The organism is Massilia sp. MS-15 (assembly GCF_020176695.1).
GTDB classification, from domain to species: domain Bacteria; phylum Pseudomonadota; class Gammaproteobacteria; order Burkholderiales; family Burkholderiaceae_D; genus Telluria; species Telluria hydrophila.
In genome coordinates this window covers 1-55930 of the sequence record NZ_JAIWIA010000011.1, presented here as the reverse complement: position 1 = coordinate 55930, position 55930 = coordinate 1, and the positions used below count along the sequence as shown (strand labels likewise).

General features: G+C 69.7%; 53 protein-coding genes (1 of these 53 cut by a window edge). 12 read left to right on the top strand and 41 right to left on the bottom strand.

The window, feature by feature from the left end:
* Window positions 1-1413: the 5' portion of an NAD(P)/FAD-dependent oxidoreductase gene (locus LCI23_RS06270; RefSeq protein WP_224945436.1), read on the bottom strand. The gene continues 228 nt to the left of window position 1, outside the view; 1413 of the gene's 1641 nt are visible here — the first part of the coding sequence; its start codon is at window positions 1411-1413; its stop codon lies off the left edge, out of view.
* A gap of 137 nt (window positions 1414-1550) precedes the next feature.
* On the opposite strand from LCI23_RS06270, the gene LCI23_RS06265 reads away from it, so the two are divergent.
* Window positions 1551-1928, top strand: a complete 378-nt coding sequence (locus tag LCI23_RS06265) for a group III truncated hemoglobin (RefSeq protein ID WP_224945435.1) — start codon at window positions 1551-1553, stop codon at window positions 1926-1928.
* Between the two features lie 15 nt (window positions 1929-1943).
* Here LCI23_RS06265 and LCI23_RS06260 read toward each other — a convergent pair whose 3' ends face one another.
* The 13 genes from LCI23_RS06260 to LCI23_RS06200 all read right to left on the bottom strand — a co-directional run bounded on the left by LCI23_RS06260 (window position 1944) and on the right by LCI23_RS06200 (window position 16619).
* Window positions 1944-4154 carry an OsmC domain/YcaO domain-containing protein gene (locus tag LCI23_RS06260; protein ID WP_224945434.1) on the bottom strand — a complete coding sequence of 737 codons (2211 nt, stop codon included), beginning with the start codon at window positions 4152-4154 and terminating at the stop codon, window positions 1944-1946.
* A gap of 211 nt (window positions 4155-4365) precedes the next feature.
* Window positions 4366-4791, bottom strand: a complete 426-nt coding sequence (locus LCI23_RS06255; protein ID WP_224945433.1) for a DoxX family protein — start codon at window positions 4789-4791, stop codon at window positions 4366-4368.
* A 76-nt stretch (window positions 4792-4867) separates the two neighbouring features.
* Window positions 4868-5653 (bottom strand): dioxygenase, encoded by a 786-nt coding sequence (locus tag LCI23_RS06250; RefSeq protein WP_224945432.1) that lies wholly within the window; start codon window positions 5651-5653, stop codon window positions 4868-4870.
* Window positions 5654-5751: 98 nt separating this feature from the next.
* Complete coding sequence (locus tag LCI23_RS06245; RefSeq protein WP_374041148.1) at window positions 5752-6666, bottom strand: LysR family transcriptional regulator; 915 nt, start codon at window positions 6664-6666, stop codon at window positions 5752-5754.
* Window positions 6663-7736 (bottom strand): AAA family ATPase, encoded by a 1074-nt coding sequence (locus LCI23_RS06240; protein WP_224945431.1) that lies wholly within the window; start codon window positions 7734-7736, stop codon window positions 6663-6665. The genes LCI23_RS06245 and LCI23_RS06240 overlap by 4 nt, the downstream gene beginning before the upstream one ends.
* 25 nt (window positions 7737-7761) lie before the next feature.
* A complete protein-coding gene (locus LCI23_RS06235) occupies window positions 7762-9228 on the bottom strand; it encodes an AMP-binding protein (protein ID WP_224945429.1) in 1467 nt (488 codons plus the stop codon).
* Window positions 9213-9812, bottom strand: a complete 600-nt coding sequence (locus tag LCI23_RS06230) for a hypothetical protein (protein ID WP_224945427.1) — start codon at window positions 9810-9812, stop codon at window positions 9213-9215. The genes LCI23_RS06235 and LCI23_RS06230 overlap by 16 nt, the downstream gene beginning before the upstream one ends.
* Window positions 9809-11620 carry a VWA domain-containing protein gene (locus LCI23_RS06225; protein ID WP_224945425.1) on the bottom strand — a complete coding sequence of 604 codons (1812 nt, stop codon included), beginning with the start codon at window positions 11618-11620 and terminating at the stop codon, window positions 9809-9811. Before LCI23_RS06225 ends, LCI23_RS06230 begins: the two co-directional genes overlap by 4 nt.
* Window positions 11617-12630: a hypothetical protein gene (locus LCI23_RS06220; RefSeq protein ID WP_224945423.1), complete on the bottom strand. Its 1014-nt coding sequence runs from the start codon at window positions 12628-12630 to the stop codon at window positions 11617-11619. The genes LCI23_RS06225 and LCI23_RS06220 overlap by 4 nt, the downstream gene beginning before the upstream one ends.
* A gap of 1 nt (window position 12631) precedes the next feature.
* On the bottom strand, window positions 12632-14209 hold the full coding sequence (locus tag LCI23_RS06215) for an AAA family ATPase (RefSeq protein WP_224945421.1): 1578 nt from the start codon (window positions 14207-14209) through the stop codon (window positions 12632-12634).
* Window positions 14210-14252: 43 nt separating this feature from the next.
* Window positions 14253-15158 carry a hypothetical protein gene (locus LCI23_RS06210; RefSeq protein ID WP_224945419.1) on the bottom strand — a complete coding sequence of 302 codons (906 nt, stop codon included), beginning with the start codon at window positions 15156-15158 and terminating at the stop codon, window positions 14253-14255.
* The gene (locus LCI23_RS06205; protein WP_224945416.1) at window positions 15155-15751 is read right to left on the bottom strand and encodes a metal-dependent hydrolase; all 597 of its coding nucleotides are present in this window, start codon (window positions 15749-15751) and stop codon (window positions 15155-15157) included. Before LCI23_RS06205 ends, LCI23_RS06210 begins: the two co-directional genes overlap by 4 nt.
* A 46-nt stretch (window positions 15752-15797) precedes the next feature.
* A complete protein-coding gene (locus LCI23_RS06200; protein ID WP_224945414.1) occupies window positions 15798-16619 on the bottom strand; it encodes a prohibitin family protein in 822 nt (273 codons plus the stop codon).
* A 147-nt stretch (window positions 16620-16766) separates the two neighbouring features.
* On the opposite strand from LCI23_RS06200, the gene LCI23_RS06195 reads away from it, so the two are divergent.
* On the top strand, window positions 16767-17468 hold the full coding sequence (locus LCI23_RS06195; protein WP_224945412.1) for a penicillin-insensitive murein endopeptidase: 702 nt from the start codon (window positions 16767-16769) through the stop codon (window positions 17466-17468).
* Between the two features lie 258 nt (window positions 17469-17726).
* On the opposite strand, the gene LCI23_RS06190 is transcribed toward LCI23_RS06195, so the two are convergent.
* From LCI23_RS06190 to LCI23_RS06170, 5 genes are all read right to left on the bottom strand, one after another.
* Window positions 17727-18896, bottom strand: coding sequence for an MFS transporter (locus LCI23_RS06190; RefSeq protein WP_224945410.1), 1170 nt, complete (start codon window positions 18894-18896; stop codon window positions 17727-17729).
* A gap of 30 nt (window positions 18897-18926) precedes the next feature.
* Complete coding sequence (locus LCI23_RS06185; RefSeq protein ID WP_224945409.1) at window positions 18927-20099, bottom strand: hydroxylase; 1173 nt, start codon at window positions 20097-20099, stop codon at window positions 18927-18929.
* Between the two features lie 52 nt (window positions 20100-20151).
* Window positions 20152-21045, bottom strand: a complete 894-nt coding sequence (locus LCI23_RS06180) for a VOC family protein (protein ID WP_224945406.1) — start codon at window positions 21043-21045, stop codon at window positions 20152-20154.
* Window positions 21046-21137: 92 nt separating this feature from the next.
* A complete protein-coding gene (locus LCI23_RS06175; RefSeq protein WP_224945404.1) occupies window positions 21138-21992 on the bottom strand; it encodes an alpha/beta fold hydrolase in 855 nt (284 codons plus the stop codon).
* A 168-nt stretch (window positions 21993-22160) separates the two neighbouring features.
* The gene (locus tag LCI23_RS06170) at window positions 22161-22841 is read right to left on the bottom strand and encodes a TetR/AcrR family transcriptional regulator (RefSeq protein ID WP_224945402.1); all 681 of its coding nucleotides are present in this window, start codon (window positions 22839-22841) and stop codon (window positions 22161-22163) included.
* 288 nt (window positions 22842-23129) lie between these two features.
* Between LCI23_RS06170 and LCI23_RS06165 the strand changes: the two genes are divergently transcribed.
* The 4 genes from LCI23_RS06165 to LCI23_RS06150 are packed head-to-tail and all read left to right on the top strand — an operon-like array spanning window position 23130 to window position 27016.
* Window positions 23130-24116 (top strand): ABC transporter substrate-binding protein, encoded by a 987-nt coding sequence (locus tag LCI23_RS06165; protein WP_224945400.1) that lies wholly within the window; start codon window positions 23130-23132, stop codon window positions 24114-24116.
* Between the two features lie 9 nt (window positions 24117-24125).
* Window positions 24126-25133: a cupin domain-containing protein gene (locus tag LCI23_RS06160; RefSeq protein ID WP_224945394.1), complete on the top strand. Its 1008-nt coding sequence runs from the start codon at window positions 24126-24128 to the stop codon at window positions 25131-25133.
* 23 nt (window positions 25134-25156) lie between these two features.
* Window positions 25157-26020: a fumarylacetoacetate hydrolase family protein gene (locus tag LCI23_RS06155; protein ID WP_224945392.1), complete on the top strand. Its 864-nt coding sequence runs from the start codon at window positions 25157-25159 to the stop codon at window positions 26018-26020.
* Window positions 26021-26023: 3 nt separating this feature from the next.
* Complete coding sequence (locus LCI23_RS06150; RefSeq protein WP_224945390.1) at window positions 26024-27016, top strand: PDR/VanB family oxidoreductase; 993 nt, start codon at window positions 26024-26026, stop codon at window positions 27014-27016.
* Between the two features lie 394 nt (window positions 27017-27410).
* Here LCI23_RS06150 and LCI23_RS06145 read toward each other — a convergent pair whose 3' ends face one another.
* From LCI23_RS06145 to LCI23_RS06075, 15 genes are all read right to left on the bottom strand, one after another.
* On the bottom strand, window positions 27411-28805 hold the full coding sequence (locus LCI23_RS06145; RefSeq protein WP_224945388.1) for an MFS transporter: 1395 nt from the start codon (window positions 28803-28805) through the stop codon (window positions 27411-27413).
* A 38-nt stretch (window positions 28806-28843) separates the two neighbouring features.
* A complete protein-coding gene (locus LCI23_RS06140) occupies window positions 28844-29392 on the bottom strand; it encodes a DoxX family protein (protein ID WP_224945385.1) in 549 nt (182 codons plus the stop codon).
* A 50-nt stretch (window positions 29393-29442) separates the two neighbouring features.
* Window positions 29443-29931, bottom strand: coding sequence for a hypothetical protein (locus LCI23_RS06135; protein WP_224945383.1), 489 nt, complete (start codon window positions 29929-29931; stop codon window positions 29443-29445).
* Between the two features lie 97 nt (window positions 29932-30028).
* A complete protein-coding gene (locus LCI23_RS06130) occupies window positions 30029-31150 on the bottom strand; it encodes a DctP family TRAP transporter solute-binding subunit (RefSeq protein WP_374041147.1) in 1122 nt (373 codons plus the stop codon).
* An 83-nt stretch (window positions 31151-31233) separates the two neighbouring features.
* Window positions 31234-32805, bottom strand: a complete 1572-nt coding sequence (locus tag LCI23_RS06125; RefSeq protein WP_224945379.1) for an MmgE/PrpD family protein — start codon at window positions 32803-32805, stop codon at window positions 31234-31236.
* The gene (locus LCI23_RS06120; RefSeq protein WP_224945378.1) at window positions 32805-32990 is read right to left on the bottom strand and encodes a hypothetical protein; all 186 of its coding nucleotides are present in this window, start codon (window positions 32988-32990) and stop codon (window positions 32805-32807) included. Before LCI23_RS06120 ends, LCI23_RS06125 begins: the two co-directional genes overlap by 1 nt.
* Window positions 32991-33497 carry a hypothetical protein gene (locus tag LCI23_RS06115; protein WP_224945376.1) on the bottom strand — a complete coding sequence of 169 codons (507 nt, stop codon included), beginning with the start codon at window positions 33495-33497 and terminating at the stop codon, window positions 32991-32993.
* A 33-nt stretch (window positions 33498-33530) separates the two neighbouring features.
* Window positions 33531-34670 (bottom strand): porin, encoded by a 1140-nt coding sequence (locus tag LCI23_RS06110; RefSeq protein ID WP_224945373.1) that lies wholly within the window; start codon window positions 34668-34670, stop codon window positions 33531-33533.
* A 517-nt stretch (window positions 34671-35187) separates the two neighbouring features.
* Window positions 35188-36222 (bottom strand): 4-hydroxy-2-oxovalerate aldolase, encoded by a 1035-nt coding sequence (gene dmpG, locus LCI23_RS06105; RefSeq protein ID WP_224945371.1) that lies wholly within the window; start codon window positions 36220-36222, stop codon window positions 35188-35190.
* Between the two features lie 13 nt (window positions 36223-36235).
* Window positions 36236-37213, bottom strand: coding sequence for an acetaldehyde dehydrogenase (acetylating) (locus LCI23_RS06100; protein WP_224945369.1), 978 nt, complete (start codon window positions 37211-37213; stop codon window positions 36236-36238).
* Window positions 37214-37215: 2 nt separating this feature from the next.
* Entirely contained in the window at window positions 37216-38031 is an 816-nt protein-coding gene (mhpD, locus tag LCI23_RS06095) for a 2-keto-4-pentenoate hydratase (protein ID WP_224945367.1), read from the bottom strand.
* Window positions 38032-38070: 39 nt separating this feature from the next.
* Entirely contained in the window at window positions 38071-39207 is a 1137-nt protein-coding gene (locus tag LCI23_RS06090) for a CaiB/BaiF CoA-transferase family protein (RefSeq protein ID WP_224945365.1), read from the bottom strand.
* 12 nt (window positions 39208-39219) lie between these two features.
* The gene (locus tag LCI23_RS06085) at window positions 39220-40392 is read right to left on the bottom strand and encodes an acyl-CoA dehydrogenase family protein (RefSeq protein WP_224945363.1); all 1173 of its coding nucleotides are present in this window, start codon (window positions 40390-40392) and stop codon (window positions 39220-39222) included.
* 65 nt (window positions 40393-40457) lie between these two features.
* A complete protein-coding gene (locus LCI23_RS06080) occupies window positions 40458-41648 on the bottom strand; it encodes a Rieske 2Fe-2S domain-containing protein (RefSeq protein ID WP_224945360.1) in 1191 nt (396 codons plus the stop codon).
* A 19-nt stretch (window positions 41649-41667) separates the two neighbouring features.
* Complete coding sequence (locus LCI23_RS06075) at window positions 41668-42594, bottom strand: SDR family NAD(P)-dependent oxidoreductase (protein WP_224945358.1); 927 nt, start codon at window positions 42592-42594, stop codon at window positions 41668-41670.
* A gap of 222 nt (window positions 42595-42816) precedes the next feature.
* Between LCI23_RS06075 and LCI23_RS06070 the strand changes: the two genes are divergently transcribed.
* Entirely contained in the window at window positions 42817-44037 is a 1221-nt protein-coding gene (locus LCI23_RS06070) for a flavin reductase (RefSeq protein ID WP_224945356.1), read from the top strand.
* A gap of 95 nt (window positions 44038-44132) precedes the next feature.
* Complete coding sequence (locus LCI23_RS06065; RefSeq protein WP_224945354.1) at window positions 44133-45044, top strand: LysR family transcriptional regulator; 912 nt, start codon at window positions 44133-44135, stop codon at window positions 45042-45044.
* On the opposite strand, the gene LCI23_RS06060 is transcribed toward LCI23_RS06065, so the two are convergent.
* The gene (locus LCI23_RS06060) at window positions 45041-45931 is read right to left on the bottom strand and encodes a LysR family transcriptional regulator (RefSeq protein WP_224945352.1); all 891 of its coding nucleotides are present in this window, start codon (window positions 45929-45931) and stop codon (window positions 45041-45043) included. The genes LCI23_RS06065 and LCI23_RS06060 overlap by 4 nt on opposite strands.
* Before the next feature lie 108 nt (window positions 45932-46039).
* On the opposite strand from LCI23_RS06060, the gene LCI23_RS06055 reads away from it, so the two are divergent.
* Genes LCI23_RS06055 through maiA form a run of 4 tightly spaced genes read left to right on the top strand, consistent with a single transcriptional unit; the run spans window position 46040 to window position 49712 of the window.
* A complete protein-coding gene (locus LCI23_RS06055; protein ID WP_224945350.1) occupies window positions 46040-47239 on the top strand; it encodes a 3-hydroxybenzoate 6-monooxygenase in 1200 nt (399 codons plus the stop codon).
* A gap of 20 nt (window positions 47240-47259) precedes the next feature.
* Entirely contained in the window at window positions 47260-48324 is a 1065-nt protein-coding gene (gene gtdA, locus LCI23_RS06050; protein ID WP_224945348.1) for a gentisate 1,2-dioxygenase, read from the top strand.
* A gap of 29 nt (window positions 48325-48353) precedes the next feature.
* Window positions 48354-49064, top strand: a complete 711-nt coding sequence (locus tag LCI23_RS06045; RefSeq protein ID WP_224945346.1) for a fumarylacetoacetate hydrolase family protein — start codon at window positions 48354-48356, stop codon at window positions 49062-49064.
* Window positions 49065-49067: 3 nt separating this feature from the next.
* Window positions 49068-49712, top strand: a complete 645-nt coding sequence (gene maiA, locus LCI23_RS06040; RefSeq protein ID WP_224945344.1) for a maleylacetoacetate isomerase — start codon at window positions 49068-49070, stop codon at window positions 49710-49712.
* Here maiA and LCI23_RS06035 read toward each other — a convergent pair.
* The 6 genes from LCI23_RS06035 to LCI23_RS06010 all read right to left on the bottom strand — a co-directional run bounded on the left by LCI23_RS06035 (window position 49709) and on the right by LCI23_RS06010 (window position 55160).
* Window positions 49709-50176: a universal stress protein gene (locus LCI23_RS06035; protein WP_224945342.1), complete on the bottom strand. Its 468-nt coding sequence runs from the start codon at window positions 50174-50176 to the stop codon at window positions 49709-49711. The genes maiA and LCI23_RS06035 overlap by 4 nt on opposite strands.
* A 24-nt stretch (window positions 50177-50200) precedes the next feature.
* A complete protein-coding gene (locus tag LCI23_RS06030; RefSeq protein WP_224945340.1) occupies window positions 50201-50638 on the bottom strand; it encodes a universal stress protein in 438 nt (145 codons plus the stop codon).
* 147 nt (window positions 50639-50785) lie between these two features.
* Window positions 50786-51502: a hypothetical protein gene (locus tag LCI23_RS06025; RefSeq protein ID WP_224945338.1), complete on the bottom strand. Its 717-nt coding sequence runs from the start codon at window positions 51500-51502 to the stop codon at window positions 50786-50788.
* Between the two features lie 18 nt (window positions 51503-51520).
* On the bottom strand, window positions 51521-53647 hold the full coding sequence (locus tag LCI23_RS06020) for a hypothetical protein (protein ID WP_224945336.1): 2127 nt from the start codon (window positions 53645-53647) through the stop codon (window positions 51521-51523).
* Complete coding sequence (locus tag LCI23_RS06015) at window positions 53644-54444, bottom strand: PP2C family serine/threonine-protein phosphatase (RefSeq protein ID WP_224945333.1); 801 nt, start codon at window positions 54442-54444, stop codon at window positions 53644-53646. The genes LCI23_RS06020 and LCI23_RS06015 overlap by 4 nt, the downstream gene beginning before the upstream one ends.
* Before the next feature lie 8 nt (window positions 54445-54452).
* Complete coding sequence (locus LCI23_RS06010) at window positions 54453-55160, bottom strand: hypothetical protein (protein WP_224945331.1); 708 nt, start codon at window positions 55158-55160, stop codon at window positions 54453-54455.
* Between the last annotated feature and the right edge of the window lie 770 nt (window positions 55161-55930).

Sequence of the window (55930 nt, the reverse complement as noted above, 5' to 3'; positions counted from 1 at the left end):
GAAAATGTCGCCGCCCACCAGGCCGAAGGTGCGCTCCAGGTCGAGCGGGCTGAGAATCTGCCGGCCCAGCACCGCGCGCCGGAAGTTCGGCGCGTGGCGGTCCACCGTATCGATCATCAGGTCGGCCACCCGCTCGCGCGCGTCGTCCCAGCTGGCGCCGCTGGGCAGGACAGGCGCCACGTGCTGGCAGAACAGGCTGGCCACGTGCTGGCCGGGCGGGGCCAGGCCCGGGTCGAGGGTGGACGGGATCAGCATTTCGACGATCGGCTCGCGCGCCCAGCCCAGGCTGCGCGCATCGTGGTAGGCGCGCTCCATGTAGGCCAGGCTGGGGGCGATGATGATGCCGCTGCCGTGGTGCTCGGCCGGCGCCTTGCCGGGCAGGCAGCGAAAGTCCGGCAGTTCCGACAGCGCCACGTTCATGCGGAAGGTGCCGGAACCGCAGCGCCAGGCCTGCATGCGGCGCAGGAAATCGGGCGGCAGCGCCGCCGGGTCCACCAGCCGGGTGTACAGCAGGCGCGGATTCAGGTTCGAGACCACGGCGCGCGCCGCCAGGCGCTCGCCGCGCGCGGTCACGACGCCGGTGGCGCGTCCATCGCGCAGCAGCACCTCGTCCACCGCGCAGTCGAGCCGGATCTCGACGCCCTGGGCCCGGGCCGCCTTCGCCATCGCCGCCGTGATCGCGCCCATGCCGCCGAGCGCATGGCCCCAGGCGCCCTTCCTGCCGTTCACCTCGCCGAACACATGGTGCAGCAGCACGTAGGCGGAACCCGGCGTGTAGGGGCTGGCGTAGTTGCCCACCACGCTGTCGAAGCCGTAGGCGGCCTTGATCGGATCGCTCTCGAACCAGCTGTCGAGGTGGTCGCCGGCCGATTTGGTGAACAGGTCCAGCAGTTCGCGCTGGGCGGCCAGCGGCAGCCTGGCCATCCGCCTGCCGATGCGGCCGGCCTTGAGCAGCTCGGGCAGGGCCGCGAGCCAGCCGCCCTGCACCAGGTTCGGCGGGGTTTGCAGCACCAGTTCACGCAGCAGGTCGGCGGCGCTGTCCAGGTGGGCGTGATAGGCGTCAAGGCGGGCGGCGTCGCGCGGCGAGAAGCGCGCCACCTCGGCCGCGGTACGGCCAGGGCCGAGCTTCAGGTAGCGCGATTCGTCCAGCGGCAGGAAGTTGGCGAGCGGACGCTCGACCACGCGCAGCCCGTGGCGCGCCAGGTCCATGTCGCGGATGACCCTGGGGTTGAGCAGCGACACCGTGTAGGCGGCCACCGAATTGCGAAAGCCCGGATGGAATTCCTCGGTAACCGCGGCACCGCCGACCACCGGCCGGCGCTCCAGCACGGTCACCTTCAGGCCGGCGCGCGCCAGGTAGAACGCGCAGACCAGGCCGTTATGGCCGCCGCCAATGACGATCGCATCTCGCATCCGCACCTCCGTGGAAGAACACAGCCATTGTGTGCCATCGGAAGCGAAAACACCAGGCGCCGCGGCCGGCCCGGCTGGGCCGGGATGCGGGAATCTGCCACAATGGCGTCCTGTCCCCCTCTCTCTCTGACCGCACCATGCATTCCGAACTGAACCGCGACGCGATCGCGACCCTGGTCGCCGACTTCTATGCCGACATCCGCCGCGACACGCTGCTGCAGCCGGTCTTCGACGGCGCCATCGGCGAGCACTGGGACGCGCACCTTGGGCGCATGGTCGATTTCTGGTGTTCGATCATGCTCGCCAGCGCCGAGTTCAAGGGCAATGTGTATGGCAAGCACATGGCCCTGCAGGGCATCGGGCCGGAGCACTTCCGGCGCTGGCTCGGCCTGTTCGACGCGCATGCGCGGCGCCTGTTCGCGCCCGACATCGCCGAGGCCTTCCTGGCGGCCGCGCGCCGCATCGCGGCCAGCCTGCAGTACGGCTACTTCGGGCGGGTCGACGTCGCCGGCTGAGCCCTTCCGCGGTGTTCAGCCGCGGGCAGCGGTGGTGGCGAGGGCCGCGCGCGCCTTGTGCAGCTTGCGGTAGCTGTCGATCAGGCGGTGGTGCCGGTCCAGGCCTTCCAGCGCCATGCTGGTGGGGGTCAGGCCATGGAAGCGCACGCTGCCGTCCACCGAGCCGAGCACCGCGTCCATGCGCGCGTCGCCGAACATGCGGCGCAGGTTGTGCTCGAAGTCGCCGATCTCCAGTTCCTCGTCCAGGGTCACGTGCAGCACCGCGTCGAGCGCCTGGTAGAACAGCTTGCGCTCGACGGTATTGTCGTTGTACTGCAGGAAGGCGCCGACCAGCTCGTGGGCCTCCTCGAAACGCCGCAGGGCCAGGTTGATGAGCAGGCGCAGCTCGAGCACGGTGAGCTGGCCCCAGTCGGTGTTCTCGTCGAACTCGATGCCGATCAGGGTGGCGACGTCGGAATACTCGTCGAGCTCATTGTTTTCCAGGCGCTCCAGCAGCCCGTCCAGCTTCGCCTCGTCCAGGCGGTGCAGGTTCAGGATGTCTTCGCGGAACAGTAGCGATTTGTTGGTGTTGTCCCAGACCAGGTCCTCGACCGGATAGATCTCCGAGTAGCCCGGCACCAGGATGCGGCAGGCCACCGCGCCCAGTTCGTCGTGCACCGCGATGTAGGTTTCCTTGCCCATGTCGGCCAGGATGCCCAGCAGGCTCGTCGCTTCCTCGGCGTTGGCGTCCTTGCCCCGGGCGGTGAAATCCCACTCGACGAAGTCGTACCCGGCGCGCGCGCTGAAGAAGCGCCACGACACCAGGCCGCTCGAATCGATGAAATGCTCGACGAAGTTGTAGGGTTCGGTGACGGCTTCGCTGGCGAAGGTCGGCGCCGGCAGGTCGTTCAGGCCCTCGAAGCTGCGCCCCTGCAGCAGCTCGGTCAGGCTGCGCTCCAGCGCCACCTCGAAGCTCGGGTGCGCGCCGAAGGAGGCGAACACGCCGCCGGTGCGCGGGTTCATCAGGGTCACGCACATGACCGGGTATTGCCCGCCCAGCGAGGCATCCTTGACCAGTACCGGGAAACCCTGCTCTTCCAGGCCCTGGATGCCGGCCAGGATGCGCGGGTATTTGGCCAGCACCTCCTGCGGCACGTCCGGCAGGGCGATCTCGCCTTCCAGGATCTCGCGCTTGACGGCGCGCTCGAAGATCTCGGACAGGCACTGCACCTGGGCTTCGGCCAGCGTGTTCCCGGCGCTCATGCCGTTGCTGGCGTACAGGTTCTCGATCAGGTTGGACGGGAAGTAGACGGTCGCGCCGTCCGACTGGCGCACGTAGGGCAGCGCGACGATGCCGCGCTTCGCATTGCCGGAATTGGTGTCGACCAGGTGCGAGGCGCGCAGTTCGCCGTCCGGGTCGTAGATCGGCAGCGTGTGCTCATCGAGGATGCCTTCGGGGAGCGCGTCGTCCGGCCCCGGCTGGAACCAGCGCTCGTTCGGGTAGTGCACGAAGTCGGCGCTGGCGATGTCCTGGCCCCAGTAGGCGCCGGCGTAGAAGTGGTTGCAGTTCAGGCGTTCGATGTATTCGCCCAGGGCCGAGGCCAGCGCGCTTTCCTTGGTCGCGCCCTTGCCGTTGGTGAAGCACATCGGCGAATGGGCGTCGCGGATGTGCAGCGACCAGACGTTGGGCACGATGTTGCGCCAGGATGCGATCTCGATCTTGATGCCCCAGGATGCCAGCAGGGCCGACATGTTGGCGATGGTCTCTTCGAGCGGCAGGTCCTTGCCGGGAATGCAGGTGCGCGCGCCGGCGTCCGGCTGCAGGGTCAGCAGGGCCTGGGCGTCGGCATCCAGGCTGTCGACTTCCTCGATCACGAACTGCGGCCCTTCCTGCACCACCTTCTTCACGGTGCAGCGCTCGATCGAGCGCAGGATGCCCTGGCGGTCCTTGTCCGAGATGTCGGCCGGCAGCTCGACCTGGATCTTGAAGATCTGCTTGTAGCGGTTCTCCGGGTCGACGATGTTATTTTGCGACAGGCGGATGTTCTCGGTCGGGATGTCGCGCGTATTGCAGTAGAGCTTGACGAAATAGGCCGCGCACAGGGCCGACGAAGCCAGGAAGTAGTCGAAGGGGCCGGGCGCCGAGCCATCGCCCTTGTAGCGGATCGGCTGGTCGGCGATGACCGTGAAGTCGTCGAACTTCGCTTCGAGACGCAGCTTGTCGAGAAAATTGACCTTGATTTCCATGTGGTGATCCTGAATGAAGCCTGAGGCGGATGGATGAGCGTAGGGTGGGCAGGTCCCCTGCCCACGCGTTCAGATCGCGCTGCGTTGCAGGCTCCGCGGCGAAGCGCCAGGCGAACAGCAGGCGAACAGATGGCGAATACCGTGGCACGATCCAGGGGCGTCATGATACGCGATTCCCCCGTTCGCGGCTTGGAAACCGGCCAGTCCAGCCTTAGTTGAAGCGCCCCCCGGCCCCGCCCAGGCTGTAACGCCCGGCGCCCAGCAGGGCCACGGCCAGTGCCGCGGCGAAGTACATGCCCTGCAGTTCGAGCGCCCAGCCGCCGGTCTCGTTGAGCGTGAAGAACTGGGCGGTATGCGCCAGCAGCACGGCCACCACCATGTTGATGAGCACCACCAGCGCCGCAGGGCGGGTGAACAGGCCCACCAGGATGAGGAGCGGCGCGACCACTTCGCCCACATAGACCCCGTAGCCGAACAGCGCCGGCAGGCCCATCCCCTGCAGCATGCCGGTAATGAAGCCGATACCGCCGGACAGCTTCGAGATGCCGTGGAACAGCAGCAGGGCGGCGAGCGCGACGCGCAGCACCAGCTTGCCTTCGTCGTCCAGGTTGCGGTAGCTAGGATTCGTGGTGTGCATGATTGCTCCCGATTGAAGTATTAAAGTGTTGCATTGACATCATCGCCGCCTGCGCACGGCGTTGGCGCACTGCTGGCTACTGGAAGGCGTAGGCATCCATCGCCAGCACGCCGTGCTCCACGCTCGCATGCAGGCGCGTGGCACGCGCACCAGGACCGGCCGCGCCCAGGGCGACGAACAGCGGCAGCAGGTGTTCGTCGGTGGGATGGTTCTGCACCGCGTGCGGGGCCGCGTGGCGATAGTCGAGCAGCGCGGTCTGGTCGTTGGCCGCCAGGCGCGCCGCCATCCAGTCGCCGAAACCGGTCACCCAGTCGGGCACCGGCGCATCCACGCCCTGTCCGCGATAGGCATGCAGGTTGTGGGTCAGCGAGCCCGACGCCAGCACCAGCACCCCCTCCTCGCTGAGCGCCGCCAGCGCCCGGCCGATGCGCAGGTGGGCGGACGGGTCGCCACGGTGCAGGATCGAGAGCTGGGTCACGGGCACGTCGGCGTCCGGATACATCAGGCGCAGCGGCACCCAGGCGCCGTGGTCCAGGCCACGCCCGGGGTCGCGCCGCGTGGCCAGGCCCGCCGCCTGCAGCAGCGCCGCCGCCCGTTCGGCGACATCGTGCGCGCCGGGCGCCGGGTAGTCGATCTGGTACAGGGCGGGCGGGAAACCGCCGAAATCGTGGATGGTGGCGGGGCGCGGCGCGCAACCGAGGGCCGGCGCCCCGATGGTCTCCCAGTGCGCCGACACGGCCAGCACCGCGCGTGGCCGCGGCAGCGCGGCGCCGAGCCCGGCCAGGAAGCGGCGCGCCGGGCTGTCCTGCAGCGCCAGCATCGGCGAGCCGTGGGAAACGAAGAGGGTCGGTAGTCGGGACATGGTGTACTCCTGCTGGGACGCGGCGAGTGCCACATCGACATCACCATGATATTGACATCAAGGATGAAGATAAACAGGCGAAACGGCACTACACTGTTTCATTCATCGGAACAATCTTCCCAGTCCGCTCCCGCCAGGGCTTCAGCCAGGAAGTCGATCACGACCCTCAGCTTAGGAGCAAGAAACTTGCGGGAGGGATACACCGCGTGGATGCCCAGTTCCACCGAACGCCAGCCCGGCAGCAACTCCCGCAGGCGTCCCGCGGCCAGGTCGGCGCCCACCATGAAGCTCGGCTGCAGGATGATGCCCAGCCCGGCCAGCGCGGCGATGCGGCAGGTGTCGCCGTTGTTGGCGCCCATGCGCGGCTGGACCCGCACCGCCTGCTCGCCCGCCGGCCCGCTAAAGCTCCATTGTTCGCCGGCCGCGAACAGGCTGTAGGCGATGACTTCATGCCGTGCCAGGTCGGCCGGCATGTCCGGCTCGCCGCGCGCCGCCAGGTAGGCCGGCGCCGCGCACAGCACCAGCCGGGTGCTGGCCAGGCGCCGGCTCACGAGCGAGGATGACGGCAGCTGGCCGATGCGCACCGCCAGGTCGTATCCCTCTTCGACCAGGTCGCTGACGCGGTCGGACAGCGTGATGTCGAGTTCCAGCGCCGGATGGCGCGCCAGCAGCGCCGGCCACAGCGGCGCCAGGTGCAGCAGCCCGAAGCTCACCGGCACGTTGATCCGCACCAGGCCAGTGGCGGCCGCGCTGCCCGAGGCGGCTTCCGCTTCCGCCTCGTCCAGCCGGTCCAGCAGTTCGCGGCAGCGCGCGTGGAAGACTTCGCCTTCGCTGGTGGCCGACAGGCGGCGGGTGGTGCGCTGCAGCAGGCGCACCCCGAGCCGCTCCTCGAGTTCGTTCACGTGGCGCGACACCGTGGCCTTCGACATTCCGAGCCGGCGCGCCGCCGCGGTGAAGCCGCCGGTGTCGATCACGGTGGCGAACACCCGCATTTCCTGGAACCGGTCCATCATGCCCCAATCCTCCCTTCCCCTGCCCGCCGCAGCAGCGCCAGGGCGGTGGCCACGCGCCGCTCCACCGGTCCTTCCAGCAGCGCATGGGGGACGCCTGCGCGCGCCAGGCGCTCCAGGTACCAGCGGTGCTGGCGCGCGCGGAAAGGCGCATCGCGCCGGGTGCCATCCTGCACGAATGGAAAGTCGGGCGCGCAGACGAAGCAGAAGGCGTAGCGCCGTGCGGCCAGCGCCTGCACCACCGGATCGACCCGGCCATAGCCATCCTCGCTGTAGCAGGCGGTGGTGAGGGCGCTGCCGTCGCACACCAGCCAGCGGCCGGCGGCACGCGCCAGGCGCTCTTCCTCGTCCACCTGCGCCTCGGCGATGGCGCGCATGTCTTCGTACACCAGCCGGCCGCCCTTCGCTTCCCAGTACAGCCGGCCCATCTCCGGCACCAGGGCGGCGCCGAGCGCGCCGGCCAGCGCCCCGCCCAGCGTGGTCTTGCCGCTCGACTCGCCGCCCAGGATGCAGATGCGGTCCACGAAGCTGGCGTATACGATGGGGTCGAGCAGGTGCCGGTGGCGCTGCGGATCGGCGCGCACCTGCGTGCCCGACACCGGCACCGCGCGCCGCGCCGGATCGACGCTCACGTGCACGACCTGCATCCGGCGCCCGCTCCAGTCGGTGAAATGCGCCGCCAGCGCCGCGGCCAGGCCGTCACCGTAGGCTTCGCTGGTGAACACCGCGTCCACGCTGCAATCGGCCAGCGCCCAGCACAGCCAGGCGGTGAACGCGCGGTGCACCGATGCCGGCGCCTCGTTCGCGGGCAGGGGCATGAGCGGGGCGATGCCGCGCCGCGCGCAGGCCTGGGCCACCCGGACATCGTCCAGCACCAGCCGGCGCACCATGGGAAACAGGCTGGCCAGCCAGGCCTCGCGCTGCAAGGCGTCGCAACGCGGAAATGCCGGTTTCGTGTAGCTGAGCACGAGTACCTCGTCGCAGGCGTCGAGGGCGGCCTGAATCAGGTGCATGTGGCCGCGGTGCAGCGGGCAGAACTTGCCCACCACGAGGCCGAGACGGTGGGCCTTCATGCGCTGCGGTCTTCGGTGGGCGTGGTCATGGGTCTGCGTGTCCGTCTGTCGATGCGCCAGTATGACAGGCGCCGGGGGCCGGCGCTGCGGGTTGCGGCGCGCCGTCCTGGCATGCGCCCGGCAGGTCCGAACTGTACTGCAGCACCTTGTCCTCGGCCAGGATCGGGCGCACCGCGATTTCCCGCTCCCCGAACAGCGGCGCCAGCGCGCCCTGCGCCGCCGCCGCATACGCCATCGCCTCGCGCGCCAGGCCAAGCAGCAGGCTGCCATCGGCCGCCTGGTACAACGTGAAATGGGACAGCGGAAGCGGGCGCAGGGCGTGGGTGACGTCGATATTGTTCCACCATTGCCCGCGCCCGAAAAAGCGCACCGGACGCCGCCCGCACAACCCGGCCAGCACTGGCCCCTCGGCGCCCGCCACCAGCGCCGCATGGTCGCCGGTGCGGTAGCGCAGCAGCGGCAGGCAGAAATTGAAGCCGCCGGTGACGGCGATCTCGCCGCGCTCCCCGGGCGCCACCGGGCGTCCGCGCTCGTCCAGGATCTCCACGTAGAGCCTGGGCTGCAGCAGCAGGTGGCCGCCCGCGGCCTCGTCGTGCACCGCCACCGGGCCGACTTCGTTGAGCGAATAGATGTCCAGCACCGGACAGCCGAAGCGGCTCTCCAGCAGCTTGCGCAGGCCCGCGTGCAGGGCCATCGAGACCGACAGGATCGCGCGCGGCGCGCGCCGGCACGGCAGCGCGGCATAGGCGCGCAGCGAGATCGGGTCGCCCGCGACGATTTCCGGCGCCAGCGCGTCGAGGTAGCGCGCGCGGTCGTCCTCGTGGCGCCAGTCGGCCGGGTGCAGGTTGATCTTGGCCAGGCCGGATTCGCCCATGGTGGGCGAGACCGAGACGTAGGTGAAGCAGCGCCGCTGGAAGCCGAGCAACACCACCCCCACCTGCCCCGCCCCGTGGTTCGGCACGATGCCGGCCCGCCGCAGCGCGCGCTTGTGGAAGGCCGCGTAGCGCGCCGCCACCAGCGGATGCGAGGGCACGAGCAAAGGATGGCCGGTGGTGCCGGTGGTCTGGAACGCCAGCAGGCGCCGCGTGTCGACATGGTCCGGGACGAAGCGGGCGACGTCGGCGGCGAGGTCGGCGCGCGCCACCGGCGCCAGCTCGTCCAGCCGGCGCGGCGGCGAGCCGAGCGCGCGATAGAAAGGCACCGTGGCGAAGGCGTCGGCCACGAAGGGCATGACCCAGCCGGGTACCCGGCCCGGCGTCCAGTCGGGTGGCGTGGCGGCCACTTCCTCCTCGAAGGCGCGCACCAGGCCGATTTCATGGGCCAGCAAGCGGTTGCCGCTGTGGTTGCGGTAGATCGGCGCGTGCGGATGGCGGCGCAGGAAGTCGAGCATGCGCCGGCCGGCCTGGCCCAGTGTCGGAAAGCGCGCGCGCCGCTGCGCCGCCGTTTCCCCTGCCGTCCAGGCGCCGGCGCCATCCTTCATTCGCGGGTCCATTTGTCCGCCGCCTCCTGGGCCGCCTTGCGCGCCAGCGCCTCGCGCACCGCGCGTGCCCGTTTCTCGGCCGCGCGGCTCGCTTCCAGCAGCCGGCGCCGGGCCGCGCCGCTCACCGCGGCCAGGCGGTCCTCGGCCTGCGCCGCCGTTTCCCCCGCCGGGCGGTATCCCAGCCGGGCGAGCACCACGCGCACCAGCTCCTCGCCATCGGCCGCGTCGGCGGCAAAGCGGTGCGCCGCCGTCGCCTGGGCCAGCAGCGGGGTGGCGCTGTCGAACACGGCGCACAGCGCATCAAGCGGCAGCGGCAGCGGCCGCGCCAGGAACCACGGGTCCGCCAGCAGCCAGCAGGTGATCATCGCCAGGGCCAGCCGGTTGCGGCGCGCGCGCGGGTCGATGCCACCCAGCGCCGCCAGCCAGCGCGGGGACGGCGCGTGCCCGTGCATGCGCATCAGGTCGTGCACCAGCGCGGGCACCACTACCCCGGCGGCGCCGGTGTACGACCCGATGCGCGGCTCCGCCAGGAACTCGGCCGGCGTCTCGCGCAGGCGGCGCAGCATCGCTTCCAGCGCCGGGCCGGCCTGGTTCACCGCGCGCCTTCCGCGTGCCTGGCATACAGGCGGTGGCTGAAGGCGTACGCGAAGGCGACCAGCCCGTCGAGGTCGGGGACGGCGTGGATGTCCCAGCCCTGCTCGCGCCGCGCGCGCTCCAGGATCGCCGCCAGTTCGCCGTACCAGGGGCTGTCGGCCGCATCGCAGCCGGACGCCAGGTTCAGGGCCATGGTGCCGCCCGCCGTGCCGGCGGCCAGGGCGCGCGCCGCGATCGTCCAGCCGCTCTCGCCGCGCTCGTCCTCGTCGAACATGCTGGTGATGCCGTCGTCGGAAATCATCAGGATGTGGGTCGGACGCGGCCTGGCACCCGCGGCATAGGTCGCGCGCAGGCGGTGGATCGGAAAGCAGGTGGCGCCGCCGAAGTAGCCGGTCAGGACCCGCAGCACCTGGTCGGCGTCGCGCGTGAAGCCCGGGGTGGCGAGCACCTCGCGCTTGCCGCTCCACAGGGTGACCTGGACCGCGGCTCCGCTGCGCAGCGCCGACAGGGCGACGATGGCGCCCGCCAGCGCCATCTGCGAAGTGTCCCGCTGCGGATCGGGCATCGAGCCGGAACTGTCCACGTACAGGTCGAGATCGATCGGCAGCGGCGCGGCCGCGCCGGACGCGTCTTCGCCGTGGACCCGGCGCAGCAGGGTCAGGCCGGGCACCGGGTGCGGGCAGTACGCGAGGCTGCGCGCCCAGTCGACGTCCTCGAGCGGGTCGCCCAGGCTCCACGGGGCGTATCCTTCGAACTGCTGCTCGGGCGCCTGCCGCTGCGTGCGCTTCGGAAAAGGCACCAGGTAGGGCAAGGCGCGCTCGCGGTAGTAGCGCATCGCGGCTTCGCGCGGCGACAGCGTGCTGCCGCCCAGGCGCAGGATCTCGCCGTACTCGAAGGGTTCGCGCGCCTGCCCGCACGCGCTGCCGCTGCGCTGGCCGCCTGCGGCGGCCGGGGCGGTGTCGCCGGTCACCCGCACGTCCCAGGCCGGATGCAGGGCTTCCCCGGCGTTTTCTCCGCTTCCTTCACCGTCCTCGTCTTCGTCCAGCACATGCAGGCCGCCCGGCGCGCAGCCCGCCGCCGCGGTGCGCGTATCCTGCCAGCGCGGGATACGGGCCAGTCCCTGCTTGCCGGGCAGGTAGGGCAGCAGCAGGGCCGCGAAGCGCCGCACGCCGGTCAGCGGCTCGTCGGCATAGACCCGGACGGTGCGGGCGCCGAGCCAGGCGTCGGCCTCCGCGGCCTCCTCGCAAGCCGCGCCTCCGAGACTGCGCGGCGCGAGCTGCCACAGCTGCTCGTAGATGCGCAGGTACAGCGCCCACAGGGCGCCCGCCGCCGCGGACTTGCCGTCGCGGCCCAGCACGCGATAGACCTCGTCCATCCGCAGACCGCACTGGCGCTGGAGCCGGTCGTTGATGCACAGGTCGGTGTACAGGTTGGCCACCAGCGGCGCCGCGTCGGCCAGGGGCCCGAGCACGCGGCGCACGCGCGCCAGCATGCGCAGGTGCATGCTGGCCGTACCCGGCGCCAGCACATGGTGCCCGATCTCATGGGCCAGGATCTCGACGGCGTAGTCGTCCAGGCCGAGCGCGCGCACCGCCTGCAGGTCGACCACGACGCCCTGGTCGGCCAGCCGGATCATGGCGAAGCTGCCGTGCAGGCCGGCCCACTGGGTCTCCGCCGTGCTGGTATAGATGCGCGGCGGGTGCAGCCGGGTATACCGGCTCCAGCAGGCAAGCGCGGCGGGCCAGTGCGCGTGCCAGCGTTCGAGCAGGGCCTGGGTGGCGCCGGGGTCCGGTTCGGTGCGCCGCTTCATGTTGGGCTCGATGCGCGCGCCACCAGCAGGATCGCATGCGAATAGGGAGAAGCGATCGCGATCGTCGTGGCGCTGGCGCAGACCGCGCAGTCCTGCGCCGGGAACGGGGGCGCGACGCGCTGCCAGTCCACTTCCACCTTCGCCGCACCATTTTCATCGCCAGCGCCATCCTGCGCCGCATCGAACATCCCGGTACGCGCCGGCAGCACGATGGCGCCGTGGGCGTCCGCATGCAAGGCGAAGTCCTGCTCGCCGGAGCGCACCACGAACGACGCTCCGCCCGCGTGCGCGCCGGCCGCACGCAGCAGCGGCGGCGCCGTGAAGGCGCCGCCCAGGCCCGCGAAGGCGCCCACGATGCGTTGCGAGGCCCCATGCTCGTCCTGCGGCGCGCGCCACCACGGGTCGTCCCGCAGCGCCGCGCGCACCTGGCCCCAGTCGCCGCTCCCCGACGCCCCTACCACGCCAAGTGCGAGCGCCGGCGGCAGCGCGTCCAGCGCCGCCAGCGCGCCCTGCCGGAAATGCGCGGCCCCGGCGCGCCAGGCCAATACCTGGCCCAGCGCGCGCAGATCGGCCAGCGTCAAGGCGAGGGGCGCCAGCGCCGCCATGTCGGCCTGCCAGCGCGCCGTGTTCACGCCGGGCAGCGCCGCGAGGTGCAGTGCGGCATTGCTCAGCATGCCGAGTACCTGGCCAGGAGACTGCGCCACCTGCACGGCGCAGCAGGGCGCCAGGCCGGACCAGGCCCGCGCCAGGGCCAGGCCGCGCGGGCTGGCGTCCAGCAGGCGCTGGCCGGCCAGTTCGATGCCGATCCCGACACTGGCGTCGACCACGGCCGCCACGCGCTGCGGCGTCAGCACGGCCACGGCCGCCACCACCGGGTCGGCCTGCTCCGCCAGGAAGCGGCCGAAGGCGTGCTGGTCGAAGCCCGGCCAGGCGCGCCGCGCCGCAGCCACCGCGGCATTGCAGTGCTGGCGGCGCGCGGCCAGCGCCTCGGCAAATGCAGCGCACAGCATCTCAGCGCGCCCGCAGCCAGGCCAGGTAGTTGGTGTAGCGCTGGTGCAGGTATTTCAGCATCAGCAGGTCGTCGGCCAGGTGGCCGTACAGCTTCCTGCCCTTGACCCGCTCGGCCACCAGCTTCTCGATGCGGACGATGCGCGCCGCCGTCTCGCGCTCGCCCAGGCCGTCCAGGCCGCGCGCCAGGGTGGCCGCCATCTCGCCGACTTCGTCCCGGCGGTCCAGGTCCAGGCGTTCATACTCGGCGCTGGCCAGGTCGAACAGCAGGCGCAGCCAGCTGATCCGGTCGCTGCGCAGGGCCGTGTTGCCGGCTTCGGCAAAGAAAGGCGCCTCCGGGTCCGGCTGCAGCTTGTCGCGCAGGACGAAAGGCAGCACCTGGCGCAGGTCTTCCAGGTCCACCTCGGGGTTGCCGCGAAACCAGGCCAGCGCCTTGGCGAACACCAGCAGCGTGCCGAGCTGGCGCACCGAGATCCCGTTCAGGCTCTGGCAGCCAAGGTCCGCCAGGCGGTCGCGCCCGTTGTCGGCGGCGCCCAGTTCGCGCAGGGGCACGCCGGCCAGGCGCGCGGTGTCCTTGCTCAGGTATTCGAACTGCGCGCCCGCCGTCTCGCACAGCTCGAACTGGCTGGCGAAGAATTCCAGGCGCCGGCGCACCGGAACCGGCACCGACACCGCCCGGATCGCCGCCCCCATCGCGTCGATCTCCGCCTCCGAAAACACCAGTTCGCGCGGCACCAGTTCTTCCGGCCGGATGTCGTCCTCGATGCGCAGCAGCAGCTCGTCCAGGAAGCGCGGATTGAAGGCCAGTGCCTGGACGGTCACGTCGATCCGGTCGCGCAGGGCCTCGATCACCGGATAGGTGCCGCCGCCCTGGTCGTCGTTCGCGGTCAGGTACCAGGCCGACTCCGGGCACTCGAAAACCTGGTCCAGCTGCTCGGCGTAGTTGTCACCCATCAGGGTCAGGAGCGCGCTCTGGGTGCGCGTCGGGATCCGGTTGTATTCGTCCACGATCTTGACCCGCATCGGCAGCCAGGCGCGCCAGGCGATGCGGATCTCGTCCAGGCGACGGGCGTTGAGCAGGTCGGCCGGCAGCGGATTGCCCAGCAGGTCGGCCACCGTCATCTGCGGGTGGCCGTGCTGCATCGCGCGCCGCACCTCGCGCACCGGGATGCCGGCCAGGACACCCATCAGGACCGCGCTGGCGGTTTTGCCGCGCCCGGGTCCGCCGATGAACAGGCACTTGCGGCGCGCCGCGAAGGCCAGCAGCGGCAGCAGCACGAAGCTCGAGTAGCTTTGCGCCGAGGGCAGGGTCAGCGTGCGCCGGGTGTCGCCCACCATGTGGCTGCGCGGCGGACCGGCGTGGTATTCGATGTCGTAGTGCGGGCTGATGATCGCGCGGTTGACGATCCAGAAGTAGGCCTGGCGCAGCTTCTCGTCCAGTGCGGGAGCCGCCGCGGCCGCCGCAGCATCGCCGGCGACCGGGCCGCGGTACAGGTCGGCCACGTCGAAGCGCGAAGGGGTGGCGGCGGCATGCGGCCGGGTCGGCGCCTGCGAGATTTTCTGGAAGGGGTCGTGATTCATGGCACTCCCGTGACGGTAGCGGTGATGGGGCCGGACTTGCCCCTCAGGATGAGGCGGCGGCTTCCCAGCCGCGCACCAGGGCGTCCACCTCGCCCGCCGGGACGCGCAGCAGCTCGACTACCGGCTCGTCCAGCTGCGCAAAGCATTCCACCCGCTCGGGCGCCGCTTCGGCCAGGGTACGCAGGGCCGGCACCGGTACCTGTTCCGGCGCCATCGCGGCAAAATTGCAAATGGTGACGAACGCGGTACCGCCCTCGCAGCGGTGCAGGGTGATCTCGGCAAAGAGGGTTTCCTCGTCGCCGCAGGGCCGCAGCAGCGCGGCCAGCTGGCGCGGATCGCGTTCCAGCCGGCGGCGCACCGCTTCGGGGTCGTCGATGAAGCGGAAGTGGACCGGCACGTGGACTTCGCGCGCCCACGCCTTGGCCTGTTCGCAGAACGGCGCCGCCGCGCGCCTGGCGCCGGCCAGCGCGGGCGGCAGCATGAATGCGCACAGCTCGACCAGCCACACCACGACCGTGGCCGCACCGGCCACGAAGGACGAGGCGCCGGTGGCGCGGCTGCTTGCCGACGCCAGCACCAGGTCGGGCCGCAGGAACCAGGCGCCCGCCGCGCCGGGCTCCCGGACCGCCTGCAGCAAGTCAGGGGGCGGCGCCGGCTGCGCGAGCCAGGCCGCCCATTGCAGGTACCAGGCGCAGGCCCCGAGCGCCGCGCCGGCACGCCACATCCAGCCCGGGTGGCGCACCTTGCCCAGCGCGGCCACACAACTGGCCGCCAGCGCGAGCCAGAGCGCCATGCCGAGCGTGCACAAGGGATCGGCGGGCGAAGGCGCGGGCGCGGTGGCCCAGGCATACAGCCAGGCGGCGGGCAGGCTTGCCAGCATGGCGGCTGCGAGCGCGTACCAGCCAGCGCGCGGCACCTGGAGCGAAGGGCGGAAATAAGGATCGTTCATCGGCGTCGCTCGGGACCAGGTGAAGGGGAGAAACGGGGAGAGCGACGCCGGGTGGCGGCACGCAGCCAGCGCCAGGCGACGCAGGACAGGCCGAGGGCGCCCGCCGGCAGCCATACCCAGCGCAGCTCCGAGGCCAGCACCACCAGGCCGCGATCGCCAAGCATCCGCGCCGGCGCCAGCGGGGCGACTTCGATCGGCCGCAGCGCAAAGAACAGGCGCTCGCTCGACCAGGGAGCCCACAGGGCGACGCCCTGCCCGCCCGTGGTCAGCATGTCCAGCAAGGGATGGGACAGGGTGCAGGCGCCGACGAAGCAGGCGGCCGGCAAGACACGACTGCGCAGGCGCCGCGCCAGCAGCGCCGCAAGCAGGCCCAGGGCCAGCGCGAAGGCCAGCGAATGGCTCAATCCGCGATGCCCGGCAAGCGCCGCGTAGGGCACGCCCAGCCAGTAGCCGGCGGCGTCGGCATCCGGCAGCATCGCGGCCACCATCGCGCACAGCAGCAGCCGGGGCGGCAGCCGCCCGGCGCCGCCTCCCACCCCAGGCACGAGGGCGAGCGCCACCGGGACCACGGCATGGGTCAGCACGGTCGGCATGGGTCAGGCCGGCCGGTGCCGGTACCGGTGCACGCGGAGCATGGCCTCATTCACGCGGCAGGTTCAGGAACGGAACCGTACCGCCCGCGATGGTATCGGGCAGCTTGCCATCCCATTTGTCGATCGCGCGCGCCTGGTTCTCGGTTTCGCGCAGGCGCAGCAGCTCCGGCGTCACCTGCTGGCGCTGCAGGGCCAGCGCATCCGCCTCGGCCTTGGCCGAGGCCAGCTTTTGCTGGGCCTCGACCTGGATCCGCGCCAGGTCGCGCTCGGCCTTCAGTTTTTCCTGTTCGGCGGTGGCCTTGGCCTCGATCGCGCGGTTGAAGCCTTCGCTGAAATCGAGGTCCATGATGCTCATTTCGTCCACCTGGATGCCGTGCCGTCCCAGGCGCGCCCGCAGCTGTTCGACGATGTCGTTGCGCAGCGCGTTGCGCTGGCCGATCAGCTGCTCGGCGGTATATGCCGCGGCGCTGGCCTTCACCGCCTCGTGTACCGCCGGCAGCACGATGCGTTCGCCCGGTGCGTTGGCAAGGTCGCGGAACACGTACAGGGATTTCGATGGCAGCACGTGGTAGTTCAGCGACACCTTCATGGTCACGGTCTGCAGGTCGGCCGACGCGGCCGTGCCTTCGCCGTTATTCTCCTGGATCGAGACATCGACCAGGTGCAGGCGCTGCAGCACCGGCCACTTCCAGTGGATGCCCTCCTCCAGCACCGTCTCGCCCGGACGGCCCATGGTGGTCATGATGCCGCGGTGCCCCGGCGGCACGATGCCATACGGGGCGACGATCCACAGCAGGACCAGCACCAGGAGCAGGAATGCGAGGCGGCGCAGGCCGACAAAGGTGAATGAGGGGTTCAGCTTGGGCATTCTTTCCTCGCATAAAGAGTGTGAACGCCACCCTAGCAAACGGTCTGTGCCGATTTGTTGAGATAGATCTATTGCCTGTGATTAATTAACCAGAAAATGCGAATCGCACCGCCGCCAATGTGCGACCTAGCTTTCAGGACGACCACCATGCCTACTACCCTTCTTGTCTTCCTTGCCGCAGCCGTCCTCACGGCCCTGCCCGCACGGGCTGTCGCCGAGGACGCCGCCACCAGTACCTGCTTCGGAAACCCGGCCCACGGCCGTATCGAAGGGGCCGTGGCGCTGCCGGCGCGAGGGAACAACTTCGAGCCCTACGCGCAACGGGGCGTGGAGCTGGGCCGCACCTGGGTCCACGCCAGCGTGCGCGACATCGTGGTGGACGCTTACCGGGCCCTGGAAACAGGGCAGCCCGGCACCACCTTCGTCTATGGCGAAACCGGCCTGCAGACGGGCGGACCGATGCCGCCGCACCGCACCCACCAGGCCGGTGTCTCGGTCGATTTCATGGTGCCGGTACGCGGCCCGGACGGGCGCCCGGCCACCCTGCCGCGCTCGGCCGCCCAGCGCTTCGGCTACGGCCTCGAGTTCGACAGCGCGGGGCGCTGGCATGGCTACCGGATCGACTTCGCGGCGCTCGCCGACCACCTGCGGCTGCTCGACCACTACGCGCGGGCGCGTGGCGCCCGCATCGGCCGGGTCATCCTCGATCCGCCCTTCGTGCGCAAGCTGCACGGCACGCCGGCCTGGCCCTGGATCGCCGCCCTGCCCTTCATGAAGGCCAGGCCCTGGATCCGGCACGACGAGCACTACCACGTCGATTTCGTCCTGCCATGCGCGCCCCTGCGCTGAGCGGCCTCGGGCCTGCCGCGTCCTGAGCGGACTGCGCGCGGGCGGCTTCTCGTGTTCGATGCCCTGCAACAGGTGCTTGATTGCCTTGTGCAGGCCGGTTGGCAGTGGCGCACCATGATCGCGCAAGGCTGCGGCCAGGCGCCTAGCGCCGCTTTGGGTTCTGCCGTCCCGGCCCCCGGTCGCGCTCTAAAACGGCAGCCAGTTCCGGACGCCGCGCGCGCCGGGCCGGCGGCTGGCCGTGGTGCAGATGGCGAACGGCTAGCCGGCAGGCGTGCCGGCGCGCGCCCGTCCCATCAGCACCAGGCCCGCTCCCAGCAGGCCGGCCACCAGCCAGAACACCGCCTGCGTGCCCCACGCCGCGCCGAGCGCGCCACAGCTGACCGGCAGCACGGTCTGGCTGGCGTTGGCCAGCATGGTGCGGATGCCGATCGCCTCGCCGCCGCGCCCGGGCGGAGCGCTGCGGGCGATCGCGCTCATCGTCATCGGCAGCGCGCAGCCCAGGCCGAGGCCGAGCACGAAGGCCAGCGCCAGCAGCGGCGGCAGGGTGCGCGCCAGCGGCATCAGGAAGTACACGGCCGCGCTCAGGGCCAGCACGGCGCCCAGCACCTGCCATTCCGTGTAGCGCCGGGCCAGCCTGCCGATGAACAGGCGCACCACGAAGGTGCCGGCGCCGAAGGCAGCCATCACCGTCCCGGTCATGGTGGCCGTCAGGCCGATGCGCTCGCCGTGCATCGGCAGCATGAAGCTGAACAGGTCCCAGCCCATCGACAGCAGCGCGCCGGTGACGAACACGGCGCGTAGTGGCGCATGGCGCAGCAGGTCGGCCATGCGCGGCCGGACAGCCGGCGCGGTACTGGACGGGGCCGGGGCCGGCGCAGGTGGCAGATGGCCGCCACGCAGCATCGGCAGGGCCAGGCAGGGCAGGATGGCCAGCAGGAAGAAGGCGCGCGCGTGCCCGGCCAGGTCGACCAGCACGCCGGCCAGCATCGGACCGGCGACGCTGGACACCGAGGTGCCGAGCGCCAGCATCGCGAAGCCGTGGCTGCGCGCCTGCGCGTCCCAGCCGCCGACGGCGTTGTTGAGCGCCACGTGGACCAGCATGAAGCCGCACCCCATCAGGATGGCGGCCGCGCCCAGCGCCGGCAGCGCCGGCAGCGCGGCCAGCAGCAGGCCCGCTTCGAGCAGGCCCAGGGCAAGCAGCAGCGGACCGGCCACGCCGCGCCGGTCGGTCCAGCGCCCGGCCTGCACCGCCAGGAACATCGGCACCAGCGCCAGCAGGCTGACGATCATGCCGACCTGGAACGGCGAGCCGCCCAGCCGCAGTGCGGACAGGGTCAACGCCACCCGGCCGCCGGCGAAGGCGGTGTGCGCCAGCACCATCAGCACCGTCAGCACCATTGGCGCCGGCGGCGCCGGCAGCTTCGTCATGGATCGCTCAGGTGTCCGCTGCCGGCCGCATCAGATCACCACGCCGCGCGGCACCGGGATCCCGTACAGCGTGCCGGCGTAGGCCGCATACACCGGATCGTCCACGTTGCAGGCGTGCCCCATCGCCACCGACAGGTCGCGCCAGGTGCGCTGGATCGGGTTGCTGACCCGGCTGGCATTGCCGCCCGCGTGCTTGAACACCTCGGCCGCCGCCTCGGCGGCGCGGCGCACCGCGCGCACCTGGTTGACGCGCGCCTTGTACTTCATCTCCCTGGTGACCTTGCCGCCGGCCTGGACCAGCTTGTAGATGTCCCCGATCTCGTTCAGCACGTGCTGGCAGGAGGCGTCGATGTCGGCCAGCGCCGCACCCAGCGACGCCATGTGGTAGGGGTTCTGGGTCTGCTTCACGCCCATGCGGGTGACGCGGCTGCCGGTGTACTCGGCGAAGTGGTTCACCACGCCGGCGGCGATGCCGAGCGTCGCGGCCGAGATCGCGCCGGGGAAGAACAGGTCGAAGGGAATCCGGTACAGCACGCTCTCCGGACGGTGGCGGGCCGCATACTCGCAGTCGTTCAGGGCCTGAACGTTATAAGTGCGGTAGTTCGGCACGAACACGTCCTGCACCAGCACGTCCTTGGAGCCGGTGCCCTGCAGGCCCATCACGTTCCAGGAATCCTGCAGGATCTCGTAGTCTGCGCGTGGCAGCACGAAGTGCATCAGTTCGGTGAACGCACCGGCTTCGCCGCCTTCGCGCTCGGCCAGGCCGCCCAGCACGGCCCACTTGCAGTGGTCGGTGCCCGAGGAGAACGGCCACTGGCCGCTCAGGAGGTAGCCGCCTTCCACGCGGCGCGCACGGCCGATCGGCGCGTAGGGCGAGGCGGTCCAGGTGTCGTGGTCCGCGCCCCAGACCTCCTCCTGCATGCGCGGGTCGCCCTGGCCGAACTGGAAGGGATGGACGCCGACCACCGAGCCGACCCAGCCCAGCGACGAGGCCTTCGAGGCCAGTTCGATGACGGTCTGGTAGAACTCGCGCGGATCGGCCTCGAAGCCGCCGTACTGCTTCGGCTGCAACATGCGCACCATGCCGCTGTCGCGGATCAGGCGCGCGCCCTCGTCCGTCACGCGGCCGAGTTCAATGCTGGGGACTTCCTGCTGGATGAAGCTGTCGATGTTGCCAATGATGGTCTCACGTACTGGATGCATGCTGCACTCCTTGAATGTCTTGTCTTGCAAAAAATGGGATGGCGCTGCCGGCTCAGGCCTCGTCCAGCTTCAGCGCGGTCAGTTCGGCGTGCTGGCGGCGGTGGCCCCAGCTGCTCGGCTTGTCGTAGGTGCGCGGGGTCCACAGGTCGGGGTCCACGTCCAGGCCGCCCCAGCCGTATTCGAGGCGGAAGCACGATGGCGTGTACATGTAGAACGAGAACATCCGGTCGTTGCTGTGCTTGCCCAGGGTGGTAGTGATCGGGATCTCGCGCTGCTGGCAGATGTCGTGCGCGGTGCCGACGTCGTCGATCGCATTCACTTCGATCATCAGGTGCAGGAAAGCCACCTCGCGGGTCGGCAGGGCGCTGATCGCCAGCGAATGGTGGCGCCCGTTCAGGTGGTAGAAGTGGGCCACCAGCGGGCCGTCGCGCACCGTATCGGACGGATAAAAGCCCATCACTTCGCGGTAGAAGCGGTCGCCCTCGTCGAGGTCCTGCACCGCCAGCACGACGTGGCCCAGGCCCTGGTCCGCGGTGCGGAAGCCCGAGATCGCGCGCCCCGGGTGGAAGGCGGCCACGGTATGGTGCAGGCCCCAGCTCAGCTCATGGCGAAAGCCGGAAGGGTCCTTGAACCAGACGAAACCCTCGACCTTGCGCTCGGCGCATTCCTCGGCGCCGGCACGCACCGCCTCGAGGCCATGGGCATTCACGCGGCGGGCCACCGTCATGGCCGCCGCCTCGTCCTGCACGCTCCAGCCGATGTAGGCGACGGCATTGCGTTCGCCCGGATGGATGACGATGCGCTGCGCGACTTCGTCGAGGCGCAGGCGCACCGCGCCGTCGGGGCCGTGGCCGGCCACCTGCAGACCCAGCACGTCCGGGCCGAAACGCTCCCATTCCTGGTAGCGGGGGGAACGCACGCCCAGATAGGCAAGCGACTTGATCATTCCCTGTCTCCTTCTTGTAGCGAGCTTATGAACTTAAGCTCTGGAATCTTCGTTCAACCCGGGCGCAGGCGCGCCCGGGCCGGCGTTCACGTTCAGGCGGCCTGCTGGATGGCGACCGGGTTGCCCTCGATGAAGGAGTCGATCACGCGGTTGAATTCGTCGGTGTGCTCCAGCTGCACCCAGTGTCCGCAGCGGTTCACGATGTACACGCGCGAGTTCGCGATCGCCCGCGCCAGCACCAGGGCCGAGCTGAAGTGGACGGTGCGGTCGTCGCGGCCGTGCATCAGCAGGGTCGGGGCGGTGATGGTGGCCACGCGCGCCGGGTCGAGCCTGACCATCGGCTTGCCGTGGCCGCTCTTCCAGCCTTCGATGTGGTCGGGGCGCGCCAGGGCGGCTTTCACGCGCTCGGCGAGCAGCTCGTCGGTGACGTGGCGGGTGTCGAAGGCCATGCCTTCGACGAACTTGCGCATGGTGTCGATCGTGGGGTTGAAATAGGCCGCTTCCAGCGCCTTCACGCCTTCGCTCAGGCCGGCCGGGTCGAACATGCCCGGCACGCCGGCCGAGGAACCCATGGTGACCAGGTGCGACACCAGCTCCGGACGCTCATAGGCCAGGCGGATGCACGAGGAACCGCCCATCGAGTTGCCCACGAATGCCGCCTGGGTGATGCCCAGCGCCTCGAGGAACTCGGCCAGCGCGCCGCTGTTGTCGCGCCGGTCGTAGGTGACCGCCTGCGACTTGCCCCAGCCAGGCAGGTCCACCGCCAGCACGCGGTATTTCTTCGCCAGTGTGGCGATGTTCGGGTTGTAGTTGCTCCAGGCCGAAGCGCCCGGGCCGCCGCCATGCACCAGCACCAGGGGATGGCCCTGGCCTGCTTCGTGGTAGTGGATGTCCCAGTTCCGGGTCTTGATGCGCTTGCTGGTGTTTTCTTCGGTCACGATCGCCACGTCTTCCTCCATTGAGCTTCAGATTCGGTTGCCTGCCCCGCGCGCCGGGTCGCCGAACGGACCGGCGCCGGGGTGGTCGAGACATATTAGCTGAATACTCGTTCTAGAATCAATATTTTATTTTTGCGTGCGGCGACACGGCGCGGACGATGCGCGGGAGGGGGTGGTTCAGGCCCTGGCGGCGGCCTTGCGCTTGCGTGCCGGGGCTGCGGCCAGTCCGGCCGTGGCCTCCTGCACCAGGTGCAGCAGGCTGGACGCCAGCATCGGGCGGAAGGCCTGGATCGCTTCGCCCGAGGCGCCGGCGATCGCGTTCCCGTCCTGCAGCGCCAGGGTGAAGCCGCTCAGGCGGTCCGGCAGGCCGGGGTCGGCCGCCAGCACCTCGCCTGGCAGGGTCTTGCTCCACCAGGCGGCGAATTCGGCCCGCTGCAGCTGGCGGATGTGCAGGAAGCGCTCGCGCGCCACCTGCTCGCGCACCGATTTCTCCACGCTCAGGATCACCCCCAGGCGCCAGAAGTCGGCCGCGTCGTACTGGCGCGCCGCATCGACGGTGCCGAACAGGCGCGCGATGTGCTCGCCGAAGCCTTCGCCCTCCAGCGGCTGCAGCGAGCTTGCGACCTGGCTGTGCCAGCGCGCGTAGCTGGTCTCGATCAGGGCGGCCAGCAGCAGGTCCTTGTTCTCGAAGTGCCAGTACACGCTGCCCACCGGCAGCTCCGCTTTCTTGGCCACCTTGGCCATGGTCGCGCCGCTGTAACCCTCGTCGCGGATCACCTCGAACGCGGCATCGAGGATGCGCTCGCGCGAGGCGGCGCTGGTGCGGTGTTCTCCGGAACGGCGGGGGCGGTCGATCATGGACATGGGCGGGGGATGGTTTGCAAGGGAACAAAAATGGTAACACGCGGCATTGCGGGATTGCCACCCGTACGCGCACCGCCGCCACGGGCGAGGAACCGGGCACGGCAGCCTGCAGCTATGCGCAAAAGTGTGTTTCGCCGTGTAGATATGCTGCGCACGCATAGCTGAAATGAGGCTTTTCGCGTTGCTCCCTCCCCTGCGATCGCAAAAAATAGCCCCATCCCCGCAGCGCGCCCTGGCATGGTCCGTCCGCCGCCGCGCCCGCCTCACACGTCAAGGAAACATATGTCCAAACTGCAGCTCTCCGTGGCCATCGGGAATTACGACCGTTGCCGTCCCCTGATCGATGGCGCCGTCCAGATCGACGGCGTGGACCCGGTCTTCATGACGCTCTCGCCGGAGGAAATCTTCTTCCGCGCCTTCCGCGCCGAGGAGTTCGACATCTGCGAGCTGTCGCTGTCGAGTTCCACCGTGAAAGCCGCCGCCGGCACCCTGCCCTATGTCGGGGTACCGGTCTTCCTGTCGCGCGCCTTCCGCCATACCGCGATCTACGTGCGCACCGACCGCATCAAGCGTCCCGAAGACCTGCGCGGCTGCCGCATCGGCCTGCCGGAATACCAGCTCACCGCCAACGTCTGGGTACGCTCGATCCTGCAGGACGACTACGGCGTCGCGCCGGAGGACGTAACCTGGGTGCGCGGCGGCATCTCGCACGCGGGCCGCCCGGAAAAGATCAAGCTGGCGCTGCCGCCGGACGTGCGCCTGGTCGACGCGCCCGAAGGCGAGACCATCTCCAGCCTGCTGGCCAAGGGCGAGATCGACGCCTATGTCGCGCCGCGCGCGCCCGACGTCCCGGCCGGCACGCCAAACATCGGCTGGCTGTTCCCCGATCCGGTGGAAGCGGCCAAGGATTACTTCCGCCGCACCCGCATCTTCCCGATCATGCACATCCTGGGCGTGCGCCGCAGCCTGGCGCAGCAGCATCCCTGGCTGCCGGGCGCCGTGTTCAAGGCCTTCAACCAGTCCAAGCAAGCCGCGCTGGAGCACCTGGGCGAGACCTCGGCCACCAAGATCACCCTGCCCTTCGCCGAGGAACGCCTGAAGGAAGCGCGCGATCTGATGGGCGAAGATTTCTGGTCGTACGGCGTCGAGGAGAACCGCCATGTGCTGGACAAGTTCTTCGACCACCACCACCGCCAGGGCTTGTCCGCGCGCCGCGTGCAGCCGGAAGACCTGTTCCACCCGGGCACCTTCGAATCCTTCAAACTGTAAAGGCCTGCCATGAGCGAGTCCAACCAAGACGTCTATGCCCGCTGGCACGCCGCGCGCCTGGCGCCGCTGTGGGCCAGCCCGAACGCGCACAAGCCGCCGCCACCGCCTGCGGCGCCCTACATCTGGCGCTGGAGCGAGACGCGCCCGCTGGTCGAGCTGGCGTTCCAGGAGACCTCGCCGGCCGCGGTACAGCGCCGCGTGCTGCAGATGTGGAGCCCGCACGCGGCGACGCTGGCGGACGAATTCACCTGCGGCAGCGTGCTCTCGGCCCTGCAATGCCTGCTGCCCGGCGAGACCGCGCGCCCGCACCGCCATACGATGAACGCGCTGCGCTTCCTGCTCGAAGGCTCAGGCGCCGTGACCCTGGTCGACGGCAAGGAATGTCCGATGGAATTCGGCGACCTCGTGCTGACTCCGGGCATGTGCTGGCACGAGCACCGCCACGACGGCGCGGAGCCGGTGGTCTGGCTCGACGTGCTCGACGTGCCGCTGCACGCCCACCTCGGCAGCGTCGTGTTCCAGCCCGGCCCGGTCGTGGACGCGCCGGCCACCATGCCGGATACCGCGTTTGCCTCGGCCAACATCGTCCCCGAGACCATCCCCGGCCGGCGCGCGCACTCGCCCGTGTTCCGCTATCCGTATGCGGACGCGGTGCGCGCCCTGGCCCACGCCCCGCGCTCGCCCGATGGCGCGCGCCGGGTGCGCTATGTGAATCCGCTGGACGGCGCCGGCGCCATGCCGATGCTCGACACCTGCATGCTGCAGCTCGATGCCGGCGCCCCGACCCTGCCGCGGCGCACCAGCGCCAACCTGGTATGCACCGTGGTCGAGGGCCAGGGCGAGACCCGCATCGGCGAGCACACCATTGCCTGGGGCCCGCGCGACACCTTCACCATCCCGCAGCACAACTGGGCCGCGCACCACGCAAGCAGCGACGCCCGCCTGTTCATCGTGTCCGACGCCGACGTGCTGCGCCGCCTCGGCCTGCTGACCGAGGAAACCAGGCCCGCCGCCTGACCCGACCCACTGAAGGACATCCCATGAAGATCTGCTGGTACAACCAACAACAGCTCGGCGCCGTCATCGACGGCCGCGTATTCGACGTCAGCGCCGCCCTCGAAGCCCTGCCCGCGGCGCGCTATCCGGCCGCCCCGGGCGACCTGCTGGTCGCCCACCTGGACGGGGTGCGCGCCGCGATCGCGGCGCTGCTGCCAGATGCGGCGTCAATTCCGGTCGAGGAAGCGCGCTTCCTGAGCCCGGTGGCCAACCCGGGCAAGATCATCGGCGTGCCGGTCAACTATGCCGACCACGTGGCCGAGGCGAATGCCGACCAGGCCACCTTCACCGACCGCTACAAGGGCGCAGTGCGCGAGCAGGGCCTGTTCCTGAAGGCCGCCAGCGCGCTGGTCGGGCCATCCGAGGGCGTGGCCCTGCGCTTTCCGCAGCGGCTGTCGCACCACGAGATGGAGCTCGGCGTGGTGATCGGCAAGACCGTCGCCAATGTCTCCGTCGACGATGCGCTGTCCTGCGTGGCCGGCTACGCGATCGCGCTCGACATGACGGTGCGCGGGCCGGAAGACCGCTCGCTGCGCAAGTCGGTCGACAGCTACGCGGTGCTGGGCCCGTGGATGGTCACCGCCGACGAAGCGGGCGACGCCGAGCAGCTCGACATCGAACTGCAGGTCAATGGCGTGCTGCGCCAGAAGGCGAACACCGCGGAGATGCTGATCGGCCTGGCCGAGCAGATTGCCTGGGCTTCGAGCTACTACACGCTGTACCCGGGCGACATCATCATGAGCGGCACCTGCGCCGGCGTCGGCCAGGTGCTGCCTGGCGACGTGATGGACTGCGCCATCGACGGCATCGGCGCGATGCGGGTCGCGGTCCGCGCCGCCGGGGAGTAGGCCATGAACGCGCCTTTCCCCATGCCGGCCGCCGCCACGCCGGCAGCGGCGCAGGACCGGCTGCGGGTGCGCCTGCAGTCGGTGCGCTACGTGACCCGCGACATCCAGCTGTTCGAGTTCGTTGATCCGGCCGGGGCGCCGCTGCCGGCCACCACGCCCGGCGCCCACGTCGACGTGCACCTGGCCAACGGCATCACGCGCTCGTATTCGCTGATCGAAGCGGATCCGGCACCGGGACGCTACCTGGTGGGCGTGAAACGCGACCCGAACAGCCGTGGCGGCTCGCGCTACATGCACGAGACACTGCGGGTGGGCGCCGAACTCACGCTGTCGCAGCCGCGCAACCTGTTCCCGCTGAAGGAAGACGCGCCGCACAGCGTGCTGTTCGCGGGCGGGATCGGCATCACGCCGATCCTGTGCATGGCCGGGCGCCTGGCCGCGCTCGGCGCGCCGTTCACGCTGTGGTACGCCAGCCGCACCCGCGCCGACCTCGCCTTCCTGCCCGAGCTGGCGCGCTTCGGCGAGCGCGTGCACCTGCACGTGGACGAGGAGGCGCAGTCCGTACTGGACATGGGTGCCATCGTGGCGGCGGCGCCGGCCAGCACCCATTTCTACTGCTGCGGCCCGGCGCCGATGCTGGCCGCCTACGAGGCCGCCGCCGCCGGACGCGCGCCGGAAACCGTGCACCTGGAGCGCTTCGGCGCCAGCGCGCCGGTGGCCACCGGCGGCGACGGCTTCGTGGTGCAGCTGGCCAGGAGCGGGGTCGAGCTGCGCGTGCCGTCCGGCGCCACCATCCTGCAGGTGCTGAACGAAAACGGCATCGCCGTCGATTCGTCCTGCGAGGCGGGTATCTGCGGCTGCTGCGAAGTGGCGGTACTGGAGGGCGAGGTCGAGCACCGCGACGAAGTCCTCACGGCAGCCCAGCGCGCCTCCAACAAATCGATGATGGTGTGCTGCTCGCGCGCCAGGTGCGAGCGGCTGGTGCTCGACCTGTAATTCTCCTTCTTCCTCCTTTACGCCGGGTCATGCCCGGCTTTTTTTTGGCCCGGCCCGGCCGTTCGGACGAAATTCGCAGGGCTCCGTCAACAAGCGGTAGGGTGGGCGGCTCCACCGGGGCGCCATATTCGACGCGACAGTGGCGCCGCCCACGCGGTCAATACCCCGATGATCAGATGCGGCACGGCTTGCACCGGCCGCGTGACCGCGTGGGCGCAGTCCGGCGCCGGCACCCCCACCAGCGGCAGCCGGGAACACGATCGCAGTGGTGGACGCCGCGCAGCGCCGGCCCGGTCCACCGCCTGCGCGCCAGCCGCCCACGCCGACGGCGCCATGAAAATCGCCCGCTGCAGGCAGCGGGCGTTGCGTCGATGACGGTGCGGATTCCTGCCGCTCAGCGCGCCCCGAGCTTGCCGCCGTCGATCGCCGCCAGCTTGCGCTCGGCATCGCGCGCCTCATCGGTGCCGGCGGTGTACACCGGCAGCTCCTGGTCGAAGCGCTCGGCGCTGAAGTAGTAGGCGATGGCGCTGACTACGCTCACGCCGCCGAAGAAGCAGGCCACCAGCACCGGATCGCTGCCGCCGCCCATGGCCAGCAGGGCCGAGGCGATCATCGGCGACAGGCCAGAACCCAGGGTCGAGGCGATCTGGAAGGTCACCGCGATGCCGCTGTAGCGCACGTCGGCGGCGAACTTCTCGCCCATCCAGGTGTTCACCGGGCCGCCCAGCATGGCCTGGATCAGCGGCAGCGCCAGGATCAGCGCCAGGGTCAGCGCGCCCAGGCTGCCCGCGTTCACCAGCAGGAAGATCGGCCAGATCAGCACCACGCCCAGGAAGGCGCCCGTCAGCAGCAGCGGACGGCGGCCGAAACGGTCGGACAGCGCGCCGAAACAGGGCATGGTGAAGATGTGCAGGAAGTTCGCCACCGTCATCGCCAGCAGCGCATCGGTGCGGCTATGTCCCACCGTGACCGCGTAGTTGAGCAGGAAGGCCGCGGCGAAGGTGGCGAAAGCGAGCGGCGCCAGGCCGCCGATCACGCCCGACAGCACCTGGGCGCGGTTGTGGCGGAACACCGTCACCACCGGCAGCACGCTGACCTTTTTGCCGGAGGCCAGGCGCTTCCTGCGCGCTTCCTCGAATTCCGGGGTCTCGTCGACCTTGCGGCGGATCAGGATGCCCAGCACCAGCAGCAGCGCGCTGAGCAGGAAGGGAATACGCCAGCCCCAGGCGAGGAAGTCTTCGTTCGGCAGCTTGGAGAACAGCATCATGACCATGGTGCCGAGCAGTGCGCCGCTGGGACCGCCCGAGGCGACGATCGAGACCGCCAGGCCCCGGCCGCGCGGCTTGGCGTGCTCCATCGACATCAGGGTGGCGCCGCCCCATTCGCCGCCGATGGCGAAGCCCTGGATCAGGCGCAGCACCACCAGCAGCACCGGCGCCAGGATACCGATCTGCTGGTAGCTCGGCAGCAGGCCGATCAGGACGCTGGCGCCGCCCATCATCATCAGGGTGATCATCAGGATCTTCTTGCGTCCCAGGCGGTCGCCATAGTGGCCGAACACCACCGCGCCCAGCGGCCGCGCGAAGTAGCCTGCGGCCAGCGTGGCGAAGGCCGACATGGTGGCCAGCGCCGGGTTCATGCTGACGAAGAAGATGTGCGGGAAGACCAGCGCGGCGGCAACGCCGTACAGGAGGAAGTCGTAGTATTCGAGCGTCGTGCCCAGGTAGCTGGCAATGACGGCGCGCCGGCGGCTCTTGGCCATCTCGGCCTGGTTGATATGGTCTGCCATGTTGGTTCCGCGAATGAGTTGATCGAATGGCGAAGGGTTCAGCGGCCGCCCTGCGGGCGGTCCGGGTCCTGGAAGATGGTGGCCAGGCCCTTCAGGTCCTCCAGCCTGCCCATCGGGGCGCGCATCCTGAGCATCGGCAGGTAGTAGCGGATGTGCGCCAGCAGCAGGATGATGTTCATGTACAGGCACCATACGGCCATGTAGGTGCTGAAGATGCGCTCGTAGCGGAAGTTCAGGGCGATCGAGTTGTGGAACACCATGTACGACACCGGCAGCGCCACGGCCAGCGCGAGCGGCACGAACACGTTGAACACGAGGCACAGGCCGACCACCAGTTCGACGGTCTTGACGAGGTCGAACAGGCCGACCTCGAGCAGCGACACCAGCATCACGTTCGACGGGTGCATGTTGCCCAGCGGCTGGGGAAAGATGGGCGGATAGCCGAACACCGACAGCAGGTGGCTGGCGCCGCTGACGATCATCCAGGCGCCCAGCATGATGCGGAAGAAAATCAGGATGAGTTTGCCGACGAACCAGGCGTCGAGCTTGTGGGTGGTGCCGGTCAGGCTCCGGGTTGTGACTGCCATGATGCTTGTCTCCGTTGCGTTGGGTTGGGTACGCGGCGCGGCGCGCTAGCTCAGGCCTTGGCCGGCTTCAGGCCAAGGTCCAGCGGCCGCGCCAGGCTGCTGCTGGCGCAGGCGCCGCCGTCGGCCGGCTGGGCGATCGTCTTGCGCCAGGCGATCCGTCCGTTCGAGGTGCGGAACATGTCGATCACTTCGCGCGCCGGGCCGGCGCCTTCGACGCAGTGGTGCACGACCACGTTCAGGCCCTCGGCCACCACCTGGCGCACGGTCGATGCCAGCGGCCCCGCATCGCTGCGGTAGGGGGCGTGCGGGGTGGCGTCCAGCGTCTTCGGCGTGTAGTACAGGCGCGCCGCCTCGTCCACCTTGCCGCGGCCATAGGCGATGTCCATGTAGCCGGCCACCACTTCGCGCGGCATCTTGCCCACGCCCGGGCCGGTGTCGCCATACCAGCGCGGGTTGAAATGCAGGTCCTGCGCCACATAGGCCGTCAGCAGCAGGCCCAGGCCCACCGAGACGGCATTCAGTTTGCTGTCGCTGATCATGGCTGCTCCCTGCCGGCGCGGCCAGCTTGCTCTGGATAGTATTGGTTCACGATGTCTCCTGTATCGATGATGTTTTTGTGCATGCCGTGGCGGCGCCTCAGGGAAGCGCGCCCTGCTCCTCGAAGCGCCGCCGCAGGTCGTCCCCGTGGCGGCTGAAATGGATGTCGCGCAGCGGTGCCGTCAGCTGGCGCAGCCGCTCGCGCTCGGACGCTGCCAGCGTGTGCACGGCCAGGCCATGGCGCGCCAGCGCGGCAAGGGCTTGCCCGTCCTGGGCCCGCGCGGCGGCGCGCTGGTCGCGGCCCGCTTCGCGCGCGGCCGCGCGCAGCAGGGCTTGCTGGTGCGGCGCGAGCGCGCGCCAGGCGGCGCGGTTGGCCACCAGCACCAGCGCACCATACGAATGATCGGTGAGGGTGAGGGATTTCTGCACCTCGTACAGGCGTCCGGCCAGGATCTGGGAAAGGAAATTGTCTTGCGCCTCGGCGCGGCCGCGCCGCAGCGCTTCATACAGGGCGCCGAAGGGCAAGGGCAGCGGATCGGCGCCCATGGCGCGCGCGCCCGCGACGAACACCGGTTCGTCCGGCACGCGCAGCGTCAGGCCGCGCAGGGCGTCGGCGGCGCGCAGCGGGCCGCCGCTGCCGGTGAAGTGACGGAAGCCGTTTTCCCACCAGGCCAGGCCAAGCAGCCCGGCGCCCTGCCCCGCATCCGCCTGCGCCAGGCGCGCCAGCAGGGCATCGCCGAAGGGGCCGTCGAGCACGGCGTCGGCATGGGCCGCGTCACGCAGCAGGTAAGGCAGGTCGAGCAGGGAGAAGGCCGGCGCCAGCCCGGCCAGGCCCGAAGCCGCCACCAGCATCAGGGCAGGCGCATTGGCCTCGCCTGCGGCCACGGCGGCGATCTGGCGCGCCGGCGCGCCGGGCACGGCGTCGCCGCGCACCCGCAGGCGCAGTGTGCCGGCGCTGCCCTGCTCCACCAGCTGCGCGAAGCGGCGCATGCCCTGGCGCGCCGGGTGGTCATCGGCCAGGTAGGCGCGGTAGTCGGCGATATCGAGTTCGCGCACCGCAGGCAGCGCCGGGGCGTCCTGCGCGGCGGCAAATCCCGGCGTCGGCAGGCTGGCAAGCAGGCAGGCGAACGAACAGGCCAACAGGCAGGCGGGCCGCGCCGCCGGCAGGCTTCCGGCGCGCCTGGCGGCCATGGCAAAGGGGGCAAGGAGTGTCACAAGCATCTTGCTAGCCGTTACATTGTTTCTTGAGACTATCATTTAACCCACGCTGCATACAATGGCAAACAAGAAACTCCGGCATGCGCTTAGCCGATCGCCAGCGCGGCGCTCAGGGCGGCGACGTCCGGTTCCGCCTCCAGCTTCATGAAGCGCGCCACCAGTCGCTCGGCCTGGGCGCGCGGCATGCGCGCCGCGTCGGTGCAGGCGAAGGCCTTGGCACGGTATTCCTGCGCCGTCATCGGGTTCTTCGGGTCGCCCTTGGCGAACTGCACCGTTTTCGTATGGGTCTGGCCGGCGCGGGTACGCAGTTCCAGGCGCACGAAGCCGGGACCGCCATCCGGACGCACCAGGCGCTTGTCCTCCACCGCCGTCATGCGCGCCGCCAGCGCGCGCAGGTCGCTGCGCCTGAGCGCGGCCTCGCTGAAGTGCTGCAGCCCGACCGTGCGGTCCTGGATCGCGGCGGCCAGCATCCACGGATTGCTGAACTGGGCCTCGACCACGCTTTGCGGATTGCGCTTCTTCTCGATCGGCGCGCCCAGCAGCATGATCTCGGCCGGTGGGCTGTAGAAGGTGACCGATTCCACGTCCTGCGGGCGGATGCCGTGGGTCGTGACGAGTTCCAGCGCGCCGTCGATCGCCACGTGGCCGCCGCGGCAGGACGGATAGGGCTTGGGCGCGATGTCGACGCCGGCGTAGCGCTTGCCAAGGCCGTCCAGCAGCGCTTCCTGGTCGACCTTGCCGCCGTGGTACTGCCTGAACAGGCCTTTCACGCCCTGCAGCACGCGCTCCGAGCCGATCACGCCATGTTGCGCCAGGCGCGCCGACAGGATGCCGCCGTAGGCCGCGAAGCCGGAACCGAGGCGCTTGGCGTGGGTGCCGTCGACCGCCGCCTGGGCATTCCCGGACAGCTGGTGGTAGGCCAGGCCGACCGCGGACGCCGCCTGTTCGCGGTTCAGGCCCATCAGGCGCGCCGATACCATGGCCGCCGCCAGGAAGCCGTACATCGGGGTCGGGTCCCAGCCGACGATGAACGGAGAGAGGCCGGGGGAACCGGCGCGCGACAGGCGGCAGGCCGCGTCGGTACCGGTGGCCACCGCCGCGATCAGCTCCTTGCCGGAGACCTTGCGCCCCTGCGCCGCCACCTGCTCGGCCACCGCCAGCGCCACCGGGACGATGGTGCAGGAGGCGTGCATCAGCGACGGCTCATAGGTGTCGTCGAATTCCAGGGCCGCGGCCATCGCCGCGTTCAGGCGCGCCGCCTTTTCGGCCGGCAGGCGCAGGCGGGTGCCCAGCACCAGGCTCTCGCCCTTGCCGCCGGTCTCGCGGCTCCAGGCGGCCAGCTGCCGGATGCCGTCGGCGTCCAGCGCCGGCAAGGCCACCGCCACCGTATCCAGGATCTGGACCCGGGTGGCGGCCACCACCTCGGGCGGCAGCGCCTCGTAGCGGGTGTCCAGGCAATGGTCGACCAGGGCGTAGATCGCGTCCGGCGCCGGGGCCGGCGCGCCGCCCGCGGCGGCCGACCCCTTGCCCGGCTCCTGCCAGGCCCAGGCTGGTGCGGCCATCCAGCCTGAGGCCAGCAAGGCGGACAGTCCAACGAATTTCCTGCGGCTCGATTCCATCATCGTCTCCTTGTTGTTGTACGCGCCACGGCGGGCCATCAGCGCTTGGTCTTGCGTTCGCGCACCAGGTAGTAGATCAGGCCGGCCCAGGAAGTCGCGAAGGCCACCAGGTCGTAGTTGCGGATCGGGCGGAACTCGGCGTAGAACAGGCCGGTCGAGCCGATGTAGGCGCCGATGGTCAGCAGCACGCAGACGACGACGGCAATCCATTTGGCTTGATTCATTCAGTGCACCTCGCTGGCGATGGGGTTGGAACGGGTCCTGGGCGCTTCGGCGATGTCGCCGTCGACGATGGGGCGGTAGGCACGCCAGCCCTCCCACAGCCACAGCGGCTCGAGTTTCGGGCGCAGCACGGCGGCCATCCAGCCGCTGTAGGCCAGCAGCAGCACGCCGTTCAGGAACAGTTCCTGCGGACCGGTGAACAGCTGGCGCGGGGTGGCCACGATGAAGGTGTTGAGCCAGAAGATGTTCACGGTGGCCGGGAATTCCAGGATCAGTCCGAGCAGCGTGAAGCGCCCGCTCAGGATCAGGAGACCGGTGACGATCTCCAAGTACTTGATCATCTGGTACAGGTAGATGTTGGCATTGGCCTGCACCCATTCGCCGCCGACGCCGGGAATCTCGGGAACATAGCCGGTCGCGGCATAGCGGATGCCGGAGAACAGCAGGTGGGCGCCGAAATAGCAGCGTATCCATTGGATGATGTAGTACCAGGGCGATTGCTTGGACATGTCGACTCCTTTGGTCGGGTGCTAGGAAGAAACTCAGAAACGCCAGGTCAGGCCCGCGGTGACGGCGTCGACCGATTCGCCGGCGCGCGGGATGGTGCTCTGGAACACCGGGAAGCGCGCCGCGCCGTCCTGCGACAGGTGGGTCGCGGCCGCCATCAGCATCAGGCGCGGATTGACTTCATAGGTGTAGGCGATGCCGTAGTTCTTCGCGTCGCTGTCGGCGGCGCCGCTGGCGTACAGGCCGTAGGTCATGCGCACGGTGCCGCGCGCCGACACCGGGATGGCCACGCCGAACAGGCGGGCGGTCTCGCTGTTGCCGTTCATGACACCGCCGCCCGCGCGCCGCGTAGGGTCGGTGATATCGCGCCGGATGTAGGTGAAATACGGGTGCACCGGGCCGGCCTGGTACTTGGCGCCAAAAGCGATTTCCTCGTTCGGGTCGGTGGCCAGCACCGCGCCGTTGCCATTCAGCCCCCCGGCCTTCACGTACAGCACGCCCACCTGGAGCGGTCCGGCGACGTAGTCAAGGTTCGCTTCCAGCAGTTTGGCGACTGTCGCCGAGCCTTCGTTCGGGCTGTAGGAAAGGCGTCCCTGCACCCCGCCGCGGCGCGGCGAGATGTAGCCGATGGTGTTTTCGGTGCGCGCGGTCGGGTTGATCAGGAAGCCGCTCGGCCTGCCGCTGCCGCTGCCGTAGCCGGGCAGCGGGCTGCCCAGGGTGGTGACGACGCCCCAGGCATCCATGGCCGGCAGCAGCATCGGGTCGTAGGTCGGGAAGAAATCGTAGGTCGGACCCTGCTGGCGGCCGAGGCGCAGCGCGCCCAGGTCGCGGTGCGCCAGCTCGACGTAGGCCTGGCGGCTGAACACGCGGTTCGGGTTGCCGTTGGTGGAACTGGGGGTACCGGTGTCCAGGTTGAAACCCATCTCCAGGCGGCCGCCCAGGTTCCAGCCATTGCCCAGGCCCTCGCTGATCAGGAAGCCGAGGCGCGAGCCGGCGCCGCCGGCGTGCATGGCGGTCTTGGATTCGCCCGAGGTGCGGTAACGCGCCAGCGAGATATCCGCGGTGCCGTAGATCTTGATGTTGCCGCCCGCCGGCGACGGCGCCGCTGGCGCCCCCTGGGCGAACGAAACGGCGCTGGCGCACAGGGCGGTCATGCCGGCTACAAACTTCTTCATGCTGTCTCCATTCTGGTGGCGGGCGCGCCGTGGCGGCTGCCCGTTTGCCGGCGCGGCCCCTCTTGCGTGGGCTGCCGCGCAGCGGCGCTGGTCATGCGAAATCGTCGACGAAGGCGGATCAGTGCCTGCGGGGTGCGAGGCGAAGCTGGGTCGGTAGCGCGCGCAGCGGGTCCCTGGTAAGGATGGCTGCTGGCCGGCCGGAATGGCGGGTGGGCACGTGGGTCATGAAGTCTCCGTCTTTATTTATATCACCAGAGTCTTTGCTCTGGAAGGTCTGTTCTAGAATTCTCGCCCCATGCTGGTGCGCGTGCAACATGAATCCCCGCATCGCTGCTATACGTTTTTTGCATGAATGAACGCGTTTTTCGCGCTATGCCGGACGCCCGGCGCGCTTGCCGTGCATGGGCGCCGCGGCAAGGCCTGTTAACGACAAAGCCGCCCACCGTGGGGTGGGCGGCTCCATGGCGCATGCCGCATCGTGGTGCACAGGGCGCCGGCGCGGTGCTCCCTGCCCTGCTCAGGCGGCAGCCGCTGCGCGCCCCTTGAGCATGTCGAGCGCCACATCGACGATCATGTCTTCCTGCCCGCCCACCATGCGCCGCTTGCCCAGCTCCACCAGGATGTCGAAGGCCGGAATACCGTAGCGCTGCGAGGCCGCCTCGGCATGGCGCAGGAAGCTCGAATACACGCCGGCATAGCCGAGCGCCAGGGTCTCGCGGTCGACCCGCACCGGGCGTTCCTGGAGCGGGCGCACGATGTCCTCGGCGGCGTCGATCAGGCCCTTGACGTCGCAGCCGTGCTTCAGGCCCATGCGGTCGGCGGCGGCGATGAACACCTCCAGCGGCGCGTTGCCGGCGCCGGCGCCCATGCCGGTCAGGCTGGCGTCGACCCGGTCGCAGCCGTGTTCCAGCGCCACCAGCGAATTGGCCACGCCCAGGCTCAGGTTGTGGTGGGCGTGCATGCCGGTCTGGGTCTCCGGCTTGAGCACGTCCTTCATGGCCTTGAAGCGCGCCGCGATGTCGTACATGTTCATCGCGCCGCCCGAGTCGACGACGTAGATGCACTGGGCGCCGTAGCTTTCCATCAGCTTGCCCTGCTGCGCCAGCCCTTCCGGGGTGTTCATGTGGCTCATCATCAGGAAGCCGACCGTGTCCATGCCCAGTTCGCGCGCATACTCGATGTGCTGGCGCGCGATGTCGGCCTCGGTACAGTGGGTTGCCACGCGCACCACGCGTGCGCCGGCGTCGTAGGCGTTCTTCAGGTCGTGGATGGTGCCGATGCCCGGCAGCAGCAGGGTGGCCACCTTGGCGTGCCGCAGGTTGGCGGCCACCGCCGCGATCCATTCCAGGTCGGTGTGGGCGCCGAAGCCGTAGTTGAAGCTGGAGCCGCGCAGGCCGTCGCCGTGCGCCACTTCGATCGAATCGACCCGGGCGGCGTCGAGTGCGCGCGCGATGCGCACCGCATCCTCGATCGAATACTGGTGGCGCACCGCGTGCATGCCGTCACGCAGGGTGACGTCCGAAACATGGATCTTCTTGTCGTGGTCGAACATGGGTGTCTCCGGGTTAAGCGGCCAGCGCGGGCGGCTGCGCGGCCAGCATGCCGGCGGCGATGCGCTCGGCGGTCGCCATGGCGGCGCTGGTCATGATGTCGAGGTTGCCCGCATACGCCGGCAGGTAGTGGGCCGCGCCTTCGACCTCGAGGAAGATCGAGACCTTCAGGCCCGCCTGGCGCCCGATGCCCGGCAGGTTCGGGGCCTGCGCCCCTCCCAGGCGCTCGAACTGCACTTCCTGCTTCAGGCGGTAGCCCGGCACATAGGCGGCGACGTCGGCCGCCATCTGCTTGACGGAGGCGCGGATCGCCTCCTGGTCGGCGCCCTCGGCGGCCAGGCAGTACACGGTGTCGCGCATGATGAGGGGCGGCTCGGCCGGGTTCATGACGATGATCGCCTTGCCTTCGCGCGCCCCGCCCACCTCGACGATGGCGCGCGAGGTGGTTTCGGTGAACTCGTCGATATTGGCGCGGGTGCCCGGGCCGGCGGACTTGCTGGCGATCGAGGCCACGATCTCGGCGTAATGGACCGGCGCCACGCGCGAGACCGCCGCCACCATCGGGATGGTGGCCTGGCCGCCGCAGGTGACCATGTTGACGTTCGGCGCGCCCACGTGCTGGTCGCCGTTCACCACCGGGATGCAGTAGGGCCCGATCGCGGCCGGGGTCAGGTCGACCATGCGCAGGTTCGGGCGCAGGCCGCGCAGGAAGGCATCGTTCTTCACGTGGGCGCCGGCCGAGGTGGCGTCGAACACGATGTCGATGCTGTCGAATTCCGGCAGGCGCGCCAGCCCTTCCACGCCTTCGTGGGTGACGGCCACGCCCATGCGCGCGGCGCGCGCCAGGCCGTCCGAGGCCGGGTCGATGCCGACCATGGCGCCCATTTCCAGGTGCTTGCCATGACGCAGGATCTTGATCATCAGATCGGTGCCGATGTTGCCGGGGCCGATGATGGCGACGCGTTTCTTGTGCGGACTTTGTTGGGTAGTCATCTTCATTCCTTTTCAGCTTGTTGTGCGAACACGGCGCTTACCTCGCCCAGGCCCTCGATGCGGGCCAGGAAGCGGTCGCCCGCCGCCACCGCCGCCATCGGCCCGAGGGCGCCGGTGAGCAGCACGTCGCCGGCGCGCAGCGGGGTGCCAACCTTGACCATCATGTCGGCCAGCCAGACCGCGGCGTTGAGCGGGTTGGCCAGGCAGGCGGCGCCGCTGCCGCGCGAGACGGTCTCGCCACGCCGTTCCATCGTCATGGTGCAGTTGACCAGGTCCAGGTGCTCCAGCCTGGTCGGGGCGGAGCCCAGCACGAACAGGCTGGACGAGGCGTTGTCGGCGACGGTGTCGAGCAGCTTGATGTTCCAGTTCTCGATGCGGCTGCCCACCACCTCGATTGCCGGCAGCGCATAGGCGATGGCCGAGATCAGGTCGGCGAAGGTGTGGCGCTCATGCAGCAGGTCGCGCTCCAGCACCAGGGCGATCTCGGCTTCCACCTTGGGCTGCAACACGCGCGCCCAGGGAATCGGTTCGCCGTCGCCATAGGCCATGTCGGCGAACAGCACGCCGAAGTCGGGCGAATCCACGCCCAGCTGCTGCTGGACCGCGGTCGAGGTCAGGCCGATCTTGCGGCCGACCACGCGCGCGCCGCCTTCGATGCGGCGCTGCGCGTTGTGCTGCTGGATGGCATAGGCGCAGGCCAGCGGGTCGCCGCCGGCGGCCGCTTCCTGGATGCGCTCGCGCAGCGGCGCGACCGGGGCGCTTCCCTGCTCCGCCGTCCAGAGCAGGTCGGCGATGTCCTTGATGTGTTGCTGGTTCATGTGTGTCTCCGGTTTCGTCGGGTGGTCCATGCGGCGGCGTCAGCCAAGGCCGAACTCGGCGCGGATGGCGGCGTCGTGCTCGCCCAGGGTCGGCGCCGGGCGGGTGGTCGGACCGCGCGCGCCGTCGATCACGACCGGGCGGTGGATCGCCGTCATCTCCCCGTGTTCCGGGTGCGCGCTCCGGTAGAAGGTGCCGGCCTGGACCACCTGCGGGTCTTCCATCACTTCGGGCACGGTGTTGACGGGCGCGAACGGGACGTCGCTGGCGCCCAGGCGCTCGCACCACTGGGCGCGGGTGCGGGTGCGGAAGCTGCGCGCCACCTCGTCGTTCAGGGCCGCGTAATTGCGGGTGCGCAGCTGCGGGTCGACGAAGCGGGCGTCCTCCAGCAGGTCCGGACGCTCGATCACGGCGACGAAGGCCTGCCAGAACTTCTCCACCGAAGACAGGTGCACCGCCACCAGGCGCCCGTCGGCGCAGGCGAAGGCGTGCGACTGCGAGATCGCGACCCGGGTCTGGGGCGCCGGCACCAAGCCCAGGCGGGTGTACTGCGCGAAGCCTTCCGGCGAGAACGCGATCGAGGCTTCCAGCATGTTGACTTCCACCCGGGCGCCCTTGCCGCTTTGCTGGCGGCCGATCAGCGCGCCCAGGATGCCGTAGGCGGCATACATGCCGGTGATGTTGTCGGAGATGGTCGGCCCGTTCATGGCCGGCTGCACCGGCTCCAGCATCTGGCTGGCCAGGCCGGACAGGCCGAGCGCCACCGCGTCGTAGCACGGACGGTCGCGGTAGGGTCCCTGGGCGCCGAAGCCGGTGATCGAGGCCCACACCAGGCGCGGGTTGACCGCGTCCAGCGTGTCCTGCGTCAGGCCGAGGCGCGCCATCACGCCCGGGCGGTAGTTTTCCAGCAGGACGTCGGCGCGCGCCAGCAGCGCCAGCAGGTCGGCGCGGCCGGACTCGTTCTGCAGGTCGAGCTGGATGCTCTCCTTGTTGCGGTTGTACGACGCGAAGTGCGGGCTGTAGAGCTTGCCCGCGTGGCGGCGGAACGGGTCGCCGCCGTTCGGGTGCTCGACCTTGATCACGCGCGCGCCGAGGTCGGCCAGCATCATGCCGGCCAGGGGCGCGGTAAGTACCGTGCCCAGTTCGATGACGAGGATGCCCTCCAGGGGGTTGTGCATGCGTGCTTCCTTTCAGGCGTAGTGTTTCAGGATCTGGCGCGCGAGCGTGGTGCGCAGCACCTCGGTCGGGCCTTCGGTGATGCGGTAGCTGCGCAGGTCGCGCCAGAAGCGCTCGATCGGGGTGTCCTCGGTCAGGCCCATGCCGCCGTGCAGCTGCATGCACTGGTCGATGATGCGCCAGCCGGCTTCCACGCCGAAGGTCTTGATCATGAAGGTCTCCATGCGCGCGTCGACCCCGGCATCGTTCTTGCGGGCCGCGTCGTACACCAGCAGGCGGGTGCAATACAGCTCGGTGAAGGCGTCGGCGATCATCCACTGCACGCCCTGGCGCTCGGCCAGGGTCTGGCCGAAGGTCTTGCGCTGGTGCGCGTATTCGGCGGTGAGGGCCAGGCAGCGCTCGGCGGCGCCGCAGGCATGCGCGCCCTGGCGCACCCGCCCGTAGTTGATGTAGCCCTGGGCCAGGGCGAAGCCGCGGCCCTCCTCGCCCACCAGGTTCCCGAAGGGCACCAGCACATCCTCGAAACTCAGTTCGCTGGGTGCGTCGCCCATCAGGGTCTTCTCGGAGCCAGCCAGCGTCACGCCGGGCGCGTCCAGGTCGACCAGGAAACAGGAAATGCCGCCGCGCGCGCCCTTGTCCGGATCGGTCACCGCCATCACGATGGCGAAATCGGCGGCCGCGGCGCGGGTGATGTAGCGCTTGACGCCGTTCAGGCACCAGCCTTGCTCGCTACGCACGGCGCGGGTGCGCATCATCGACGGGTCGGAACCGGCGTCCGGCTCGGTCTGGGCGAAGCAGGAACGCTTGGTCCCTTCCAGCACGGGGTCGAGGTAGCGGGCGCGCTGCTCCGGGTTCAGGCCGAGCAGGATCGGGCCGACCATCGGGCCGAAGATGCCGTGGTCGCGCACCCAGGAGGCGACCGTGCTGCGGCCGACCTCTTCCCAGAACACGGCCAGGGCCAGCAGCGGCAAGCCCTGGCCGCCGAATTCCTCGGGGATGTCCATCAGCCAGAAGCCGGCCTGCCGTGCGCGCTGGCGCAGGGCCTCGGCCTGTTCCGGCGGCAGCATGCCATTGGCGCCGACGGCGTGTTCGAGGGGGATCAGCTCACGGTCGACGAAGCGGCGGATCGAGTCGCGGAACTGCAGCAGCTCCTCGGGGAGCGAATCATGGGGAGTCAAGTCAAGCATGGTGGAGGCGCATTCGTGGTGGGAGCACCGGCGCGGCCAGGTGGCGGCGCCGGTGCGAGGGTAATTCAGGCGGCTTCCTGGCCGGGCTGCACCGGCAGCGCGTCGGCGTCGTGCAGCGCGTGCCACGCCTTGGTCGGCTGGCCGGCCTCGATCAGCTCCAGCTCGCGGAAGAACAGCTTGCGCAGGGTGACGATGCCGAGGTCGGAACGGCCCAGGATCTCGTCCTCGCGCGCCGTGACGCGCGCCTGGCCGCGGATCGACAGGTAGTCCTGGGCGGCGGTCAGGCCCACGAAGATGTCGTCCGGGTTGTTCCACTCGCGCGAGGCGAACAGCTCGTCGTGGTGCTCGGCCGGATCGTACTTGCCGTACCTGGCGAAATAGTCGCTGAAGCGCTGCCGCGCTTCCTCGCTGGCGCCGGGGGCCTGGCCGTAGATCATGAAACGGGTGGTGTTCAGGTCGTCGTTCGGGGTCATCCACACGAACACGTCGATCCAGGGGTCGTCCGGGGTCAGGCCGGGCACGGTGACGTGGTTGTTGTTCGGGAAGGTCCAGTCGCTGACACGCACGTTGTTTTCCGAGCGCCTGGCGGTCTGGCGGATGCCGGCCGATGTCTCTTCATACGACAGCTCCGGAATCGCGCCGGTGACGGCCTTGCCGAACGGGCCCACAGTGAGTGCCATGTGCACGAAGCTCACGTGCACCGCATCCAGCGAGTTCTCGACCTGCTGGAACCAGTTGTTGTCCCAGCGTTCGCGGCCGTTGGCCACCAAGGTGCCTTCGCGCTCCAGGCGCAGCTTGCGCGGCAGGTCGAATTCGGGGGCCGCGCCCTCGCCCATGTAGGCGAACACCAGGCCCATGTACTCACGCACCGGGTAGCCGGGAATCTTCGTGCGTGGCATGCCGTTGTTCGCTTCGGCCGGACGCCTGGTGCAGCCGCCGCTGCCGTCGAACTGCCAGCCATGGTAGATGCAGCGGATCTCTTCGCCCACCACCCAGCCGGTGTGCAGCAGGGTGCGGCGGTGCGCGCAGCGTCCGCCCACCAGGTGCAGCTGGCCGCTCTCGCCGCGGTACAGGGTCAGTTCCTCGCCCATGATCAGGAGCGGGATGGCGGCGCCGGCGGCGACGTCCTCGGACAGCGCGACCGGCTGCCAGAACTGGCGCAGCAGGCGCCCCATCGGCTTGCAGCGGCTGGTCTCGGTGAGTTTGCGGAATTGCTGGGCGCGTTCTTCGCGGCGCTGGTCCTGGATGGTTTCCATATGGTGTCTCCGTGATTGGTCAGGAACGGTCGATCGGTTGTCCGTGCAGTTCGGTGAGGAGCTCCTGCTCCTCGCCGTAGCGGGTGACGCGGGTGGCGCGCGCATAGTCCTTGATGTCGAGCGGGTCGTGCCTGCCCGGGGTCCAGGTCGGGTACTTGTGGCGCAGGCCACCGTCCACCGCCAGGTCGGCCCCGGTCATGCAGGCCGATTCGTCCGAGGCCAGGAACACCGTGGCCCAGGCCAGGTCGGCGGCGCGCGGGAAGCGGCGCAGTGGCATCTGGTCCAGGTATTCCTGGCGCGAGTAGAAGCCGCGCCGCTGCGGCTGCTCCCAGCCGGGGTCGAACATCTCGTCGCGCATGGTCGACCACAGCTGGTGCTCCATCGAGCAGGGCGTGACGGTATTGACGCGGATGCCGTGGTGGGCCAGGTCGAGCGCCGCCGAGCGGGCGAAGTTGAGCAGCGCCGCCTTGGCCGCGCAGTAGGCGGCGCCGTCGGCTTCGCCGAAGTGGGCGGCGGTGGACATGATGTGGATGATGCTGCCCTGCGCCGCGCAGGCCAGCATGGCGCGCGCCCCGTGCTGGGTGGCCAGCAGGCCGGCGGTGGCGAAACTGCCGACCGAGTCGTGCCAGTCGTCCAGCTTCATGTTCAGGACGTCGTCCCAGTGCACGCGGCCGGCCATGTTGACCACGATGTCGAGGCGGCCGTATCGTGCGACGGTGGCGGCGACGGCGCGCTGCACATCCTCGTCGCTGCGGGCGTTGCAGGCCAGGCCCGTGGCTTCCCAGCCGCGTTCGCGGATGAAGTCGGCCGCGGCCACGGCCGCTTCTTCCCTGATGTCGGTGACGCACACGCTGGCGCCTTCGCGCGCCAGGAAGTGGGCGATGGTGCCGCCGATGTTCGGTCCCGCGCCAAACACGATGGCGACCTTGTTGTTCAATCTGTCCATGTTCTACCTTGTCTCCTGGGTCCCTGCCGGCGCCGGTGGAGCCGGCCCGGACGGGCAATGAGGAGCATTGTCAGCACTGGGCCGAACCGATACAAGTCGAATACCTTCAAGGCTACTATGCGTAAACTGCATGACTCGCGACGTCGAAAGTTCTTGAATTACCGTTCTAGAACGATATAATCAAACGCACCCGGCCCATTCCAACGAGACAGCGAGACCTCCATGCACACCACCCTTCCCGCCCAGCCCATCGACGGCGCCCGCTTCCGCGAGGTGCTCGGCAGCTATCCGACCGGCGTCGCCATCGTCACCTGCATCGACGAACACGGCGCCGCGACCGGCATGGTGATCGGCACCTTCACCTCGGTCTCGCTCGATCCCCCCCTGATCGGCTACCTGCCGATGAAGACCTCGCGCACCTTCGCGCGGATGCGCGAAGCGCCCGGCAAGCGCTTCTGCGTCAACATCCTGGCCGCCGACCAGGAAGCCGTGTGCCAGCACTTCGCCTCGCCCGCCGAGGACAAGTTCGCTGGCCTGGCCTGGCACCGCAGCCCGGCCGGCAACCCGGTGCTGGACGGCGTGGTGGCCTGGATCGACTGCGACTACGCCAGCGTGACCGAAGTCGGCGACCATTACATCGTGCTGGGCGGCGTGCGCGACATGGCGCTCGAGCGCGACACGGCGCCGCTGCTGTTCTTCCAGCGCGGCTACGGGCGCTTCACGCCTGGGCCGCTGGTGGCCCAGGCCGACCGCGAAACCATCGAGGCGGTGCAGCTGGCCGAGACCGGGCGCGACGAGATGGAAGCGGTGGCGGTGGAGCTGGAGGCGGAATGCAGCCTGGTGGCGGCCGTCGGTGGCGACGTGGTGTACGTCGCCACCGAGAACCGCTCGCCACACTTCCGCCTGCACAGCCGCCTCGGCCTGCGGGTGCCCTGCGCGCCGCCGCTCGGCCCGCTGTTCGTGGGCAGCGCCGGCGCGCCGGGCGAGGCCGAATGGCTCAAGCGCCTGGGCCGGGCCGGCCAGGAGACGGTGGACGCGGCGCGCGCCCAGCTGGAACGGGTGCGCACGCGCGGCTGGTCGATCGCCCTGCATGGGGAGGATGGGGACGGCGGCCAGCTGGAAGAGCTGGTCGCCCTGTACTCGATGCCCCACCGTACCCCGGGCCAGGAACGGCGCCTGCTGGACGCGGCCAAGGCGCGCGCCGGCCTGCACGAGCCGGACGCGCTGCCGGAAGACGGCCGCTACGACCTGCGCCACCTGTCGGTGCCGGTGCGCGACGCCCATGGACAGGTCGTGCTGGTGCTGCGCCTGAGCGCCCTGCCGCCCGGCGCCAGCCTGGGCCAGGTGCGCGGGTGGCTGGCGCGCCTGCAGGCCTCGGCGGCGCGGCTGGAAGCGGCGATCGCTGCAAGGCGCGGCGCCGAGCCGCAGCGTCTGCGGGCCTGAGCGGAGCCTCAGCGGAGCCTGGGCGCAAGCCTGACAGCACGTGCGCCGCGCGTTACACTCATCCATTCGCAACTCTCCCTGTTACGCGAGGCAGCATGGAAATCACCCAGATCCGCCACTTCGTGCGCATCGCCGAAACCGGCAGCTACATCAAGGCCGCCGACCTGCTCGACATCGGCCAGTCCACCCTGAGCCGCCAGGTGCGCGCGCTCGAAGTGGAACTGCGCGCCAGCCTGTTCTACCGCCACGGCCGCGGGGTGCTGCTCACCGAGGCCGGCAAGAAGTTCCTCGAGTACGCGCGCGGCGTGCTGCACCTGATGGATGCGGCCGCGATCGCCGTGCGCGATTCGGAGTCGGCCTTTTCCGGCCAGCTGGCGATCGGCATGACCCCGAGCATTGGGCGCGCCTGCATCGCCACCCTGCTGCCGCGGCTGGTGGAGCTGTATCCGCGCGCCTCGATCAGCGTGGTCGAGGGCCTGTCGGGGGCGCTGTACGACGCGGTCCTGCTGGGCCAGCTGGATTTCGCCTTGCTGTACAACCCGGCGGCCTCGCCCAACATCCGCATCACGCCGATCGTCTCCGAGCCCTTGTACCTGATCGGCGCGGCGCCGGTGGGCGAGGATGCGCAGCAGGTCGGCCTGGCGGAGGTGGCGGCGCTGCCGCTGATCCTGCCGCACGGGAACCACTCGATCCGGGTCGCCATCGAATCGGCGGCGGCGCGCCTGGGCCTGGGCGTGAACCTGCGGCTGCAGGTCGATTCGACCTATTCGACCATGGAGCTGGTGGCCCAGGGCATGGGCTACTCGATCATGCCGCGCCTGGTGGGGCGCGACGCCACCCTCCCGGCCCTGTCCTGGCAGCGCATCGAGCGCCCGGGGCTGGAAACCACGCTGTGCATGGTGATGCCGGGGCAGCAGCCCAGCAATCCGCTGGTGGTGGCGGCGGCGGAAGAAGTGCGGACCAGTCTCAGCGACCTGTTGTCACCGCAGGCGCGGGTGCCGGCCTAGGACAGGAACAGGCTGGCCACCGTCTGGCGCAGCCAGCGGTTCGACACGTCCGCGTGGTAGCGCTCGTGCCAGTGCTGCTTGACCTGGAAGGGCGGCAGCTCGACCGGCACCGGCAGCGCGCGCACCGCCTCGCTGGCCGCCACCTCGGCCGCATAGCGGAAGGGCACGATGGCTAGCAGCTCGGTCTGGGCCACGATGCGCGCCACGCCCAGGAAGCTGGGCAGCTTGAGCGCGAACCTGCGTTCGATGCCCTCGGCCGCCAGTACCTTGTCGACGATCGCATGGCCGGTGCCCGAGGTGAGCACGCGGATGTGCGCCTCGCGCCGCAGGTCTTCGCAGCCCAGCTCCGCGCCCACGCGCGGGTGGTTCGCGGCGGCCAGGCACACGAAATGCTGGTCGAACAGCACCTGCTGGTAGAAGCCCGCCTCCAGGTGCGGCATGAAGCCCACCGCCAGGTCGACGCTGCCGTCGGCCAGCTCCAGCGGGCTGTCCGGCGAGATCTTCGAGATCGCCACCCGGATCCCGGGCCCCACCTCGCGCACATGGTTCAACAGGCGCGGCAGCAGCACCACTTCGCTGATATCGGTCATGCAGATGCGGAACTCGCGCTCGCTGGCGGCCGGATCGAAGGCCGGCTGGTCGGCCAGCGCATGCTGCAGCGCCTGCAGGGCCGCGCGCACGTCGGCGATCGCGTTCTGCGCGCGCGGCGTGGGCAGCATGCCCTTGGCCGTGCGGCTGAACAGGCGGTCGTTGAAATGCTCGCGCAGGCGTCCGAGCCCGACGCTCACGGTCGATTGCGGCAGGCCCAGGTTGGCCGCCGCGCGGGTCACGTTGCCGGTCTTGTAGATCTCGTCGAAGATCGCGAGCAGTTCCAGATCGAAGGCCATGCTTCTTCCTTTATTGGGATTGTCGATCATCATAATCAAGCTCAATCAGTTTTCCAAATAAAGATCGGCAGGCACACTGGCACCAATCAACAAGACCAGGAGACCGCCATGACCCTACCCGCTTCCCCACCCTCCGTGATCGTCGCCGGCGCAGGCATCGGCGGCATCGCCGCCGCGCTGGCGCTGTCCCAGCTCGGCCTGCAGGTGACGGTGCTCGAGCAGGCCGCCGAACTGGGCGAGATCGGCGCCGGCCTGCAGCTCGGACCGAACGCCTTCGCCGCCCTCGACGCCCTGGGCGCCGGCCGGCGCGTGCGCGAGATGGCCGTGTTCACCGAGCGCCTGGTGATGATGGACGCGGTCGACTGCGCCACCGTCGCCAGTTTCGACGTCGGCCCGGCCTTCCGCCAGCGCTTCGGCAACCCGTACGCCGTGATCCACCGCGCCGACATCCACACCGCCATCCTCGAGCAGGTGCGCGGCATTCCGAACATCGAGCTGGTCACCTCCTGCCGCATCGAGCGCATCGAGCAGGACGACGCCGGCGTGACGGTGCGCGCCGCCGACGGCCGCCGCTTCCAGGCCGGCTACCTGATCGGCTGCGACGGCGTGAAGTCGGTGGCGCGCGAGGCGGTGGTGGGCGACGGCGTGCGCGTTTCCGGCCATGTGGTCTACCGCGCCGTGGTACCGGTGGCCGACATGCCCGAGGAACTGCGCATGAACGCGCCGGTCGTGTGGGCCGGCCCGAACTGCCACCTGGTGCACTACCCGCTGCGCGGCGGCGACCTGTACAACCTGGTGGTGACCTTCCACAGCCGCGAACCGGAAACCTGGGGCGTGAGCGATGGCAGCAAGGAAGAGGTGCTGTCCTACTTCACCGGCATCGCCGAACTGCCGCGCAAGCTGCTGCACCTGCCGCAGAGCTGGCGGCGCTGGAGCACGGCCGACCGCGAGCCGGTCGACAACTGGACCCGCGGGCGCATCACCCTGCTGGGCGACGCCGCCCACCCGATGATGCAGTACCTGGCGCAGGGCGCCTGCATGGCGCTGGAAGACGCGGTCACGCTCGGCGCCGCCATCAAGCACTGCAAGGACGACATGGCGGCCGCGTTCGCCCTCTACCAGCGCTCGCGCATCACCCGCAGCGCCCGCGTGGTGCTGTCGGTGCGCGAGATGGGCCGCCTGTACCACGCCGCCGGCGTCGAGCGCCTGGTGCGCAACGACCTGTGGAAGGGCCGCGACGCCAGCGGCTTCTACGAAGCCCTCGCCTGGCTGTACGACTGGCATGCCGACAACTGCCTGGCACATTGACGATACGAGGAGACGCCAACATGAAGAACGAACCGCCCCGGCACGCGGTCCAGGAAGCGCGCCGCGCGCTGTACCAGGACATGCGTGCCCACAACCTGAGCCCGCTGTGGGAATCGCTGCACACCCTGGTGCCGCGCCAGCCGGCGCCCGACTATGCAGCGGCGCTGTGGCGCTACCAGGACATCGTCCCGCACCTGAAGCGTTCGGGCGAGGTGATCACCGCCGAGGAAGCCGTGCGCCGCGTGCTGGTGCTGGAGAACCCGGCCCTGCCCGGCAGCGCCGCGATCACGCGCTCGCTGTACGCCGGCCTGCAGCTGATCCTGCCGGGCGAGGTCGCGCCCTCGCACCGCCACACCCAGTCGGCGCTGCGCTTCATCGTCGAGGGCAAGGGCGCCTACACGGCGGTCGACGGCGAACGCACCATGATGCACCCGGGCGACTTCATCCTGACCCCGGCCTGGACCTGGCACGACCACGGCAACCCCGGCATCGACGGCGTCAGCGAGCCCGTGATCTGGCTCGATGGCCTCGACATCCCGATGGTCCGCTTCTTCAACAGCGGCTTCGCCGAGAACGGCGACAGCGCCAGCCAGCCGATCGCCCGTCCGGAAGGACGCAGCCTGGCGGCCTACGGCCACAACATGGTGCCGGTGCGCCACGTGCACGGCGGCAGCAGCTCGCCGATCTTCAACTATCCGTACGAGCGCTCGCGCGAAGCCCTGGAAACCCTGCGCCGCCAGCAGGAGATCGACGCCTGGCTGGGCGTCAAGCTGCGCTACGTGAACCCGCTGACCGGCGGCGCCCCGATGCCGACCATCGGCGCCTGCATGCAGCTGCTGCCGGCGCGCTTTCGCGGCCTGCCGCACCGCAGCACCGACGGCACCGTGTACAGCGTGGTCGAGGGCAGCGGCCGCGCCGTCATCGGCGGCCAGCGTTTCGACTTCGCCGCGCGCGACACCTTCGTGGTGCCGTCCTGGGCCACGCTGGCCCTGGAGGCCGACGAGGACGTGGTGCTGTTCAGCTTTTCCGACCGCCCCGTGCTGCAGGCCCTGGGCCAGCTGCGCGAAGAATTCCTGCCCGAATAACCGAACCTGGAACCATCCGAGAACCCATCATGAGCGACCTCTTCCTCTTCCCCGCCCAGGCCATCGTCGGCCTGCCCGTCAACGGCAACGCGGCCGCCTTCCCGGTACGCCGCATCTACTGCGTCGGCCGCAACTACGCCGCGCATGCCCGCGAGATGGGCTTCGACCCGGACCGCGAACCGCCCTTCTTCTTCTGCAAGCCGAACGATGCCGAATCGGTGGTCCCGGTGGCCGCCGGCGTGGACGCCGCCATTCCCTACCCGCCGCGCACCGAGAACTACCACTACGAGATCGAGCTGGTGGTCGCGATCGGCAAGGGGGGGCGCGACATCGCCGTGCAAGACGCGGCCAGCCACATCTTCGGCTACGCCGTCGGCCTGGACATGACCCGGCGCGACCTGCAGATGCGCATGCGCGAACAGGGCCGCCCCTGGGAGATCGGCAAGGCCTTCGACTATTCGGCGCCGATCGGACCGATCACGCCGCTGGCCGACAGCGGCGAGCTGGCCGCCGGCGCGATCGCCCTCACGGTGGACGGCAAGACCGTGCAGAGCAGCGACCTGTCGAAACTGATCTGGAACGTGAACGAGACCATCGCCCAGCTCTCGACCCTGTTCGAACTGCGTCCGGGCGACCTGATCATGACCGGCACGCCGGAAGGCGTGGGCGCGGTGCTCCCCGGCCAGACCATGGTGGGCAGCGTGGCCGGCCTGAGCCCGATCAGCGTGAAGGTGGTGTGAGGCATGAAGCTGCATACCTACTACCGCAGCTCGGCCTCCTACCGGGTGCGCATCGCCCTGAACCTGAAGGGACTGGCCGCCGAGGAATCCTACGTGCACCTGTCGAAGAACGGCGGCGGGCAGTTCGCGCCCGCCTTCGACGCCCTGAATCCCCAGCACCTGCTGCCGGTGCTGGAGGACGACGGCGTGGTGCTGACCCAGTCGCTGGCGATCATCGAGTACCTCGACGAGACCCGGCCCGGCCAAGCCCTGCTGCCGCCCGACCCGGCCGGCCGCGCCCGGGTGCGCGCGCTGTCCCAGGCGATCGCCTGCGACATCCACCCGATCAACAACCTGCGCGTGCTGAAATACCTGAGCGCGGAACTGGGCGTGTCGGACCAGCAGAAGAACGCCTGGTACCGGCACTGGGTGGGCCTGGGCCTGGCGGCACTGGAGCGCCAGCTGGAGTCCAGCCCGGACACCGGCCTGTTCTGCCACGGCGACCAGCCGACCATGGCCGACTGCTGCCTGGTACCGCAGCTGTACAACGCGCGCCGCTTCGACTGCGACCTGTCGGCCTTCCCGACCATCGCCAACATCGGCATCCGCTGCGAGGCCCTGGACGCCTTCGCCAGGGCGCGGCCCGACCTGCAGCCGGACGCCGACTAGGCCGCCGCCCGGGTGCCGCCAGCGGGCGGACGCAGCACCATGACCGGTACCGGTGCGCAGGCCAGCACGGCCTGGGTGACGCTGCCGGCCAGCAGGCGGCTCAAGCCGCGCCGTCCGTGCGAACCCATGACGATCAGGTCGCAGCCCTGCTCGCGGGCGGTATCGGCGATGGTCTCGGCGGCGTCGAGCGCATTGCAAGCCAGTTCGGTGCACGCGATGCCGGCCTCGCGCGCGCGGGCGCCGACCGCCGCCGCATCCTGGCGCGCACGTGCCAGCAGGACCTCGACCTGCAGCCCCGGATCGTAGGCGACCGCCCCTTCCAGTGACTGGAACGCGGGTTCTGGCACGGCGACGGCTAGCGCGACGATGGTGCCGGCGCCGGCCCGCGCCAGCTCGATGGCAGCATCGGCGGCGGCCTCGGCCAGGGGCGAACCGTCGGTCGGGACCAGGATGCGGCTGTACATGGACATCTCCTTTCTAGTGTTGCGTTAGCGATATACCAGCACCGGGATCGTGCTGTGGACCAGCACCTTCTGGGTTACGCTGCCGGGCATTAGCGCCTTGAAGCCGCGCCTGCCGTGCGAGGCCATCAAGATCAAGTCGCACCCGTGTTCGCGCGCGGCGCGCAGGATCGCCTCGTGCACGTCGTCGGACACGATCTGCACGGCGCTGCAGTCAAGGCCGGCGGCCTGCGCCTGCGCCCGAACCTCGTCGAGCAGGCGCTGCGCGGCCCTGCGGCATGCGGCCGCGTACTGGTCCGCGGTCCCGATGGGCATCTCGCCGTCGGCGGCGACCAGGCGCACGGGCGCGCTGACGGTCATGGCGACCACCCCGGCCCCAATGGCGCGGGCAAAGCCGATGCCGTACGCGACGGCTCGGCGGGTGGCCTCCGATCCATCGGTCGGAAGCAGGATGCGCTTGTACATGCTGGCCTCGAGGGGCGAAGGATGCGTTGGCCCCGCCATTGCGGCCCAGGGCGACAATACGGGAACTAGCGCCAGTCTGTTCTCCAAGATCATTAAAATCTTTGACACAGATCAAAACGCAATCAGTATTGCTTGCTCCTGCTTTAACTAAGCAGTGTGCCAGACCTGGGGCACTGCCAGCTGCCAGGCTACCTCGAAGCGCGTCCCCGACGTATCGCTTTTTACCGCGGCGCCGTTGACGTACAGGGTGCGCCGCACGTAATAGGTCCCACGGGCGAAGCCCTCCAGGATCGGAATCGTGAAGACGGTGCGGAACTCGCCGGCCTGCCCCTCCGTGTTGGCCACTTTCTTCACTGGCGTACCCCAGCGCTCACCCCTGGCGTCGACCAGGCCCACCTCCTCTTCGATCAGGATGCCGCGATCGTAACGTCCGGGGATGGCCAGGATGGTTGAGGTCACGGTAACTGCCTGCCCGCGGCGCAACGTGCCCGACGGCGACAGCGACGACCGGTAGGAGAGCACCGTCGCGCGCGCAGGAAGTTCCCGGTTGCGGCTGCGGTACTCGGCCTCGGTCTGCCGGGCGCTGCGCAGCTGCTGCGACTGGTAGCTGTTCGCGAGCTGGCAGGCACTGGCTACCGCAGCCGCGCAGGCGGCGCTGTCACGGCCCCGCCGGCCGCCCGGCGCCGTCGCGCCGCACAGCGCGGCGGCGCTCATGCCAAGCGCGGCGGGATTGCAGGCCGGTGCCGGGCCCGCGACTGGCCGCGCAGCAATGGGCGGTCCCAGCAAGCCATCGAGCGGCATCGATTCGCAGCCGTGCAAGGCGACCGCAAGACAAGCAAGCAACAGCACGCGCAAGGGTTTCATCACAATCCTCCTGATCGTTTACTGGATCACGACTGACTGCCGCGCACGGTCCTTGGCCTGGCGCGCCGCGTGGTACAGGTCTTCCAGCCCCCCGCAGCCGTAGGCGCGCGCAGCTTCGCCACGGGCGATGTCCATCGCGCCGTCGTAGTTGTTGTCAGCCAGGGCGCGCGTTCCCTGCTCAAGCAGCGCCGCACACGGCTGGCTGTCGGGCTTGTCGGCCAAGGGCACCGGGGCCGCCGGCGGCGCCACCGGGGCTCCCTGCGCGGGGATGTTCGCCGCATCCTCCAGGACCTGCATGACGATGTCGCGGAAGCCGTCTTCCGGCTGGTTATACAAGAAGCGCTCCAGCTGCAGGGCCAGCGACATGCGCTGAGGCGACAGGTACAGGGCGGTGCGCATCGCGGCGCGCGCGTCCGCCGCTTCTCCCTGGCGCGCCCGCACATGCGCCAGTGTGACCCAGGCAATGGGCTCACGCGGTACGGCGGCGATCGTCAGCACCGCGTTGTCGAGCGCTTGTCTGGCCATGCCTGCCTGGATTTGCGCGCGCGCCAGGTTGTGCCTCGTCTCGACATCGGCGGGGGCGGCCGCCACCCCTTGCAGCAGCGCGTTGACGGCGGCTGCGTAATTGCCCTCACGGTAGAGCCTCAGCCCTTGCTCGTTGGCGCCGCGCGCCAGTTGCCGATCACCATCGGGCAGCCCTTCCATGCGCGCCAGCCGCGCAAGCGGTGCGTCGATCCCCTCCCAGTGCGCATTCTTCGAGGCGAATAGCGCGGCGGCAACCTGTTGATACATGGCCTCGGTCGGCACGGCAGGTGGCTGCGGGAGCGGCTGAAGCGGCGCGGGCGGAGCTGGCTCCCGTGGGGGCGGCGGCTGCACGCTTGCACTGTCCGTGGTGGCTGTGCGCGCTGGGGCCGCCAACGCCGCGCCGCCCGCCTTGCCAGGATCGTCGGTGCCGGACGCCGGGCCCGACCAGCCGGCGATGAACAGCCGCGTCCCCACGATCGTTCCCACCGCGACCAGGATCATGACCAGCCAGCGCGGCACGGGCCACGGCGGGTGAGGCGGGGGCGGAGGCGGAGTCGGAGTCGGCGTCGGAGGGGTGGGGAGCTGTACCGGCTTCGGCGCTGGGAGCTGTAGCGGCTTCGGCGCTGGGCGCTGGATTGGCGCTGCACACCATGGGCAACCTTTGCCGTAGTGCCAGTGCTCGCCATTGTTGGGGCACGGCACCAGCGCGCCGATCACGGCTTCCAGGTGCTGCCGCCACATCGCCGCGCTGGGACGCACCTGACCCTTGCAAAAGGCGCACCGGAACATGTCGAGCGTTTTGTCGGGAAAGAAGCGGTGATGGCTGCGCTCGGGCGCAGCCAGGTTCAGCGAAGGATCCAGGTAGAACAGGCTTTGCGCGAAGCGCTCGGTCAGCGATTCCGGCACCCCGGGCCCGTTGCCGGCCGGCCCGCGCCCGTTGTCCAGCAGGTTGAAGACGAGGAGGGCCAGCGCGAACAAGTCCTGCGACTGGTCGTACTGGCTGGGCGCGACCTGGGCTGCGAGCAGTTCGGGCGCCGTGTACTCACTGGTTGCCACCAGCGCCGGGTAATATTCTTCGCCATGGCGGACGGCGAAGCCATCGCAATCGAGCAGGCAGACAAAGCCCCCGTCGCGGTAGGACAGGACATTTTCCGGCTTCAGGTCGATCACCGAGTGGCCGGCCTCGTGCACGTGCTCCATCACGGCCGCCAGGTTGCGCGCGAGGTAGATGCGCATGCGGTCGTCGTTGCTCAGGAGGTGGCGTTCGCGCGATTTGCTGTTATACCAGGCGTTCAGCGGCACGGTCCGCGCCATGTCCACGCGACGCATGGAAAAGCCGAGGATGGCCCCGCGCCCGTCGCTCAGCGCTTCCTGGGGCCAGGCGATCTGAATGATCTCGCCGTCCGGCTGGCGCTGCACCTGGCACCGTGGGGGATTGCGCAGCATGGCACGCACCTTGCGCTGCCGCTCGGGAGTCGGTTCGGCGAACAGCTTGAGGACATAGTCATCGCGGTCGGCATCGGCATGGATGGTACCCTCGCCTCCCCGCTTGAGTTCCTTGCCCGCGCGCACAGTCCGGGTGTTCCGTCCATGGGCATCCAGTGCGACCAGAGGGTTCATGGCGGCGAATCATCATGTCCCGCCGCCAGGCTGGCCCAGAGCAGGGTCTTGTCGTCGCCCACCTGGCGCCCGGCTTGCTCGCTGCTCAGGAGTCTTTTGAGGGCCTCTCCGGCCGGCCCGGCCGGATGCCGGTCGAGACAGGCCAGCACCGGATCGACGAAGCTGCGCTTGATGCCGCCACTCTCGAGCGCGAACGGCGTCACCCCATCGGACATCAGCAGGCAGGCACGCAGCGTGCGCACCGCCATGAAGCGCAGGGAGTCATTCCAGCTGTGGTCGGTGAGGAAGTAGGTTTCATTCGCGTATTCTTGCTCCGCGGCTGCCAGGACGGCGCAGGGCGTACCGCTGTCCGCAAAGGCGACGGCAGCGCCGTCGCCAATCTGGAACAGGACGGCATGGGATCCCCTGGCAACCAGGCCCACCACGGTCGTCGCAAAGGCCGAGATCGGCAATTCGGCGGCCTCGGCCGTATGGGACAGCTCGCGGCGCGCGGCGTCGAGCTGCTGCCTGACCAGGGTCCGGATCCGCCTGCCCTTGCTCTCCACTGCGGCTTGCAGCAGGCCGGCCGGCACGCGCTGCGCCACGAGTTCCGCGCCGCGTCGGGCTTCCTGCGCGCTGCCCGCGCCATCGCAGACCATGGCCACCAGCCAGCGGCCATCGGTGGCCGCGCCGGCCGCATCCTCGCAGGACAGGTCATGGCGCTGGTGATACGGCCCGGTGACCGACACCGCCAGCGAACGCCAATGCCCAGCGTCGAAGGAGGCTGCGTGCTGGCCCACATAGGCGTATGCCGCCATGATGCGGCTCAGAGTGGCACCGACACGACCGGGCCAGGCGCGCGCAGCTGCAGGTCGCCTGCGCCCGAGCGGCTGCGTGACACCGCGCCCAGGCTGGTGAACAGCCAGCTGAAGAATTCGTGGAAGTCCGACTCATCGATCGCATAGACGTTCATATTGCGCGCGGCGAACAACTGCAGCGCGGCCGCATCGGCTTCCGGTGGGACAGCGATCGGCCAGACCACCACCTTGCGCGCCTCGGCCTGGGCGCGCGACTCGGCGGCGGCCTGCTGCCAGCCCTGGTCGTTGGGCGCGCCATCGGAGACCAGGAAGATCCAGGGCTTGGTGTAGGGAATGCCTTCCGCGCGCAGCTTGCCGCGGATGTCCTCGACCGCGGCCAGCGCCACCGTCATCGCCTCGCCCATCGGGGTCATGCCGTCCGCTTCCAGCACCGGCGCCTTGAACGACGCGGCGGACACCCAGTCATCGCCTGCACAGACCTTTCCGCCGAACGAGATGACGTTCAGAAGTACCTGCTGGCTGATTGTTTCGTCGGTCTTGATCTTCTGTTCGAACTGCTTCAGGGCCGCATTGAGCGAATCGATCCGTCCAAAATTCTTCATCGACGTCGAGGTATCGAGCAGCAGGACGCAGGGCGAGCGCTGGGCGCCATTGATCTGCAGTTCCGCATCGATATCCGGGATTTCCGACGCTGACACTTCTTCATGCTCGGACATGACAATCTCCTTCAGAAAAAGGATGTCGGCGACACGGTCTGCGGCGCCCGGTGGCGTTCAGGGCGAACGCCCGGGGCCTTTCTTTTCGCGCGATCCTGGATGCTTCCGCGCCTGGCGCGGGGCCGGCCAGACAAGGTCTTTGGCGAACGAACGACAAGCCAGGGGGCGCATGCGTGCTGCCTGCAAGGGTAGGCAGCGTCAGGTCTGGGCCCGGCCGCCACGACTTCTACCCTGTACATGGCCCTGCTGTGCACGGCTCTGGCCTTGTGCAGCCGCTCGTGCAAATGCCGCCTTGCGTGGCGAATCCGGCGCGGCAGCCTGGGCGAAGGCCTGGCGTGGTGAGGCGGTATGTGCCTGTGCCTGCGCTTTCGACTGCCCCTGGGCCTGCTTTGGCGGCGATAGCTGGGCCGCCGTGCCAAAGGATTGCTTCAGGCTAACAGGAGCTTGCTGTACCGGCGCCACCGGCGCGTGTTGGACGGGGGGCGGTGTGATCATGCCCGGTCCCGGCGCGCCCACCCCCGGCGGTCTGAGGGCGGGACCGGGGCTGGAGGCCCTGACCCTCGTCGGTGCCGCGCCAGGCTGGCGTCCCTGCGTCATGTCCCGGGCATTTTCCTTGGCCTGGGCCAGTTTCTCCTGTGGGGACAGCGTTTGCAGCTGAGTCGGTTGAAGACGGTCTGGCATCAAACACCTCCGCAATGAACTCGCTATCCGGACAGATTGCCGGGCTTGACTCTTTGGCGCATTGTTAGATACTAAGCTTAGTTTGGGCG

Coding starts and splice junctions, on each gene's coding strand:
- LCI23_RS06265 (WP_224945435.1), top strand. CDS start 1,551: ATGCATTCCGAACTGAACCGCGACGCGATCGCGACCCTGGTCGCCGAC.
- LCI23_RS06260 (WP_224945434.1), bottom strand. CDS start 4,154: ATGGAAATCAAGGTCAATTTTCTCGACAAGCTGCGTCTCGAAGCGAAG.
- LCI23_RS06255 (WP_224945433.1), bottom strand. CDS start 4,791: ATGCACACCACGAATCCTAGCTACCGCAACCTGGACGACGAAGGCAAG.
- LCI23_RS06250 (WP_224945432.1), bottom strand. CDS start 5,653: ATGTCCCGACTACCGACCCTCTTCGTTTCCCACGGCTCGCCGATGCTG.
- LCI23_RS06245 (WP_374041148.1), bottom strand. CDS start 6,666: ATGATGGACCGGTTCCAGGAAATGCGGGTGTTCGCCACCGTGATCGAC.
- LCI23_RS06240 (WP_224945431.1), bottom strand. CDS start 7,736: ATGAAGGCCCACCGTCTCGGCCTCGTGGTGGGCAAGTTCTGCCCGCTG.
- LCI23_RS06235 (WP_224945429.1), bottom strand. CDS start 9,228: ATGGACCCGCGAATGAAGGATGGCGCCGGCGCCTGGACGGCAGGGGAA.
- LCI23_RS06225 (WP_224945425.1), bottom strand. CDS start 11,620: ATGAAGCGGCGCACCGAACCGGACCCCGGCGCCACCCAGGCCCTGCTC.
- LCI23_RS06220 (WP_224945423.1), bottom strand. CDS start 12,630: ATGCTGTGCGCTGCATTTGCCGAGGCGCTGGCCGCGCGCCGCCAGCAC.
- LCI23_RS06215 (WP_224945421.1), bottom strand. CDS start 14,209: ATGAATCACGACCCCTTCCAGAAAATCTCGCAGGCGCCGACCCGGCCG.
- LCI23_RS06210 (WP_224945419.1), bottom strand. CDS start 15,158: ATGAACGATCCTTATTTCCGCCCTTCGCTCCAGGTGCCGCGCGCTGGC.
- LCI23_RS06205 (WP_224945416.1), bottom strand. CDS start 15,751: ATGCCGACCGTGCTGACCCATGCCGTGGTCCCGGTGGCGCTCGCCCTC.
- LCI23_RS06200 (WP_224945414.1), bottom strand. CDS start 16,619: ATGCCCAAGCTGAACCCCTCATTCACCTTTGTCGGCCTGCGCCGCCTC.
- LCI23_RS06195 (WP_224945412.1), top strand. CDS start 16,767: ATGCCTACTACCCTTCTTGTCTTCCTTGCCGCAGCCGTCCTCACGGCC.
- LCI23_RS06190 (WP_224945410.1), bottom strand. CDS start 18,896: ATGACGAAGCTGCCGGCGCCGCCGGCGCCAATGGTGCTGACGGTGCTG.
- LCI23_RS06185 (WP_224945409.1), bottom strand. CDS start 20,099: ATGCATCCAGTACGTGAGACCATCATTGGCAACATCGACAGCTTCATC.
- LCI23_RS06180 (WP_224945406.1), bottom strand. CDS start 21,045: ATGATCAAGTCGCTTGCCTATCTGGGCGTGCGTTCCCCCCGCTACCAG.
- LCI23_RS06170 (WP_224945402.1), bottom strand. CDS start 22,841: ATGATCGACCGCCCCCGCCGTTCCGGAGAACACCGCACCAGCGCCGCC.
- LCI23_RS06165 (WP_224945400.1), top strand. CDS start 23,130: ATGTCCAAACTGCAGCTCTCCGTGGCCATCGGGAATTACGACCGTTGC.
- LCI23_RS06160 (WP_224945394.1), top strand. CDS start 24,126: ATGAGCGAGTCCAACCAAGACGTCTATGCCCGCTGGCACGCCGCGCGC.
- LCI23_RS06155 (WP_224945392.1), top strand. CDS start 25,157: ATGAAGATCTGCTGGTACAACCAACAACAGCTCGGCGCCGTCATCGAC.
- LCI23_RS06150 (WP_224945390.1), top strand. CDS start 26,024: ATGAACGCGCCTTTCCCCATGCCGGCCGCCGCCACGCCGGCAGCGGCG.
- LCI23_RS06145 (WP_224945388.1), bottom strand. CDS start 28,805: ATGGCAGACCATATCAACCAGGCCGAGATGGCCAAGAGCCGCCGGCGC.
- LCI23_RS06140 (WP_224945385.1), bottom strand. CDS start 29,392: ATGGCAGTCACAACCCGGAGCCTGACCGGCACCACCCACAAGCTCGAC.
- LCI23_RS06135 (WP_224945383.1), bottom strand. CDS start 29,931: ATGATCAGCGACAGCAAACTGAATGCCGTCTCGGTGGGCCTGGGCCTG.
- LCI23_RS06130 (WP_374041147.1), bottom strand. CDS start 31,150: ATGCTTGTGACACTCCTTGCCCCCTTTGCCATGGCCGCCAGGCGCGCC.
- LCI23_RS06125 (WP_224945379.1), bottom strand. CDS start 32,805: ATGGCCCGCCGTGGCGCGTACAACAACAAGGAGACGATGATGGAATCG.
- LCI23_RS06120 (WP_224945378.1), bottom strand. CDS start 32,990: ATGAATCAAGCCAAATGGATTGCCGTCGTCGTCTGCGTGCTGCTGACC.
- LCI23_RS06115 (WP_224945376.1), bottom strand. CDS start 33,497: ATGTCCAAGCAATCGCCCTGGTACTACATCATCCAATGGATACGCTGC.
- LCI23_RS06110 (WP_224945373.1), bottom strand. CDS start 34,670: ATGAAGAAGTTTGTAGCCGGCATGACCGCCCTGTGCGCCAGCGCCGTT.
- dmpG (WP_224945371.1), bottom strand. CDS start 36,222: ATGTTCGACCACGACAAGAAGATCCATGTTTCGGACGTCACCCTGCGT.
- LCI23_RS06100 (WP_224945369.1), bottom strand. CDS start 37,213: ATGACTACCCAACAAAGTCCGCACAAGAAACGCGTCGCCATCATCGGC.
- mhpD (WP_224945367.1), bottom strand. CDS start 38,031: ATGAACCAGCAACACATCAAGGACATCGCCGACCTGCTCTGGACGGCG.
- LCI23_RS06090 (WP_224945365.1), bottom strand. CDS start 39,207: ATGCACAACCCCCTGGAGGGCATCCTCGTCATCGAACTGGGCACGGTA.
- LCI23_RS06085 (WP_224945363.1), bottom strand. CDS start 40,392: ATGCTTGACTTGACTCCCCATGATTCGCTCCCCGAGGAGCTGCTGCAG.
- LCI23_RS06080 (WP_224945360.1), bottom strand. CDS start 41,648: ATGGAAACCATCCAGGACCAGCGCCGCGAAGAACGCGCCCAGCAATTC.
- LCI23_RS06075 (WP_224945358.1), bottom strand. CDS start 42,594: ATGGACAGATTGAACAACAAGGTCGCCATCGTGTTTGGCGCGGGACCG.
- LCI23_RS06070 (WP_224945356.1), top strand. CDS start 42,817: ATGCACACCACCCTTCCCGCCCAGCCCATCGACGGCGCCCGCTTCCGC.
- LCI23_RS06065 (WP_224945354.1), top strand. CDS start 44,133: ATGGAAATCACCCAGATCCGCCACTTCGTGCGCATCGCCGAAACCGGC.
- LCI23_RS06060 (WP_224945352.1), bottom strand. CDS start 45,931: ATGGCCTTCGATCTGGAACTGCTCGCGATCTTCGACGAGATCTACAAG.
- LCI23_RS06055 (WP_224945350.1), top strand. CDS start 46,040: ATGACCCTACCCGCTTCCCCACCCTCCGTGATCGTCGCCGGCGCAGGC.
- gtdA (WP_224945348.1), top strand. CDS start 47,260: ATGAAGAACGAACCGCCCCGGCACGCGGTCCAGGAAGCGCGCCGCGCG.
- LCI23_RS06045 (WP_224945346.1), top strand. CDS start 48,354: ATGAGCGACCTCTTCCTCTTCCCCGCCCAGGCCATCGTCGGCCTGCCC.
- maiA (WP_224945344.1), top strand. CDS start 49,068: ATGAAGCTGCATACCTACTACCGCAGCTCGGCCTCCTACCGGGTGCGC.
- LCI23_RS06035 (WP_224945342.1), bottom strand. CDS start 50,176: ATGTACAGCCGCATCCTGGTCCCGACCGACGGTTCGCCCCTGGCCGAG.
- LCI23_RS06030 (WP_224945340.1), bottom strand. CDS start 50,638: ATGTACAAGCGCATCCTGCTTCCGACCGATGGATCGGAGGCCACCCGC.
- LCI23_RS06025 (WP_224945338.1), bottom strand. CDS start 51,502: ATGAAACCCTTGCGCGTGCTGTTGCTTGCTTGTCTTGCGGTCGCCTTG.
- LCI23_RS06020 (WP_224945336.1), bottom strand. CDS start 53,647: ATGAACCCTCTGGTCGCACTGGATGCCCATGGACGGAACACCCGGACT.
- LCI23_RS06015 (WP_224945333.1), bottom strand. CDS start 54,444: ATGGCGGCATACGCCTATGTGGGCCAGCACGCAGCCTCCTTCGACGCT.
- LCI23_RS06010 (WP_224945331.1), bottom strand. CDS start 55,160: ATGTCCGAGCATGAAGAAGTGTCAGCGTCGGAAATCCCGGATATCGAT.